Consider the following 57,671-nt stretch of genomic DNA (forward strand, 5'->3'; position numbering starts at 1 on the left):
GAGACAGAGTCAAACACTGCATCCACAGCAACCTTACGGCCTTCAGCGGGGATATTCTCGGCCCCTTCGACGCCAGCCAGGATCATCTGTTCCTTCAGGGGGATGCCAAGTTTTTCGTATGTTGCCAGCAGCTTAGGGTCAACATCGTCAAGCGACTTCGGCTTTTCCTCCATCGACTTCGGACGGGCATAGTAATATTGGTCCTGAAAATCTATTTCGGGATAATCCAGCAGGGCCCACTCCGGCTCGACCAGCTTTTCCCAGCGGGCGAAGGCGTCAAGACGCCATTCGGTCATCCATTCTGGTTCTTCGTTTTTGGAAGAGATCAGGCGCACGATATCGCGGTTCAAGCCCTTGGGGGCGTATTCCATCTCGATATCGGTTTCCCAGCCGTACTTATATTGTCCGGCCAGCGATTTCACCGCTTCGACGGTTTCCTCTTCAACGCCCTCTTTGACGATCAGTTCATCTACACCGGCCATGTCATCCTTTCACCGACCGCACGCACCTTATCGGCCACGCGCTCGGAACTTTTCATATTCACGGCTCCAGGCATGTGCGAATGCCAGAACCTCTTTCTCACTCGTATCGCGGCCAAGCGAGACGCGCAAAGCGCATCCCGCCTGTCCCCGATCAAATCCCATCGCCTCGAGTGCGGCGCTGGTTTTTACCTTCCCGGATGAACAGGCCGATCCTGCGGAAACCGCAAATCCGGCCAGGTCCATCACCATCACCTGCGTCTCGCCCTTCCAGCCCGGAGTGACGAAGCAAGAGGTGTTGGGAAGCCTGTTCGCGTCTTTCCCGACAAAAATAGTCTTATTTGAAGATTCCGCAATGGTATTTTCTAGAATCTTTCTAAGTTTCTTGATGCGCGCGCCTATTCCGTCTTCCAAATCCGCTTGTGCTGCACGGGCCGCGGCGGCAAAACCTGCAATGCCCACGACATTCTCGGTGCCAGATCGCCGCCCCATCTCTTGCCCACCGCCTTTGATGCGCGCTTCAATCTCGGTGCCGCGTTTGACGACAAGTGCGCCGATGCCCTTTGGGCCGCCAAGCTTGTGGGCCGATACGATGGCCATCTGTGCGCCACACCAATTGAACGCAAACGGGATTTTTCCAAAACCCTGCGTGGCATCCGTCAGCATCAAGCCTTCGGGCAGCGTCTGGATCACGCCGGTTTCAGAGTTTGCCAATTGGAGTGCGCACGTGGCGGGATCGTCGACCGTCACTGTCCCGTTTCCATCCACAGCCAACCGTTCGTCACACCAAGAGCGGACCGCATCATGTTCAATGCCCGCACAAGACGCGCCTTTTCCGGCCAGCGCCAGCGCCGCCGCTTCTGTCGCGGACGATGTAAAGATAATGTCGGCCCCTTCGGCCCCTAATGCGGCGGCAATGTCCTTGCGCGCGCGCTCGATCAACCCTTTGGCCGTACGCCCTTCTGCATGAACCGAGGATGGGTTTCCGACCACATCCATTGCGCCAACCATCGCGGCGCGCGCCTCAGCGCGCAGCGGCGTCGTGGCATTCCAGTCAAGATAGGTCCGGCTCACCGACGCGCCCCATTCATTCGTCATCCACCACCGAAAACAATGTCGGCACGGCAGGGCATGGGGTCAGTTCGTTCTTCACTACATCTGACAAGCGGGTCTGGTGTAGAAATACATAGACATGCGCTGACAGGCCTTCCCACAGCCGATTTGTCAGTGACTGGGCCTTTGAGCCGGACATGCCACCCGACGCCCCTGCCCCTTTGTGCATCGCCGATACCGTCTCATCCACAGCGGTCAGGATTTCTGACACACGAATGTCCGAGGCCGCGCGCGCAAGCCTATATCCGCCGCCAGGGCCGCGCACGCTGTCCACAAGCCCGGCACGGCGCAGCTTTACGAACAACTGCTCAAGATAGGGCAGCGAAATGTCCTGCCGCTTGGCAAGGTCGGTCAGCGATAACAGTGCGTCGCTGTCCTGCAGCGCAAGATCGGCCAGCGCCACCATTGCATAGCGCCCCTTTGTCGACAGCTTCATGGCGTAACCTCCCCGTAAAAACATTGACCTTTTGGACTATGCCCACTAGGTCACATAGGACTGGCAAAGGCAGGCCCACGGCCCGCCAATTCGCCACCCCCGTATTATGGTGCGGGTCCGGACGCGTCAAGAAAGCTGGCAGTTGCCGCACGACGCAGGATCTGACGAAAAAAAGAGGCCAAGACCGAATGCCCGAAGTGATTTTTCCCGGCCCCGAAGGCCGGCTTGAAGGCCGATACCACGCTCAAAAGGAAAAAGACGCCCCCATCGCCATCATTCTTCATCCGCACCCGCAATTTGGCGGCACGATGAACAATAAGGTCGTCTATAACCTGCATTACGCGTTCCACAACATGGGCTTTAACGTGTTGCGGTTCAATTTCCGTGGCGTGGGTCGCAGTCAGGGCGAATATGATCAGGGCGTCGGCGAATTGTCTGATGCGGCTTCGGCGCTGGATTATCTGCAATCCATGAACCAGAACGCCAAGCATTGCTGGGTCGCTGGGTTCTCGTTCGGTGCATGGATCGGGATGCAACTTCTGATGCGTCGCCCGGAAATCACCGGCTTTATATCGGTCAGCCCGCCCGCCAACATGTATGATTTCAGCTTTCTGGCACCCTGCCCCAGTTCCGGACTGATCATCAACGGCACCGCCGACCGTGTGGCCCCGCCTGCCGACACGCACGCGTTGGTCAATAAGCTGCACGAGCAAAAGGGCATCACTATCACCCATACCGAGGTAGAACGCTCGGGCCACTTCTTTGAAGATGACCATATGGACACGATGATCACGCATGTGGACGAATACGTCCGCCGCCGCCTGACCGAAACGACCCGTTAAGCGAGGCACAGATGGATCTTCTTGAACAAGTCTCGGACGGATTGGCCAAAGAAGTGCTGAAAGCCGTCGATGCGACTGGCAACGAATATCTGGTGGACGAGATCAAGAAGACCATCGGCGCTTCCTCAACCACATTGGAAGAGGCTTTCATGACCGCCGTGCGCATCCGCCGCGCCGAGGCGCGCGGGCGCGAGATGTTGATACAGCTTTTGAAGAAACACGTGGAAGCTGAGCGGTCTGAACAGCCTGAATAGTCCCAAGGTACAACAGCCCTAATCATTGCCCTTGTCGGTGCGCGTATCGTCCCAGAGCATTGGTTCCCACAGCTCAACCTTGTTGCCTTCCGGGTCCATGATCCACGCAAAATCACCGTTTTCGTGACGCTCTGGCCCAGCAACGATCGCCACGCCCGCTGTCTTCAGTTGTTCCAGCAGCCCGGCCAGATCATCGACACGGTAGTTTATCATGAAGCTCGACGTGCTGGGGGCAAACCAATCGCTGGTACTGTCGGCGGTGCTCCAGACAGTCAAACCTTTGTCATCCGCATGGTCATCCTGCCAGTTCAGGACCGCCCCACCGAAATCTTCAAGCGCGATGCCCAGATGGGTTTGATACCACGCGGCCAACGCGGCGCCGTCACCTGTGGATTTGATGAACACGCCGCCGATTCCGGTTACTTTTGCCATCGCTTGCCCTCCTCGCGCAGGTTAAGCCGCACACGGAAACCCGAATGGCGGCCTTTCGATGTTACACGACAGGTGCTTGCGCGTAAAACCGGGTGGTTTACAGGCGATAAATCTCGGAAAATTTGGCCTCTAGATAAGACAAGAGCGGTTCGACCGACACTTGTTTACCCGTTGCAGTCTCGATCACCTCTTGCGGAGCAAACAGCGCGCCGTGTTGTTGCACTTTCTCTTTCAACCACGCGGTCGCATAGGTCGCATTGCCTCGTGCAAGATTGGCGTCAAGGTCGGGCAGATCAGCCCGGAGCGCGTCATGCAGACAGCCCGCATAGACATTGCCAAGGCTATAGGTCGGGAAGTAGCCAAACAGGCCCACTGCCCAATGCACATCCTGCAAAACACCGTTTGAGGATCGATCAATCCTATACCCGAAATCGGCTTCAAACAGGGCATTCCAGGCTTCTTCCAAGTCGGCCACGTCCAGTTGACCGGAGATCAAACGACGTTCCAGATCGAAGCGCAGCATGACATGCAGGTTATACTGCACCTCGTCGGCCTCGGTGCGGATATAGCCCTTTTCCAGCCGGTTTACGGTGCCATAAAACGCATCAGCGTCACCGGCACAGCCGTGGTCGAATTTGTTTTCCATCTGGCGATACAGCCAATCCGTAAATGCGCGTGAACGGCCAAGCTGGTTTTCATAAATACGCGACTGGCTTTCATGCACTCCCATCGAGGCGCCGCGGCCAATGGGCGTCAGCAGATAACTCCGGTCTACGTTCTGCTCATAACAAGCATGCCCGACCTCGTGGATGGTGGAATAAAAGCAGTTGAATGGGTCTTGTTCATTGGTGCGCGTAGTGATGCGCACATCAAGGCCCGAACCTGAACTGAACGGATGCACCGCTTTGTCGATCCGGCCATAGGTCAAGTCATAGCCAAACTTATCGGTAAGCTTTTTGGATAGATTCATTTGCTTCTTGGCGGGATAGGTGCCGACGAGCTTTTCGGGTTGATGGGATGCGCCCAGGGTGGCGTCGCGCAAGCTTACCAACCGGGGCCGCATGGCATCAAACATCGTCTGAATATCTTGGCCGGATGCGCCCGGCTCGTAGTCGTCCAGCAGCGCATCATATAGGTCGCCATCCCCCGCAATAGCTGCGGCTTCTTCCCGACGCAGCGACACGATCTCTTTCAGCACCGGCCGGAACGCGGCAAAATCGTCTTTTGCGCGCGCATCTGCCCATTTGCCTTGCGCAACCGAGGTCGCGCGGGCAATCGCGCTGGACAGCTCGACCGGAACTTTCTGCGCGCGGGTTTGGGCGCGCTTGATTTCGCGAATTTGGGCGGCGGACACGTCATCAAGCTTACCCGCTTCAATTTCGTCCAGCCACGCACCGACTTTGGGATCAATCCGGCGGGCGTGCAGCATTTTTTCAATCGCTGCCAATTCCTCGGCCCGTTGTGGCCCTGCCCCCTCTGGCATCATGGTTTCCTGATCCCAGCCCAAGCGGCCTGCGATTTCGGTTAAAGCTTGGGTGTCGCGTTGGAACACCATCAGGTCTTCAAATGCTGTCATGTTTTAGGCCCTAACTTCGCACAGATTGTTCAGCGGGATAGCCCGCCAAGAAACGAGCGTTCAGGATCAAAACCCAAGCCATGATTGCACCCACCTGGTGTGTGATCGCCACATGAAGCGGCGAGGCTTGTAACACTGTGGTAATCCCCAGCACCAACTGACCCAACACCATCACGGTCGCAAACGTAAAGCCCGCGCGTATCATCTGGTTGCCTGATCGTCGTGACACGCGCCAAACAACCAAAGCATAGATAACCAACAGATAGCCCATCATACGGTGCATGAACTGCACAAGACCTGCATTTTCGAAGAAGTTGCGCCAGATGGGGGATAAGTCGAAGGCATCGGGCGGAAAGAACTGGCCCGCCATCCACGGCCAATCGACGAATGACCGGCCTGCATCGATCCCCGCAACCAACGCGCCCAACAGGATTTGCAGCAGCGCCAGATGCATCAGGCCCGTGCCCATGCCAAACAGTTTTGCTTCGCGGTTTCGGCGCGCAGCCATCAGGCTGGCCTCTTTGCGGCCCAGCATAAGGATATACCACGCAATCAGGCCCAGAATGACAAAAGCCAGCCCAAGGTGGACGGCCAAGCGGTACGAGGCCACATCGACGCGCTCGCCCGACAAGCCAGACGACACCATCCACCAGCCTATCGCACCCTGCACGCCACCAAGCGCGCCCAACATCAGCAGGCGACCAGTCCAGCCGTTGGGAATCTTTCGTGCTGCCAGAAACCCAAAGAACCCGACGGCCCAGACCAGTCCAATGAATCTGCCAAGCTGGCGATGCCCCCATTCCCACCAATAGATGGATTTGAACGCCGCAAGGTCCATGCCGCTGTTTTGTAGTTTGAATTCGGGGATTTGCTGGTATTTCGCGAACTCGGTCGCCCATTCGGTGTCATTCATTGGCGGCATCGCCCCGGTGAACGGCGCCCATTCGGTGATCGAAAGACCCGAATCCGTCAGCCGCGTCAGCCCGCCAACAACCACCATCGCGGCCACCAGCGCAAATAGAACCATCAGCCACAAGCGCACAGCACCGCGCGCCGCGCCGCCACCCGACCCACGTTCGATCACACCGGCTTTGGGGCCTTCCTGCGGGGCCGTGGTCTTGTCGCTGACTTCTTCAAAAATGCTGCGGGGTTTGGACATCTGGCTCTCCCATTCGCTTTCGCGCGATATTCCTTTACTTGGCGATGAATGCCAAGGGGGCAAGACCTAAGAAAAACCGAGAAATTCCGTCTGTTTCCGCGGTTAATCCGGTCCTTTCGGTTGCCCCTTCCGACAAGCCGATGATATAGTCGCCAGACCTAGATATTGTGTGAAACGCACCAAAACGGCGGACAACGTGACAGACACCCCAGAAGTACCGGAAAACGAAGGCGAAATGCCGCCTGAACGTCCCGTTTATGACGGCCCGCAAATCTCGATTGAGGAGGAGATGAAAACCTCCTATCTCGATTATGCGATGAGCGTGATCGTCAGCCGGGCGATCCCCGACCTTCGGGACGGGTTGAAACCGGTTCACCGGCGCATCCTTTACGCGATGTATGGCACCGGCAACACCCATGACAAACCTTACCGCAAGTCGGCACGTCCGGTGGGCGACACGATGGGTAAGTATCACCCGCACGGCGATTCAGCGATCTATGACGCGTTGGTACGGATGGCGCAGCCGTTTTCCATGTCTTTGCCGCTTCTGGACGGTCAGGGCAACTTTGGCTCGATGGACGGCGATAATGCGGCGGCCATGCGATATACCGAAGTGCGGATGGACAAACCTGCCGCCTCGCTGCTGGCGGACATCGAAAAAGACACGGTCGATTTTCAAGACAACTATGACGGCAAAGACCTTGAACCAACGGTCTTGCCTGCCCGCTATCCAAACATGCTGGTCAATGGCGCCGGTGGCATCGCCGTCGGCATGGCCACCAACATTCCGCCGCACAATCTGGGCGAAGTCGTGGATGCGACGCTTGCGTTGATCGAAAATTCCGACCTAAGCTCGGAAGATCTGATGGAATATGTCCCTGGCCCTGATTTCCCCACAGGTGGCATCATGCTAGGCCGGTCCGGCGCCCGAAAAGCGTATCTTGAAGGGCGTGGCAGCGTGATCATGCGCGCCAAGACGCGGTTCGAGGAGATCCGCAAGGACCGTTACGCAATCGTGCTGGACGAAATCCCCTATCAGGTGAACAAGGCCACGATGATCGAAAAGATCGCTGACCTTGTGCGTGAAAAGAAGATCGAAGGCATTTCGGCGGTTCAGGACGAAAGCGACCGGATCGGCGTGCGCGTTGTGGTCGAGCTGAAGCGCGACGCCACAGCCGAAGTGGTTTTGAATCAACTGTTCCGTTACACGCCGATGCAAACCTCGTTTGGCTGTAACATGTTGGCGCTGAACGGTGGTCGCCCCGAACAATTGACCTTGCGAGATTTTCTAAGCTATTTCATCACCTTCCGCGAGGAAGTTGTCACGCGCCGCACGGCCTTTGAACTGCGCAAAGCGCGTGAACGCAGCCATGTGCTGTGTGGTCTGGCTGTCGCTGTAACGAATGTCGACGAAGTGGTCGCGACCATCCGCGGCTCGGCTGACCCGGCAGATGCGCGCGCTAAGTTGATGGAGCGTCGCTGGCCCGCCCATGACATCGCGGAATACATTCAGCTGATCGACGATCCCACCCACAAGATGAACGAGGACGGGACCTATAACCTGTCTGAAACGCAGGCCCGCGCGATCCTTGAGCTGCGCTTGCAGCGCCTGACCGCCATGGGCGTGAAAGAGGTCACGGATGAACTTCAAGACCTCGCCGCAAAGATCAGAGATTACTTGGATATTTTACGTTCACGCGAGCGGATCATGTCTATCATTTCGGACGAATTGCGCGAGGTGAAAGAGGCTTTCGCCGTGCCGCGGCGCACCGAGATTGTCGACTGGTCCGGTGACATGGACGATGAAGACCTGATCGAACGCGAGGATATGGTTGTGACCATCACCGCAAGTGGCTGGGCCAAGCGCACACCGCTGGCTGACTTCCGCGCGCAGAAACGCGGTGGCAAAGGGCTGTCGGGGATGCAGACCAAGGACGAAGACGCGATCACTACTCTGTTCGTCGCAAACACCCATACGCAGCTTCTGTTCTTCACCGATGACGGCATGGCTTACAAGCTCAAGACCTGGCGCCTGCCCCAAGGTGGCCGAACCGCCAAGGGAAAACCGCTGGTGAATATCCTGCCCATCCCCACAGGCGTGTCGATTGCAGCCATCTTGCCTGTTGATCGGGACGAAGAAGACTGGGACGACCTGCAGATTATCTTTGCAACCTCGAAGGGCTCGGTGCGCCGCAACCGCCTGTCTGATTTCACCAATGTTATGCGCAACGGCAAGATCGCGATGAAGTTTGAAGGCGATGATGAAGGCACCCGCCTGATCAACGCGCGAATTTGCGATGAAAACGATGACGTGATGCTGGTGACGACTTCGGGCCGTGCGATCCGCTTCCCGGTGACAGATGTGCGGGTCTTTAACTCGCGGTCTTCGACGGGTGTGCGGGGCATCAGACTGGTAAACGACGGAGACGAGGTCGTATCGGCCTCGGTCATTCGCCATTTCGATGCCACGCCGGACGAACGCACGAGCTTTATCAAGCGCTTCCGGTCTGAACTGGGCAACGACACCTCGGATGATGACACCAGCGAAGAGGTTGCGGGCGATCTGATCGAAGAACGCTATCAGGAAATGCTGGCGGCCAATGACCTGCTTGTTACGATCAACAAGGGTGGTATCGGCAACTTGACCTCCAGCCATGACTACCGTGTTAGTGGTCGTGGTGGACAAGGTGTGGCTGCCATGAAAGGCGGTGAAATCGTGGCCTGTTTCCCGATTGAAATGGACGATCAGATCATGTTGGCGACATCCAAAGGGCAATCCATCCGCTGTCCGGTCAATGGCATTAGCTTCCGATCACGCAGCGCAGGCGGCGTAAAAGTGTTCAACACCGGCAAGGGCGAAGAGGTCGTCTCTGTCGCGCGGATCATTGAACAATCTGACGAAGAAGACGCCATGGACAGCGAAAGCTGATCCGTTCGTCCTACATCTGCCCCTTTTCTGCAACACGCTGGCGGAAAAGGGGCTCTTCCCTTTTGCCCGACGATCTCCTATCTGCACCCCATGACTGACAAGACATTACACATTGTGGGCGGCGGCATGGCCGGGTCCGAAGCGGCATGGCAGGCAGCCCATATGGGCGTCGATGTGGTGCTGCACGAAATGCGTCCAGAAATTGGCACCTTCGCCCACCAATCCGGTGATTTTGCTGAAATGGTGTGCTCCAACTCGTTCCGGTCAGATGACGACGAACAGAACGCCGTTGGGCTTTTGCATTGGGAAATGCGCCAAGCGGGTGGCGTGATCATGGCGTCCGCCGATGAAAATCGCCTGCCAGCTGGCGGCGCGTTGGCCGTGGACCGCGAAGCGTTTGCGCAAAACGTCACCGCCAAGCTGCACGCATTGCCGAATGTCAGCGTGGAGTATGGCGAAGTAACTGATCTGTCCAGTGATGGGCATTGGATATTTGCCACTGGCCCGTTGACCTCGCCCGCCCTTGGCGACGCGATCGCACGCGAAACTGGCACGGATCGTCTTGCCTTTTTCGATGCGATCGCGCCCATCGTCTATGCCGACAGTATTGATATGGACGTTGTCTGGGCGCAGTCGCGCTATGACAAGGGCGAGACGGAAGCGGAGCAGAAGGCCTACCTCAACTGTCCTATGACCAAAGACCAATACGAAGCGTTCATCGACGCGCTTCTGGCCGCCGACAAGACCGAGTTTCACGAGGGCGAAACCGCCACCTATTTCGACGGCTGCCTGCCGATCGAGGTGATGGCCGAACGCGGCCGCGAAACACTTCGGTTTGGCCCGATGAAACCTGTTGGCCTGACCAATGCGCATAAGCCCGAGGATAAACCCTATGCGGTTGTGCAGCTGCGCCGTGACAACGCGCTTGGCACGCTGTTCAACATCGTCGGCTTCCAAACCAAAATGAAATACGGCGCGCAGTCCGAGGTTTTCAAGATGATCCCGGGTCTGGAAAGCGCCTCTTTTGCACGACTGGGCGGCATCCACCGCAACACGTTCATGAACTCGCCAACACTACTGGACAACCAGATGCGCCTGAAGTCCCGCCCGAACATTCGCTTCGCCGGACAGGTGACGGGCGTCGAAGGCTATGTGGAAAGTGCGGCCATGGGGTTGCTCGCGGGCCGTCTGGCGGCTGCCGAGATCCTGGGCCTCGACCTTCCCACGGTGCCGCAAGACACGGCCATGGGCGCGCTGATCCACCACATCACCGGCGGGGCCGAGGCGAAAACCTTCCAGCCGATGAACGTGAATTTCGGGCTGTTCCGTCCGGTTGACGGGCTGAAAGGCGGGCGACGCGGTCGCAAAGATCGCTATAAGGCCTACACGGACCGCGCCAAAGAGGCCTGGACCGACTGGCTTGAGAAATTCACCTGAAGGTCCGGTCTCTTATGTCGGAATTCATTACAAGATTTGCGCCTAGCCCAACCGGCCCCCTGCATCTGGGCCACGCCTATTCCGCGCTGCTTGCCCACCAAATGGCGCGGGCAGCCGATGGCAGTTTCCTTTTGCGGATGGAGGATACGGACTTGCAGCGCAGCAAGCCGGAATGGGATGCGCTGATTTTGGAAGATCTGCATTGGCTTGGTATTCAATGGGACGGACCGGTCCTGCGCCAGTCCGAAAAGCTCGGTTCATACGGCACGCAGCTTTCAAAGCTTGAACGCAAAGGCCTGCTTTATCCGTGTTCGTGCAGTCGGGCGGATATTCGCGCCGCTCTGTCTGCACCGCAAGAAGGCCAGCCACACGAGGTTTATCCCGGCACGTGCAATTCCCGGCCTATGAGCGATCGCCAACCCGGCGACGCCCTGCGCCTGAATCTGGGCCGCGCCTTATCCATTTTGGGCGACGATCTGCCGGTTTTCCACGAGACGGGAGCAGCCTTTCTTGGCACCCACAAGATTGATCCCGTTAATGCCAGGACCCAGATCGGGGATGTGGTGCTGTCGCGTAAAGGCGAGGATATAGTGGCCTATTTTCTTGCGTCTGCTATTGATGATGCGGCGCAGAATATCACTCATGTCATCCGGGGTGAAGATCTGTTCGACTTTACGGCGATTCAGGTGATCCTGTTGACGCTTCTGGGCCTATCCATTCCGATCTATCACCACCACAAACTGATCCGGGACGAAGCGGGCAAACGATTGGCCAAACGCGATGACGCACGAGCGATCTCGGCCTATCGTGCTGACGGGAAATCACCAGCCGACATCCGCCGGATGGTCGGGCTGTGATACGCCCCAGCGCGATGATCAGACTGTGGGCACCATAATCTCTTCCTCGTCCCCATCACGCACTGCTGTGTAAAAGCAACTGCGCCGGTTGGTATGACAGGCCGGGCCCGTCTGACGCACCTGCAACAAGATGCAATCGCGGTCGCAATCAACCCGCAAATCGACCAGTTCCTGCACGTGACCCGAGCTTTCGCCCTTTACCCAGAAACTCTGACGTGACCGTGACCAATAGGTGACGCGCCCTGCGGCTAACGTGCGCTGCACGGCTTCCGCATTCATCCATGCCATCATCAGCACGTCGCCAGACTCCGCATCCTGCGCAATTGCCGGGATCAGACCCTTGTCATCATATTTCAAAGCCTCGGCGTCGAATTTCATGGCCCGTCCTTTCCAATTGTCCGTGCGCGTCCTATGTAGTGCGGGAAACCGCGATGCGAAAGGTGGGATGCATGAGCGACGGCGACCTGATCAAGCTCTATTCAAAACAAATTCTCGCCTTGGCAGCCGCGATTCCCCATCTTGGCGAGCTGGATGCACCCGATGGCGAGGCGAAAGCACGCTCCCCCCTCTGCGGGTCGACCGTCTCGGTTGGCGTGACGCTTGACAACGGCGTAGTCGCAAATTTTGCGCAAAACGTAAAAGCCTGCGCGCTGGGTCAGGCCTCGGCAGCCATTCTGGGCAAGATCGTCAAAGGTCTTGATCGCGACACGCTTCAGCGCGGCCGCGATCAGTTGCATAAAATGCTGGCCGAACAGGAGGCCGTCCCCACCGCACCGTTTGAGGGATACGAGGTGCTTCAGCCGGCGCGCGATTTCAAAAACCGCCATGCCTCGATCCTGTTGCCGTTCGATGCATCGCTCGCCGCGATTGATGACGCGCAGAGCGACTGACCCATAAAAAAACCGCCGCTCTCCTGGCAGGGAGGCGGCGGCAAGTTGCGGCTCGGGATTTCCGGATCCGGTGAAGGAATGAGGCAAAACACCGGACTTGGACAGGCGACGGGCAGTGATCCGTCTGGACGCATCGAAGTTGGGACATGATGCAGTGTCCGGACCCTGAGCAGGCAGAAACTGGGTTTGGGGTCAGATCACCCCCGGCAGATGCAGCGCACCGAAAAGCACAACCAACAGAGATGTTCCCCCGATTGCGTCCTGCCATAAGGTAGCGGACGAACGGGTCAATACGGCTTTCACGTCTTTCAACATGGTCACTCTCCTGCTCTCTGTCTTGGTGGCGCCTTCGTGGTCGCTTTCACCTTTGTTGCTACTTTGTTCGCATATAAAAGAACCGCTTGTAAAGAACTTTTTAAGAACATTTGTGAACAAACGAGAACAAAGACGCTAACCAACTGAAATCAAACGGATCGCTTCATCCTGCCGCATGAGCCAAAGCAGCACGCGGGCGGCGTGGCCGCGCGGCGTGGTCAGGTCCGGGTCTTGCTGCAGCAACAGGCGGGCATCTTTTTGCGCCACTGCCATCAGACCTGCCTGATGTTCCAGATCGCCAACCCAAAAGCGTGGAAGGCCCGATTGTGCCGTGCCCAATACGTCGCCTGCCCCGCGCATTGCCAAATCCGCTTCGGAAATCACGAACCCGTCTTCTGTGTCGCGCATCACCGCCAGCCGTTTCTCGCCGCCTTCGGTCAGCGGCGGCTGATACATCAAAAGACAGGTCGACGCCGCCTGCCCGCGCCCCACCCGTCCGCGCAACTGGTGCAATTGCGCCAGCCCGAAATGCTCGGCTCGTTCGATCACCATGATCGAGGCATTGGGCACGTCGACTCCGACTTCGATTACCGTTGTCGCGACCAACAGCTTGGTTTTGCCCGCCACAAAATCTGCCATGGCAGCGTCTTTCTCGGCAGGTGGCATCTGACCATGGACCATGCCGACCACGCCTTCACCCAACGCAGCGCGCAGGTGTTTGAACCGTTCTTCTGCGGCGGTCAGTTCCATCACCTCGCTTTCCTCGACCAGCGGGCAGACCCAATAGGCCTGCGCGCCGTCGGCAATCACACCACGCAGCCGTTCGACCACCTCGTCGATCCGCCCGGAGGACACCAGCACAGTTTTGATCGGTTTGCGCCCCGGTGGTTTTTCATCCAGCACCGACACATCCATGTCGCCATATTGCGCCAGTGCTAAACTGCGCGGGATCGGCGTGGCGGTCATCACCAATACGTCTGCGGCCTGCCCCTTGGCACCCAATTCCATTCGTTGGGAGACACCAAACCGGTGCTGTTCATCTACAATGGCCAGACGAAGATCATGAAATTCAACGTCTTTTTGAAACACGGCATGGGTGCCGACAAGGATGTGAATGTCACCTTTCGCCAACGCTTCCAACTTGGCGCGCCGCTCGGCCCCCTTATCGCGCCCGGTCAGGATATCGACCACAACACCTGCGGCTTCCGCCAAGGGACGCAGGCCTTGCAAATGTTGTCGCGCCAGAATTTCAGTGGGGGCCATCATGACGCCCTGCCCGCCAGCCTCGACCGCGACCAGCAGCGACAGCAGCGCGACCAAAGTCTTTCCCGACCCCACATCGCCCTGCAACAGCCGGTTCATTCGCTTGCCCGAAGCAAGATCGGCGGCGATCTCGTCAACCGCACGGGTCTGGGCGCTGGTTGGCGCATAGGGAAGTGCGGCCAGAACCTTGGCCTGTAAGTCGCCTGTGCCCACGCTGACCCGCCCCTTGCCACGTCGCACCTTGGCGCGTGCTAAGGCCAGCGTCAGTTGGTGGGCGAAGAACTCGTCATAGGCCAGACGCCTGCGCGCGGGCGATTGCGGCGACAAGTCATCCGCGCCTTCCGGGCCATGCGCCGCCATGAGCGCCTTGTTCCAATCGGGCCAGTGTTCACGTGATTTCAGCTCTGGGTCGATCCATTCTTTCAAGATGGGCAGACGGGTCAGAACCTCGCCCACACCCTTGGTGATCACGCGCCCGGTTACCCCCGCAGTCAGGCGATATACAGGCTCATAATCAGGGATACTGGCGGCGTCATTTGGTTTCACGATGTAATCGGGATGCACGATCTGCAACTTCCTGTCGAAACTTTCCACTTTGCCGGAAATCACGCGCTTTTCGCCTTCGGGCAGTTGTTTGCCAAGCCACGGGCCGTTTGCGTGAAAAAATACGAGTTCAAACGCGGTCAGGTCGTCGCGCACCTCAATCCGATAAGGCGCTGACTTCGTGCGACCCGGCCTGTGTTGCACCACCTCAATTTCGACCGTCGCCATCTCGCCGGGCAAAACTTCGGTGATTGAGACGCGGAATTTGCGGTCAATCCCCGCATGGGGCAACCAGAACAGAAGATCACGTGGAAGCTCTATCCCCAATGTTCCCAAGGCCTTGGCGGTCTTTTCGCCAATCCCGCCGAGGGTTTCCAGATCGGCAAACAAGGGAAACAGGATTTCGGGACGGGTTGCCATAGCTCATGCGTCCCCGATCAAGTCAAGCCAGCCGTCTTCGTCAATCGTCTCGACCCCAAGATCGGCAGCCTTCTTCGCCTTTGATCCCGCGCCCGGTCCCGCAACCAGTAAGTCGGTTTTGCCCGATACCGAGCCGGAGACCTTGGCCCCCAACGCCTCGGCACGCGCCTTGGCTTCGGCGCGGGTCATCTTTTCAAGCGCGCCGGTGAACACAACAACCTTGCCCGCGACCGGGCTGCCGTCGGTTTTGGGGGCAGCGACCGCCTGCACGTCTAGTTGCGCAACCAGCCGATCGATCGAGGCACGTTCAGCATCCTGCGAAAACGCAGCAACCAATGAGCCTGCCATCACCGTACCAACGCCGTCGATGGAGACCAGATCATCCCATTCGGGCGTGTTCGGCTGAGCGGCGGTGACGGCGGTTTCAAACGCCTCCCACGTGCCATAGTGGCGGGCAAGAAGGTTGGCAGCACTTTCACCCACATGGCGTATGCCAAGCGCAAAAATCACTTTGTTCAAAGGAATTAGGCGGCGTTCTTCAATCGCTGCGAATAGGTTGTCGGCGCTTTTTTCGCCCCAGCCGTCGCGGTTCTTCAACCGCGCAAGTTGCCCCTTGTCACGCGCTGCCAGCGTAAAAATATCAGCAGGCTCGCGGATGGGCAGAACGTCGTCGTGATAAAACAGCTCGACCTGTTTGGCGCCCAGACCTTCGATGTCAAACGCGCCGCGACTGACGAAATGTTTCAACTTCTCAACGGCTTGCGCGGGGCAGATGATCCCGCCCGTGCAGCGACGTATCGCGTCACCTTCTTCACGGATCGCGTCTGATCCACATTCAGGGCAGGTTTGGGGAAAGATGTACGGTTCAGCCCCCGCCTCGCGTTTGGTCAGATCCACGTCCGAGATTTTTGGAATTACATCGCCCGCCCGGTATACCTCAACCCAATCGCCCACGCGGATGTCTTTGCCGCCGCGGATCACCTCGCCCTTGTTGTCACGACCGGCGATGTAATCCTCGTTGTGCAATGTGGCGTTGGACACCACCACGCCGCCCACAGTGACAGGCGTCAGCCGCGCGACGGGGCTTAGCGCGCCGGTGCGACCTACTTGTATGTCGATCGCCTCAAGCCGGGTCCAGGCGCGTTCTGCTGGAAACTTATGAGCAATCGCCCAGCGGGGCGTGGTGGAGCGAAAGCCGAGGCGCGCCTGTAGGCCAAGGTCGTCCACTTTATAAACCACGCCGTCGATATCATAACCCAGCGTCGCGCGTTGCGTTTCAATCGCGTGGTAATGCGCAATCATCGCCGCCACATTAGTAAACCGTTGGGTCAGCGGATTGGTCTGAAATCCAAGCCCGGACAGACGGTCAATCGCGCCCATCTGGGTGCTGGCAAGCGGTTCAGACAGTGCCCCCCACGCATAGGCAAAGAATCTGAGCGGGCGGTCGGCGGTAATTTTGGCGTCCAACTGGCGCAGCGACCCGGCGGCCGCGTTGCGCGGATTGGCGAAAGTTTTACCACCACGCTCGGCTTGGCGTTCGTTCAGTGCGGCGAAATCTTCGTGTGACATGTAGACCTCGCCCCGCACCTCAAGCACATCGGGCGCGTCCTCCAGCGTTGCGGGAATATCCGCGATTGTGCGGGCGTTTTCGGTCACGTTTTCGCCCACGGCCCCATCACCACGGGTCGCAGCATAGATCAATCGACCGTGTTCATAGCGGATCGACAAGGAAAGCCCGTCGATTTTGGGCTCGGCGGTGTAGGCAAGCTCTGCGTCTGCACCCAGCCCAAGGAACGAACGGACGCGGCCATCAAATTCCGTCACATCCTCGTCGCCAAAGGCATTGCCCAGCGACAGCATCCGCACCGCGTGGGTGATCTTTCCAAAGCCTTCGGACGGGGTCGCGCCCACCTGATCGGTCGGGCTGTCGCTGAGTTTCAGATGCGGGAACCGATCTTCAATCGCCGCGTTGCGCCGCTTGGCTGCGTCATAGTCCGCGTCCGTAATGACCGGAGCATCTTCCGTATGATAGGCCCGGTTGGCCGCAGCCAACAGATCTGCTAGCCGCGCAAGCTCGGCGCGGGCCGCATCTTCGGTCAATTGTTCCACGTCTATCTCGGCTGTCGCGCGCATGGCACCCCCATACCTATATCCATTTTGATAGGCCCCGCCTTGCCGCCCGTCCAGCCCCGAACGGCCACGAACTTCGCGGATGGGTTGCAAGCCGTTGAATTCGGCGGGATTAGCGCGGCTTTCAGACCGCACCCTATTGCCGATTACCAAACGAGTCCCTAAGTTCCGCCTGATAACACCGGGGAACGGGTTTTCATGACGGAACACGACGAACACGCCAAGCGCAAGCGGCGCCCATTTGCGGGGCTGCGCAACAACTTCCTTGCGGGGCTTGTTGTTGTGGTGCCAATCGCCGTGACCATGTGGATGATCTGGACCTTTGTTGGCTGGATTGACAGTTGGGTTTTGCCATTTCTTCCCGCGCGTTATCACCCTGACCGTCTGATCGACCTGCTGTTTGGCAACAGCGAATGGTTCAAATTAGCCTTTGGCGAAGATGTCCGCGTGAATGTTCGTGGCGTCGGCGTTGTGGTGTTCTTAATGTTCACCGTGTTCGTCGGCTGGATCGCCAAGGGCCTTATCGGGCGATCTTTTCTGGCGTGGGGCGAAAGCATTGTTGACCGGATGCCGGTCGTGCGGTCGCTTTACAATGGCATCAAACAGATTGCCGAAACCATTTTCAGCCAATCGACCGAAACAAAGTTCGACAAGGCTTGTCTGGTGGAATATCCGCGCAAAGGGATATGGGCGATTGCCTTCATTTCGACCAAGGCCAAGGGCGAAATAGACCAGAAAATTCCGGTGGATGAGGATATCATCTCGGTCTTTCTGCCGACCACGCCCAACCCGACCTCGGGTTTTTTGTTGTTCGTGCCGCGCCATTCGGTGGTCGAATTGGACATGACGGTCGAGGACGCAGCCAAGTTGGTCATATCGGCTGGTCTGGTTTATCCGAACTCGAAAAGCTCTGCGCAACTCTCTGAAATAAAATTGAATTTACCGGAAGGCTGAGCGTGTTGATCGCACCTGCCATCACCGGGTTTGCCACCGGCTTTTCCCTTATTCTGGCCATTGGGGCGCAGAACGCGTTTGTCCTGCGTCAGGGGTTGATGCGCCAACACGTGTTCTGGCTGTGCCTGTTTTGTGCCGCCTCTGACGCGCTGTTAATCGCTGCAGGTGTGCTTGGCTTTGGCGCGTTGGTGACGGCTTGGCCGACCCTTCCCCTGATCATGGCGCTGGCCGGGGCAGGTTTTTTGATCGTCTACGGGGCGATGCGATTTGTTGCCGCCGCCAAAGGCGACTACGCGATGGAGATCGAGGGGAAGTCCCGATCACTGGGCGCGGTGATTGCCATTGCGGCGGCCTTCACATGGGCCAATCCGCATGTCTATCTGGATACGCTGGGGCTGATCGGTGCGATCTCAACCTCGTTTGGCGACTGGTCCCAACGCCTTGCCTTCGGCGCGGGGGCAGTCACCTCCAGCTTCGCGTTCTTCTTCTCGCTGGGCTATGGCGCACGGCTGTTGGCCCCAATCATGCAGAAATCTGGCGCATGGCGGGTGCTGGATGTGATCATCGGCCTGACCATGTGGGCAATTGCAGCCGGGCTGGTCAACGGTGTCGTGAGTGGCGCAATCGGCTAGCTAAACATCTCTTCCAGATCGACGGTGCCGCGGGTGTTCAGATCATCGCGATGGCTGTCCAGAAACGCGCCCGCAGCGGCCCGCCCGGCTGCTTTCAGTCGGTGCAGCATCACCGTAGAAGGCACGAGCTTGGTGGCCGTGCTCAGATCTCGCATCAGCACGTCATCCGAAATCATATGAACCAACACATCGCGCATTTGGCCAGAGGTTAACTTTCCCACCGAAATCAGTCGCTTGACGAAATTGATGGCCCTTAGCTCACGCAGAAGCGACGAGTTGAAGCTGATCTCGTTGATCCGGTTCTGAATATCAGCCGCGTTTTGCGGCACATCCGGGCGAAAAAGCGGGTTGATGTTCACTACGACCACATCAGCGGGAAGCGTCGGCTCAAACAACGGAAACAAAGCTGGATTGCCGGAATATCCGCCATCCCAAAACGCCTCATCCTTGCCGGTCTTGGGATCTTTCATTTCAACCGCCTGAAACACCGTCGGCAAACAGGCCGAGGCAAGGATCGCCTCGGTGCTGATTTCGGCCCCGTCAAATACCCTGATCTTTCCGGTGCGTACATTGGTGGCTGAGACATACAGGCGTGGACCGATATCCGCGCAGACTTGGTCGAAATCGAACTTTTCAACGACCGAATGCAGCGGGTTCATATAGAATGGACCATAGGCATAAGGGCTAAGGACGCGACTGGCCATATCCGCCCAAGCAACCATCGGCGAGGCTTGGAAAGCCTGGCTGATCAGCTCGTTCTGCGGCGCGAACTGCGCAAACCACGAGGTCAGGCGCAGGTCATGAACGCCCGCCACCGAATGCCAAAGTGCATCCAGATTGGCGCGCGCGGCGTCGCGGTCTTGTCCTTTGCCGTCGGCCACCAAACCGGACTTCAAGGCCGCGCCGTTTAACGCGCCCGCCGAAGTGCCGGAAATGCCCGCAATCTCGATCCCTTCATCGTCCAGCAGACGATCCAATACGCCCCAAGTGAAGGCGCCATGTGCCCCGCCGCCCTGCAGGGCCAAGTTGATACGTTTTGGTTTTGCCATACCCGATTACAGCGCTGTCCAGCCGCCATCGACCGAAATCGAGGTGCCGGTGATTTGTGCGGCCGCGTCCGAGCACAGGAACACAGCGGTGCCGCCCATCTGCTCGACCGTGGCAAATTCTTTTGACGGCTGGCGGGTCAGCATCACATCGCGCACCACTTCGTCGCGGCCCATGCCATGGGTTTTCATCTGATCGGGGATTTGCGCTTCAACCAATGGTGTCAGGACATAGCCGGGGCAAATGGCATTGCAGGTGATCGCCTCTTCGGCTGTTTCAAGCCCTATGGTCTTGGTCAGCCCGATCACCCCGTGTTTGGCCGCGATATAGGCTGATTTATATGGCGACGCGGTCAGACCATGTGCCGACGCGATGTTGATCACACGCCCCCACCCGGCCTTGCGCATCATCGGAAGCGCGGCGGCGATGGTGTGGAAGGCCGAATTCAGGTTGATCGCGATGATGGCGTCCCATTTTTCGGGCGGAAACTCCTCGACCGGGGCCACGTGCTGGATGCCTGCATTGTTTACAAGGATGTCGCACTGCCCCGCTTTTTCAATCAACCCGCGGCACTGATCGGCTTTTGACATATCGCCCTGTATATAACGTGCGGTCACGCCAAACTCTCGGCCGATGTCAGCGGCCAGCGCGTGATCGTCTTCATTGTCGGTGAAAGAATTCAGAACCACATCCGCGCCAGCGCGCGCCAGTTCGCGTGCAATCCCAAGTCCGATCCCCGAGTTTGATCCGGTGATGACAGCGGTTTTGCCGTCCAGCGATGTCGTGATGGCCATTATGGTCTCTCCTCGGATAACTGATGTTGCGATGCAGCATACCTCAACGCCGTTTACACGCCAGCGGTTTCACACCCTGCCAATTCAGCTTCGGTCAGGTTGGTTTTGTGACAGCCAATTGCCCCCGATTCTCTTGCAAAGCCGGACGGGCAAGCAGTCTGCTTTCGGCCATAAAAAAAACGCCCGCACGAAGCGGGCGTTAAGTTATTGAGGCAGGTTTCATACAGGCAAGAAACCTATCGAGCAGTGCACTCTTTATAGGCGGTCAGGCGCCGTGTTCCAAGCTAAAAGTTTGAAAAGGCTATTTTTCGCCTCTAAGGTTTCCTAAATCAAAACAGGGACGTGAAGGAATATTGCGCCGATGAGAGCATCCGTCATCCATAAGTTACGCGGGCTGGCCGGGGCGATTGCCCTGTCGGTGGTCGCGACCCAAATCGGCCATGCAGAGCCCAGACATGGCATAGCTATGTATGGAGACCCTGTCCTTCCACCTGATTTTGTGTCCCTACCCCACGTCAACCCAGATGCCCCGAAGGGCGGCAAGATCATTTTTGCCGAGGCAGGCAGCTATGATTCGCTACACCCGGTGATCCGCAAGGGCAGCGCGCCGTGGCAACTTCGCTTCATGTTGTTCGAAAGCCTGATGGGCCGCAGCTATGACGAACCCTTCACGCTTTATGGCCTGCTGGCCGAATCGGTCGACACGGACGAGGCGCGAACTTGGGTCGAATACACCCTGCGCGAAGGCACCAAATTCTCTGACGGAAGCGACCTGACCATAGCAGATGTGATGTGGTCTTACGACATGCTCGGCGAATTTGGGCACCCTCGCTATCAGGGCGCCTGGGGCAAAGTCGAGACGATGGAACAAACCGGACCGCGCTCGGTCAAATTCACCTTCAACGAAGAAGACCGCGAGCTTCCGCTGATCCTTGGAATGCGCCCCATCATGAAGAAAGCCCAGTGGGAGGGGAAGGACTTTGAGGCCTCGGGCATCGACGTGATCCCCATCGGATCGTCGCCCTACGTGATAGGAGATTTCGAGCCGGGCCGGTATCTGACCTTGAAACGTAACCCCGATTACTGGGGCAAAGATGTGCCGTTCATGCAGGGCCAAGCCAATCTGGATGAAATCCGGTTTGACTATTACGGCGACGGCGACGTGACGTTCGAAGCGTTCAAGGCAGGCGAGGCGACCACCCATCGCGAAACAAATTTGCAAAAATGGGCGGGTCAGTTTGATTTCCCGGCGGTGCAATCGGGTGACATCGTGCTGTCCGACATCCCCCATCAACGCCCAACTGGCATTATGGGCTATGTGATGAACACCCGGCGCGACGCCTTCAGCGACATTCGGGTGCGCGACGCGATGATCCACGCGTTCAATTTCGAATTCATAAATCAAAGCATCAATGCAGGCGCAAAGAAGCGTATCCTGTCGTACTTCCACAACTCGGTGCTTGGCATGGCACCGGGTGAACCGGCCGAGGGTTTGGTGCGTGACATGTTGATGGAATATGATGAATTGCCAGAAGGCGCGGTTGAAGGCTACGCCCTGCCCGTCTCGGACGGATCGGCCCGCAACCGGCAAGGTCTGCGCGCCGCGATGGACCTGATGGAGGCCGCAGGCTGGACCGTTCAGGACGGCGTGATGAAAAACGCAGATGGCGTGCCGTTTACGTTTGAAATCCTGCTGAACTCCGGGTCGTCCGAAAACCGGCAGGAAATTGACTTCTTCGCCGCTGGTCTGGAACGCTTGGGGATCGTGCCGACCATCACCTCGGTCGACAGCGCGCAGTATAAAGAACGCACCAACGCGTTTGACTTCGATTTGGCTTATTACTGGCGCGGGCTGTCACTGAGCCCCGGCAATGAACAGAAGCTCTATTGGGGCTCGGAAAGCGCTGACAAAGAAGGCACACGCAATTGGATGGGTGTCAAAAGTGCGGCGATTGATGGTCTGATTGACAAAATGTTGAATGCCAAGGGCCAGGACGAATTTGAGGCTGCCACCAAGGCGCTTGACCGCGTGCTGACTTCGGGACGCTATGTGATCCCGCTGGGTTATACCGACCTGTCGCACATCGCACATGTGAAAGAGCTGAAATACCCCGAACATGTGCCGATGTATGGCGACTATCTGGGCTTCCAGCCCGAGATTTGGTGGTACGAGGAGTAGCACGCCAGTTGCGCGCATTAGCGGCTGTGCTTGGCTTTAGCCGAGTGTTCCAAGAGCGTATGTCCGCGTAGTCAGGGTTCATCACAGACTTGTCAGGCAGATGGATCGCGCGCTGTGCTAAAAATCGAAAAAATATCTATGAAAGGATTTGATTTCATGCGCCATTCTAGAATTCTTGCCAGCCTTGCTGGTCTCGCAATGATGACCCAAGCCGCTACTGCCGAGATGGTCGAAAAGGCCAGCCCTCATTCCGTACCCGTCACCATCGACAGACTTCAGGCGGCGGTTGAAGGTGCAGGCGCGACCGTCTTTGCGCGCGTGGATCATGCCAAAGGCGCGGCGTCGATAGATACCGAACTGCGCCCGACCGAAATGCTGATGTTCGGCAATCCCGCGCTTGGCACGCCAGCCATGTTGGACAGCCAGACCGCCGGACTTGATCTTCCGTTGCGGGTGTTGGCTTATGCAGATGGTGACGGTCAGGTGCATGTTGTTTATCACGCGCCCGCCTCACTCGTCGAAGATCACGGCCTGCCTGCCGATGCAGAATACATCGCAAAGATGACTGGCGCTTTGGACAAACTGACTGACAAGGCGATTGCGGCGGAATAAGCGCGCACTGGCTGACAAAGTGAGAACGGAAACCGCGCAAATCTCGGGTTTCGCCAACTTGGCTTGGAATGCAGTCCCACAAAACTCAGGTCAGCGATGTCACCCACAGGATCGTTGCGTCCTCGTCGCTGACCGAGACCACGTTATGGCCCATCGAGGCGTCGTAATACGCGCTGTCGCCACGTTTCATCTCGACCGGTTCATAAAATTCGGTGATCAGGCGAATGGCTCCGGTCAGGACGTATAAAAACTCCTCGCCATCATGGCGCACCCAGCCGTCAAACTCGTCAAACGCGCGCGCCCGCACCCGTGCGCGATACGGCAACATCGCTTTCTTGGTCAGCGCGCCTGCCAGCAACTCGTGCTCATAGGTTGCCGTCGCGTGTGCTGCACCCGCGCCGGTTTTGGTCACCGTCATACGCCCAGACACCTGCGCGGCCTTGGGCGCAGTGAAAAGCTGCGGCACCGAGATTTCCAGCCCGACCGCCAGCTTCTTCAACGCATCATAGGTCGGTGACATCTGCCCGTTTTCGATCTTGGATAGCGTCGAGCGGGCAAGCCCCGCCTGGCGCGCCGCTTGCTCCAACGTCCAGCCATGGGACTTGCGCAGATCGCGCACCCGCGCGCCAAGGTCCAGCGGGCTTGGATCGGGCGTTTCCTCGCCGTTTTCACGGGCCAGACGGATCAGGCTGGGCTGTTCAGGTTTCATCATGCCCTTTCAATACACCGAAATCGGTCTGATGCAACCGCGTGCACTTGCAACTTCGCCGCCCCCTTGGCACATCTGAGCGATGCAATCTGAATTTCGCCCTACCGCCCCATTGCCCCCACCGCCAAGCGCGTTCAACATGGCCCGCTATGTGCTGGCTCATGCAACAGATCTGGGCGACAAAACCGCCTTGTCCGTGGTGACCGCGGATGGGGTTGGTGAGACGCATTGGACGTTCGCCCAACTCGATCGTGCAGTGCGCGGGCTGGCGGGCGGATTACTGGCGCGGGGTCTAACACCCGGTGACCGGGTGCTATTGCGCCTTGGCAACACCGTCGATTTCCCGCTTGCGTTTCTGGGGGCTATTGCCGCCGGGCTGGTGCCGGTGCCGACCTCGTCGCAATTGACCGAGGCCGAAATCACCAAGATGGCCGCGATGATTGACCCAAAACTGATCATTGCCGATCAGGGGATTGCCCTGCCGAGTGGGCAGTCGGCCCCGGTTCTGGATGTCGAGACGTTGCACCAACTGGCCGACCACACCCCCGCTGCGTTTCATTTGAGCGACGCTGCCCGCGCTGGTTATATCGTGTTCACCTCTGGCACGTCCGGCAAGGCGCGCGCTGTGGTGCATGCACACCGCGCAATCTGGGCGCGTCAGATGATGTGGGACGGCTGGTATGGCCTGACGCGCTACGACCGTTTGATGCACGCGGGCGCGTTCAACTGGACCTATACGCTGGGCACCGGGCTGATGGATCCGTGGTCGGTGGGCGCAACGGCGTTGATCCCAGCGGCGGGCACAAAATCCACCGACCTTGGCCAACTGCTCGCGCGTGAGAAGGCGACGATCTTCGCTGCCGCCCCCGGTGTATATCGGCAAATGTTGCGGGCTGCCCTGCCCCCGCTGCCCGACTTGCGGCACGGCTTGTCGGCGGGCGAAAAGCTGCCCGCCACCACCCGCGCACAATGGGTCGACACCACTGGCACGCCGATCCACGAGGCATACGGCATGTCCGAATGTTCGACCTTTGTGTCAGGCGCACCCAATCACCCGGCCCCAAACGGCACGCTGGGTTTCCCCCAGCCCGGTCGTCGCATTGCGGTTCTTGATCAGGACGGCCAGATCGTCCCGCATCACACGCCGGGGATCATGGCCGTGCATGCCAACGATCCCGGCCTGATGCTGGGCTATCTTGGTGCTGAGGCAGACACAAAGAGCCGGTTTTCGGGGGATTGGTTCCTGACGGGCGACACTGTCAGTATGGCGGCGGACGGTGCCATCACCTTCGAGGGGCGCTCTGACGACATCATGAACGCGGGCGGCTTCCGCGTCTCACCGATTGAGGTCGAGGCCGCCATCGCCCTCCATCCCGACGTGCACGAGGCCGCCTGTGCCGAGGTTGCCGTGAAGGGCGACGCCACAATCATCGCCTGTTTCTATACGCCCGAGGCTGACCCAGTGCCTAAGGAAGACCTATCGGCCCACGCCCACGACCGCTTGGCACATTACAAATGCCCCCGACTGTTCATCCCGGTAGACAGCCTGCCGCGCGGTGCCAATAACAAGCTATTGCGCGCCTCATTGCGCACAGATTTCGAAACTGGAACGTTGGCCACACTGTGATCCCCGACACTTCCCATACCCTTCAATCCCAGATAGAGCTTCACATTAGGGAGACCTGAATGATCCGCCTTGATATTTTCTCTGATCCGATCTGCCCATGGTGCTATATCGGCAAATCCCGGCTTGACCGCGCACTTGAGGCGCGGCCAGATCATCCGTTTCAGGTGCAGTGGCATCCCTTTCAACTGAACCCCGATATGCCCAAGGCCGGAATGGATCGCCGTTCCTATCTGGAAGCAAAATTTGGGGGCCAGGACAGCGCCGTGAAAGCCTATCTGCCGGTTGCGACTGAAGCCGAGGCGTCAGGGCTTGAGATTAATCTGGAGGCCATCAAACGTACACCCAACACACTGGACGCACACCGCCTGATTCATTGGGCCGGGATTGAATTGAAACAGAACGCCGCCGTTGATCGACTGTTCCGGGCCTATTTCATCGACGGAAAAGACATTGGCAACACTCAGCAACTTGTTGAAATCGCGTCTGCAATCGGCATGAACGGAGATGTGGTCGCCCGCCTGTTGGCCTCAGACGCCGACATGGGCGACATCCAAGCACGTGACGCAGATGCGCGCGCCAAAGGCGTCCAGTCAGTGCCAACCTTCGTGATCGCCAATCAACATGTCGTATCCGGTGCTCAGCCCACGGATCTGTGGTCGCAAGTGATTGACGAACTGACCGCCCAGCTGGCGAAGGATGCTGCTCAGTGACGATAAGGCACTTCCCCCCGCAAGCCCCCCTTCGCTTGCGGGAGTTTGTGCTGCTGATCGCTGCGCTATTCTCGATGGTGGCCTTTTCCATCGACTCGATTCTGCCCGCGCTGCCCGAAATCGGCAACCGGCTGGTGCCCGACGACGTCAACAAGGCGCAACTGTTGATCAGCTCTTTCGTGATTGGCGCGGGCGTTGGGCAGCTTATCTTCGGCCCGCTGTCTGACAGCATGGGGCGGCGCTTTTCTTTGTCGATGGGGATGCTGCTATATATGTGTGCGGCATTTGCGGCGCTTTGGGCGCAAACGCTCGAAGCCCTTCTGTTCTGGCGCTTTATTCAGGGGTTGGGGGCCGCTGGCCCGCGCACCTGCGGCATGGCAATGTCGCGCGATCTTTATGAAGGGCGCGAGATGGCACGGGTGAACTCGATGGCTTTCGGCTTTTTCGTATTCGTCCCCGCAGTGGCTCCGATGATCGGCCAATGGATCGTACTGGGGTTCGGTTGGCGTCACATGTTCACCGCCTACATCCTGTTGGCCGCGCTGATTCTGACCTGGTTCCTTTTGCGTCAGCCCGAGACGTTGCCGCCCGAGCGTCGACGCCCGCTCTCACCTCGTCCCACCTTGGCTGCGTTCAAAGTGGTGCTGAGCACGCGGGTCACTTTGATCTACATGGCGGTGATTACGCTGGCTTTCGGGCAGCTCATGTCATTCATCAGTTCAGCCCAACAAGTATTTGTCGATGTCTTGGGTGCAGGAACGAATTTCCCTTATTACTTTGCAATGGTGACAATTTTTTCTGCTGCGGCCGGGTTTCTGAATGCCAAGTTGGTGATGCGATTGGGCATGCGCAGGTTGGCGCTGGCCGGGTTTGGCGCGCAGACTGTTCTGGCGTCATTAACCCTGGTGATTTGGTGGGCGCTCGCCCCAGAAGGCGCGTTTGCCCTGTGGCTGTTCTGCGCTTGGGCCACGACCCTGTTCTTCCTGAATGGGCTGAGTTTTGGCAACCTGAACGCGCTGGCCATCCAGCCCCTGGGCCATATGGCCGGCACCGCCAGCGCCGTTATCGGCGCGGTACCAACAGTCGCGGCCATCGCAATTGCCGCCCCGGTTGGGCTGGCGTTCAACAACACACCTTTCCCGCTGTTGATCGGCGTCACGATCTGTTCGGCGCTGGCAGTGGCGGTGATGCAGTTGGATCGTGGCAATATGAACTAGAGGCTAGGCGCTTTTCGCAGCGCCCGCCTTCTGCTTTGCCTCTTTGACCTTGATCGCCAAATCCTGCGCAATCGCAAACGCACCTTTGATCTTGTCCGAGGTTTTGCGCCAGTCGCGGCGCACCACGATCTTGTTGTCGCGCACCTTGGCCAAACCGTTTTGGGCGTGAATGAAGTCCACCAACCCTTCGGGCGAGGCGAACTTGTCATTGTGGAACTGGATCGTCGCGCCCTTCGGCCCGCCATCCAGCTTGGCAATGCCCGCACGTTTGCACATACCCTTGATGCGCACGACCAGAAGCAGGGTGTTCACCTCTTTCGGCAGCGGGCCGAAACGGTCAATCAACTCGGCGGCGAAGCCTTCAAGCTCAACCTTGGTGGCGAGCGACGACAGACGGCGATAAAGCCCAAGGCGTACATCAAGATCAGGCACATAAGTATCTGGTATCAAGACCGGAACGCCCAGATTGATTTGTGGCGCCCATGTGCTGTCAGCGTCAGACAGCCCCTCTAGTTCGCCGGCTTTGATCTTGGCAATCGCCTCTTCCAGCATCTGCTGATAAAGCTCATAGCCCACTTCGCGCATCTGGCCCGATTGCTCTTCGCCCACCAGATTGCCTGCGCCGCGAATATCAAGGTCTTGGCTGGCCAGCGTGAAACCCGCTCCCAACGCGTCCAGTGATCCCAGCACGCGCAACCGCTTCTGCGCGGTCGGCGTCAGCGGCACACGCGGTTTTGTTGTCAGATAGGCATAGGCGCGGGTTTTCGACCGCCCGACCCGGCCCCGGATCTGATAAAGCTGTGCCAATCCAAACATGTCGGCGCGGTGGATCACCATCGTGTTCGCGGTCGGAATGTCGATACCGCTTTCCACGATTGTGGTCGCCAGCAGCACATCGAACTTGCCGTCGTAAAAGGCGTTCATCCGGCTATCCAATTCGCCCGCCGCCATCTGACCATGCGCCACAACATAAGTGACTTCGGGGACGTGGTCGGCCAGAAAGGCCTCGACGTCCGGCAAATCCTTGATGCGGGGCACCACGAAGAAGCTTTGTCCGCCACGGTAATGTTCGCGTAGCAGAGCCTCTCGCAACATGACGCTGTCAAATTCCGAGACATAGGTGCGGATCGACAAACGATCCACCGGCGGTGTGCCGATGATCGACAGATCGCGCACGCCTGACAGCGACATTTGTAGCGTGCGCGGGATCGGTGTGGCCGACAGGGTCAGCACATGCACGTCGGACCGCATTTCCTTTAGCCGTTCTTTGTGACTGACGCCAAACCGTTGTTCTTCATCAACAATCAGCAACCCGAGGTTTTCAAACCGTACGTCCTTGGCCAACAGCGCATGGGTGCCGACCACGATATCCATCGTGCCGCGCGTCATGCCCTCGCGGGTTAGTTTTGCCTCGCGCTGGCCCACGAACCGGCTAAGCTGTCCGACCTGTATCGGAAAGCCCCGGAACCGTTCGGCAAAGCTTTTGAAGTGTTGGCGGGCCAGAAGCGTGGTCGGCGCAATCACAGCCACTTGCTGGCCGGACATGGCGGCGACGAAGGCCGCGCGCATCGCAACCTCGGTTTTTCCGAAGCCCACATCGCCGCAGATCAGCCGGTCCATCGGGCGGCCCGAGGACAAGTCGGCCAACACATCTTCAATCGCGCCCAGTTGATCTTCGGTTTCCTGATACGGGAAACGGGCCGAAAATTCCTCCCATGCGTGGTGCGGTGCCTCCAGAACGGGGGCGCGGCGCAGCTCGCGTTCGGCGGCCAGTCGGATCAGTTTGTCCGCAATCTGGCGGATGCGTTCCTTCAGCTTGGCTTTTTTCGCCTGCCACGCCCCACCGCCCAGCTTGTCCAGAAGGCCAGTATCTTGGCCGTATTTCGACAGAAGTTCGATGTTTTCGACTGGCAGAAACAGCCGATCCCCACCGGCATATTCCAGCGCGAGGCATTCATGCGGCGCACCCATCGCGGTGATGGTTTCAAGACCATTGAACTTGCCCACACCGTGATCGACATGCACGATAAGATCGCCTGCCGACAGGCCCTGCGCCTCGGTCAGGAAGTTTTCGGCCCGCCGTTTGCGCTTTGGTGCGCGGATCAAACGGTCGCCCAGTACGTCCTGTTCGGAAATCACCGTCAGGTCCGGGCCTTCAAAGCCGTGTTCCAGCGGCCAGACCGTCAGATAGACGCCGCCTTTGCCGTCCGGCACATCACGGAAATCCCCGATCCGGGTGGTGGTGACCAGACCTTCATCTGCTAACAACCCCTGCAGCCGCTCGCGCGCACCGTCGGAATAGGACGCGACGATCACAGGTTGATCCTCTTTTGCCTTAATATGGTCAACCAGTGAATTGAAAAGATTTATATTTTCTTGCTGGCGTTCGGGTGCAAAATTGCGCCCGATGCGCCCGCCGCCATCCAGCACACCTGCACCAGTTGCCTGCGGAAGTGCGGCCAACTGCACCACGCGCGTATCAGCAAGTGCAGCCTCCCACGCCGTGTCATCCAGATACAACAGCGCTGGCGGACAGGGTTTATAGACCGTGTCCATCCGGTTCTTGGCGGTCATCGCGATCTTGCGGGTCTCATACTGGTCGACGATCGCGTCCCACCGGCTCAGGCGCGACGGCGTCAGTTGTTCATCCAACAGGACCGAAGAACCGGGCACGTAGTCAAAGATGGTTTCCAACCGATCATGGAAGAAAGGCAGCCAGTGCTCGTTCCCCTGATGCTTGCGCCCTGCCGAAATCGCCTCATACAGCGGATCATCGGACCCTGCGGCACCAAATTCGATGCGGTAGTTTTGGCGAAACCGTGTGATGGCAGCCTCGTCCAAGATGACTTCGGACACAGGGGCAAGTTCGATCCCCGTCATCTTGTCCGTCGTGCGCTGCGTCACCGGGTCAAACCGGCGAATGCCGTCCAGAACATCGCCGAACAGATCCAGGCGCACCGGACCCTGTTCGCCCGGCGGAAAAATGTCGATAATGCCGCCGCGGATGGCGAAATCACCGGGCTCCATCACGGTTGGAGCTTGCGAAAAGCCCATCCGCACAAGGAACGCCCTGAGCGCATCAACGTCGATCTGATGATCCACACGGGCGGTGAAGGATGTTTCCTGCAACAGCGTGCGCGCGGGCACCCGCTGGGTCGCGGCGTTCAACGTGGTCAAAAGAACAAACTTGCCTGCGATCTGCTTCGTCGCGAGCCCTGCCAGTGTCGCCATCCGTGTCGCCGACACATCTGCATTGGGTGACACCCGGTCATAGGGCAGACAATCCCAGCCTGGAAACCGGATCACCGCCACATCGGGCGCAAAGAACCGCAGTGCGGCCTCCATCGCGGCCAGTCGCTTGTCGTCGCGCGCCACATGCACGACAGGGCCATCCCCGCGCGCCAGTTCCTTCACCAACAGCGCGGCGTCATAGCCTTCGGGGGCACCTGAGAGTAGCAGTTTATCCATGGGTGGGAGTTAGCGGCCTGTGATCTCGTGTCAAGGGCGCGTGACTAGCGCAGAACGCCCAGTGTCAGGTTCTGATACATGCCCCACAGCGACGTGATGAAGATCGCAGCCATACCTAGGAATTGCGTTTGAACCCGGTGGCGGCTTAAGCGCTTGCGCAGGTCTTCGCCCGTCAAGGCGCGTTCGCGGATCACCGCCGCCGTGTTCAAAGACATCAACCCAGCCAGAGCGATCGGGAACAGAAGAAGAAAGACCGCCTGCGCAAATTCGACCTTGTACCAAAAGCCCAGAATGGCCAGCGACGTGAACATCGCCGCCGCAAAGCCCAGGATCCAAAGGCCCGAAACACCCGCGACATAAAGCACGCGGTTGCAGTTGATGCGCACCAGATCCTCAAGATCATGTTGTGCGTCGCCTTCCAGTCGGGCGGCTTTCTGAATCAGGTCAAACGGAACGCCGATCACCCAATGGCTGACAGTGGACCAAGCCACGGCAAGCGCAATCCAATACCACAGATTGGAAAAGGACCGCATGTCGATGATTTCGAAAACGGTGGAATACCAATCCACGTGCGCGTCACCTTGAATTTGGGCCGTCACTTGAGCGGTCCGACTTGTCATCGGAACGATTGCCTGCTCGGGCCTATCTTAAACACGGGCAGACTAGCGGCGCCGTCGCCCTATTGCCAGCCCAGTTTTGCGCCAATTGGCGTCAGATTGCGCACTTGTGATGCGCGCGATCCCATGGCAGGAAGTTTCAAGCCAGAGCGGTCAGGCCCCATCACGCCTGCCCAAGCCAAAGGAGAGCCAGATGAGCCGCGTTCCACAGCCAAGCACGGTTGCCCCGTTTCCGATGACCCGTCTTCGCCGCACCCGATCCAGCGCAGCCCTGCGCGATCTGGTGCGTGAAAATGCGCTGACCGTGGACGATCTGATCTGGCCCGTTTTCGTGGTTGATGGCGATGATCATGAACAAGAAATCCCGTCAATGCCCGGTGTGACGCGCAAATCCATCGACCGTCTGGTCGCCTCCGCGCGCGAGGCCGCTGATCTGGGCATTCCCGCGATCTGCATCTTTCCCAGCAACGATCCCGCTTTAAAAACCGAGGCTTGTGAAGAGGCATGGAACCCCGACAACCTGTCAAACCGGGCCATTCGGGCCATCAAGGCGGCGGTACCTGAACTGGCCGTGATGACCGACATTGCGCTGGATCCCTATAATTCCAACGGTCATGACGGTATTGTTCAAGATGGCGAAATACTGAATGACGAAACGGTCGAAGCATTGGTGAAAATGGCATTGGCGCAAGCTGATGCGGGCGCTGACATTTTGGGACCGTCCGACATGATGGATGGTCGCATCGGCGCAATGCGCCACGCGCTTGAGGCCGCCGATTACCGCAATGTCACGATTATGAGCTATACCGCCAAATATGCCTCGGCCTTCTATGGCCCGTTCCGCGATGCGGTTGGAGCGTCGGGCGCGCTGAAGGGCGACAAGAAAACCTATCAGATGGACCCCGCCAACTCGGACGAGGCGATGCGGCTGGTCGAACGTGATCTGGCCGAAGGCGCGGATATGATCATGGTCAAGCCCGGCATGCCCTATCTGGATATATGTCGGCGGGTGAAGGACACGTTCGGCGTGCCCACCTTCGCCTATCAGGTATCGGGTGAATACGCGATGTTGATGGCGGCTGCGCAAAACGGCTGGTTGGACGGCGACAAGGTCATGGCCGAAAGCCTGATGGCGTTCAAACGCGCCGGGTGTGATGGCATCCTGACCTATTTTGCCCCGCGTATGGCGCGCTTGCTTCAAGGGTCGTAATCGCGCGTGCAGCTAGGCTGTTTTTCGCGCCTCATACGTAAAACGGGTGACAGCTTCGCCGCTTTCCGCTACATTTTGTGGTTAAGTGGACCAAGAACCACAAACGAGCACACAATCGCGCCGGCGGCGCTTTCAACGAGGCAAAATTATGCAAGAAGACAGGCTTTCCCGCAGGGGTTTTATCATTGCAGCAGGTGGCGCAAGTATGTCGCTTGCCGCTTGTGCAAACGGTGTTGGATCACGCGACGGCGACCGCATTGACGCGCGCGTCGACAGCACGCTGAACTACCTTTACAACCGCTATCCCGGCACAAAAGAATTGGCGGCAAAATCAACCGGTCAACTGGTGATGCCGCTGGTGACGGAAGCGGGCTTCGGACTGGGCGGCGCATACGGGCGCGGAGCCCTGCGCATTAACGATGCGACCGTGGATTATTATCTGCTGACGCAAGCCAGTGCGGGTCTGCAAATCGGCGCGCAGCAATACGCGCATGTTCTGTTTTTCATGACGGATCAGGCGTTGCAGGATTTCCGTCAGGCTGCCGGTTGGGTCGCTTCGGCTGATATCAAATATGCGTTCCAAACCGAAGGCGACCGCCTGTCAGCCGACACGATCACAGCATCGTCGCCAGTGGTTGCAGTGGTGTTTGGTCAGGCAGGGCTGATCGCAGGAGCCTCGATCGAAGGGGCGAAATACACGCGGATCATTCCCTGATCCACACAGGTTGGAATGGCCGAGAACGACGAGGGCGGCTTAGGGCCGCCCTTTTTTGTGCGTGATACCCACGACTTAGTCGACGTCCCTCAACCGTTTTATCAGGCTCGAGGTGTCCCAGCGACCGCCGCCCATCTTCTGCACATCCTTGTAAAACTGGTCGACCAGCGCGGTGACAGGCAGTGACGCGCCGTTTTCATCTGCGGTCGACAGGCAAATGCCAAGATCCTTGCGCATCCAGTCCACCGCAAAGCCATGTTCGAAATGATCATCCGCCATTGTTTCATGCCGATTGACCATCTGCCAGCTGCCAGCGGCACCGCCCTGGATCACATCCACCACCTCGCGGATATCTAGCCCGGCCTTCTCGGCGAAGTGCAGCCCTTCGGACAGGCCCTGAACCAGCCCCGCGATGCAAATCTGGTTGACCATCTTGGTCAGTTGGCCCGCGCCGCTGTCGCCCAGCCGCTTAACAGTGCGACCATAGGCTTGCATGATCGGCTCGGCGATATCAAAGGCAGCCGCATCGCCGCCACACATGATCGACAGAACACCGTTTTCGGCCCCCGCCTGCCCACCAGAGACCGGCGCGTCGATGAAAAACACACCTTTGTCTGACGCGGCCGTGTGCAATTCGCGCGTAACCGCCGCCGAGACTGTCGTGTGGTCTATAAAAATCCCGCCGTCCTGCATTCCGGCCAAAGCCCCATCATCGCCCATCACCACAGCGCGCAAATCGTCATCATTGCCAACGCAGGTCATCACGAAATCGGCGCCCTTTGCCGCGTCCTGCGGCGTCGCGGCCCAGTTGCCACCATGTTCATTGGCCCAGCTTTCAGCTTTCGCGGTCGTCCTGTTATAGACGGTGACATTGTGGCCCTTGCTGACAAGATGGCCCGCCATGGGATACCCCATGACTCCCAGCCCTAAAAATGCGCATTTTGCCATGACAGTTTCCTTCCGTTGAATTCCCTTTTGAAGCACAGTAGTTACCGCTGGAATACGCAAGGTCAACGGCGACGGCGGGAAGTTATTTTGAAGAACGTTGGATAAAGTGTGATGGGCAAGGTCGTTCTTTGGATGATCCGGATCGTGGCAGGACTGCTTGGGCTTGCGGGGTTGGTGATGGTGCTGGTTTATTATCTGGCCGCGCAATCCCTGCCCGACTATAGCGTCACGCGCCAGACCGCCGGCATCTCGGCCCCGGTCGAGATTGTGCGCAACAATGCCAACATCCCGCATATATTTGCCGAAAACGATGCCGATGTGTTTTTCGGGCTGGGTTATGCCCATGCGCAGGACCGGTTGTGGCAAATGATGGTGATGCGCCGCACGGCACAAGGTCGCCTGTCCGAGCTGTTCGGACGTCGTACATTGCAAGTGGACGAGCTGATGCGACGGCTTGACCTATACAGTCTGTCCAAGGCCGCCGTCGCAGTGCAGGACGATGACACCAAAGCCGCGCTGAAAGCCTACAGCTCCGGGGTCAACGCCTATCTGAGCCGTGTGAACTCGGACGCTCTGGGCCGTGGTGCACCCGAATTTTTCATGTTTTCCAATGATATTTCGCCGTGGCAACCCGCCGACAGCATCGCCATTCTGAAACTGATGGGCGTGCAACTTGCCGGTCATCTGGAAGACGAGCTTCTGCGCGCCCGCGTCACACTCGCCCTGCCAGAAGACCGGGTGAAGGACATTCTGCCCGATATTCCCGGCACCGGTGTGGCGGCCCTGCCCGACTATGCCGCCCTTCTGGGCGTGCCCGCGACGCAGTTCGCCAACCTACCCGCCAATCAAGATCGCCCTGATCTTTGGCCCACACCGCGTCGTGGCTTTGCAGGCGCGTCAAATGCTTGGGCAGCAGCGGCCAAACGTTCGGCTTCGGGCGGCACGCTGCTGGCCAATGATCCGCATCTTGGGTTCACCGCGCCAGCGATTTGGTATCTGGCACGGTTGGAGCTTTCGACAGGCGGAGTGATCGGCGGCACGATCCCCGGCATGCCCGCGATGCTGGTTGGGCGGTCGGATGAATTTGGCTGGGGTGTCACCTCGTCTTATCTGGACGACCAAGACCTGCATGTCGAACAGCTGAACCCGGACAATCCCGGAGAAGTCAAAACTCCCGACGGGTTCAAACGCCTGACCACGCGCGGCTCGATCGTGAAGATCAAAGACGAAGCGCCTGTGACCTTCAATCTGCAATGGTCCGAAAATGGGCCGATCCTGCCCGGTCATCTGTTTGACCTTGGGATCATCACCCCACAGGGCCACGCGATGTCCCTGAACTGGACGCTGTTGACGAAAGAAGACCGCTCGATGAGCGCGGCTGTCCGGTTGATGCGGTCAAAAACCGTGATGCAGGGCATTGCTGCCGGGACGGATTACGTCGCGCCCAGCCTGACCCTGACTATGGCGGATCGCGACAGCATTGCCATGAAGGTCATCGGTGCGATGCCGAAACGGGACGCGGCACATCAGACCCGCGGTCGTATTCCCAGCCCCGGCTGGGCGGCAGAAAACCGGTGGCAAGGGCAGCTGAGCTACAGCGCCAACCCCGAGTTTGTTCAGCCGACCGGCGGGATTGTCGGCAACACCAACAACAAGCTGGTCGACCGCCCCTTCCCCAATCATATGAGCTATAACTGGGGCGACAGCCAACGCGTGCAGCGCTGGAGCCGCTTGATGCAGGCGCGCGAAGTGCACACACGCGACAGTTTCATCGAAGCACAGCTGGACTCTGTGTCCGTCACCGCCCGCACGCTTTTGCCGCTGATTGGCGCTGACCTATGGTTCACCGGCGACGCCGCCCCTGAAGGCACGGTTGAACGTGAACGCCAGCGTGCGCTGACGTTGCTGGCCAACTGGAACGGAGAAATGAACGAACATATGCCCGAGCCGCTGATTTATTCGGCCTGGCTGCGCGCCCTTCAGACCCGCCTGATCCGTGACGAGCTTGGTCCGCTGGCAAATGAATTCCCTCATGTGGACCCGATCTTCATTGAACGTGTTTTTCGCGATATCCAAGGGGCGGGCGTCTGGTGTGACGTCATCCAATCGGCACCAGAGGAAACTTGCACCGACGTTGCCCGTGTTGCGCTGGATGACGCGCTTTTGTGGCTGCAGGAAAATGCTGGCGGCGCGCAGGAAAGCCTGCGTTGGGGGGATTATCACGAGGTGACGCACCAACACCCTGTGCTGGGCGATGTGCCGTTTCTGAAATGGTTCGTGAACATTCGCCAATCGACCTCGGGTGGGGACAACACCTTACAGCGCGGGCGTACAGCGGGAAAAGGCCAGAACCCCTATCGCAACGTGCACGGGGCCGGGTTTCGCGGCGTGTATGATTTCGCCGACCCCAACAGCTCTCTTTTCGTGATCTCGACCGGGCAGTCGGGCCATCCGCTGTCACGCCATTACGATGATCTGGGCGAGCTGTGGCGGCGCGGCGAATACACCCCGATGTCGCTTGACCCGGCTTTGGCGCGTGCGGCGTCCGTGGGCGTAACGCAGCTGTTGCCAAAGAATTAACGCGGTTAGAGCGCCGCGTAGTCCGCCGCCTGACGATCCGTCCAGGTCACAGTCACCTGCCAGCCGTCTTCGCCGGGCTCTTCGGCCTCTACAATGCCTTTGTCAAACAGCCACGCGCGTTTGCGGCCATCGGAGAACGCCAGCGACAGCGTTTCTGTTTTGCGTGGCGCATCAAGGATAGCGTCGATGGTTTGCACAAGATCGTCAAACCCTTCGCCGGTCAGGGCAGAGATTGCCAAGACCTGATCGTTGCGTTCAGCTTCGCGCCTGCGCGCTTCTTGTGCCTCATCATCCAGCAGGTCGATCTTGTTCCAGATCTCAAGTTGTGGTGTTTCTTCGCTGACGCCAAGTTGGGACATGATCAGCTCGACATCATGGGCCTGTTCATCGGAGCTCGCGTGGCTGATGTCCCGCACATGCAAGATCAGATCGGCCGCCAACACCTCTTCCAACGTGGCGCGGAAGGCGGCCACTAGCTGGGTTGGCAGGTCCGAGATGAAGCCCACCGTGTCCGACAAGATCACCTTGCGCCCACCGCCCTGCGCAGCCTGATTGCCAACCGACGGCAGTTCGATCTGACGCATGGTGGGGTCAAGCGTGGCAAACAGCATGTCTTTCGCCAGCACGTTCGCCCCGGTCATCCGATTGAACAGAGTGGATTTTCCCGCGTTCGTATAGCCAACAAGCGCCACAATTGGATATGGCACCTTGGCGCGGGCGGCGCGGTGCAATTCGCGGGTTTTGACGACCTTGGACAGTTGCTTGCGCAGACGGTTCAGATGGTCGTCAATCGCGCGCCGGTCAGCCTCGATCTGGGTTTCGCCGGGGCCACCGACAAAGCCAAGCCCGCCGCGCTGGCGTTCAAGGTGGGTCCACGCGCGGACCAATCGCGTGCGCTGATAGGTCAGCGCCGCCATTTCGACCTGCAACACGCCTTCACGCGTGCGTGCCCGATCCGAGAAAATCTCAAGGATCAGGCCTGTTCGATCCAATATCTTGACGTTCCATTCTTTCTCTAGATTGCGCTGCTGCACGGGGCTGACGGGACCGTCAATAAAGACAAGATCAACTTCGGCACTGTCCAGTTTCGCGCCAAGTTCCTGCAACTTGCCCTTGCCAAAAAGCTTGCCGGGATGGGGCGTAGGAAGGCGCACGACGTCAGCGCCCACCACCTCAAGATGTGGCAAGGCGGATGCAAGGGAAACAGCTTCCTCAAGCGCGGGCGCGGGATCACGCCGCCCCCTGTCAGATGTCAGTTCGGGGTGGAAAACCCAAGCCCGGGTGGGCTGTTCTTCCCTGTCAATGAGGTCGTTCAGCTTTCTTCGCCATCATAAAGGTTGATCGGCTGGCCCGGCATAATGGTCGAAATCGCGTGCTTATAAACAAGCTGTGACTGCCCATCACGGCGCAGAAGGACGCAGAAATTATCGAACCACGAAATAACGCCCTGCAGCTTCACGCCATTGATCAGAAAGATCGTCACGGGGACTTTTGCTTTTCGAACATGATTCAGAAACGCATCCTGTAGGTTCTGTTTGTCGGCAGCCATCGCTTTTTTCCTTTGTTGTCTCGTGCTGCCGGAGCCCCGACAGAATATTACTGACCGACACTATGGCGTGGAGACTTAACCTTTTCCAGTCCCTTTTTGCATCATGGTATCAAGGCGATGGCCCCGGACCGCTGGGAAGAGCCGCATCGCAGCATCACGCGCGGCGCGTGCGTAATGTGTGTATTTTGCAGCGGGCGGGTGTTAACGCCGCCAGCTTTCAGGGTTCAGCAGCGCCACAATGGCCAGCATTTCCAGTCTGCCAAGGATCATGGCACCTGCCAGCACCGCTTTGGCGGGATCGCTGAGCGCACTATATGAAATCGGCTCGGACGCCGCGATTTGGGCGATTGGGCCCGTGGTGGTCAGGGCCGCGATGGTCAAGGTCATCGAGCTTTCGAAATCCTGCCCCATCAACGCAAACAGCCCCATGACCAGTGCGACTGACATCGACATGAGCATAAAGAACACCCATGCCATATAGGCCCCCCGGCCCCGCATATGCCGCGCCTCAATGCCCGACCCGCCGACCGAGGACGGGTGGACGAGCTTCTCCATCTCGCGCAGCCCGTGCACATAAAGCGCGTAGACCCGCATCAGTTTCGCGCCCCCGGCGGTTGTGGCAACGCCCCCGCCGACCAACGCAAGACCCATCAGGATCAGGCCCGGTGTCTGAAGGCCGGACCAGTTGCGACTGACCTCCCATGCGGCACTTTCAAAACCGGTGGTGGTCAGGAACGATAGCACAGTGAAAAAGCTTCCCCAAAGCGAGGTGATGCCAGCGATCCAATTCAGTTCTTCGTCGACGTCATAAGCACCCAGCCAATGGCGCAGGAACAAAAACAACGGCAGCACGATGACGATCACCAGCGCCATGCGGATTTCCGGGTCATCTGCCAGCCTGCGTCGTCGTTCGCTGCCCTGCATGTCCGAGGAAAAGGTCACGCGCGATATCGCAAAGAAAAAGAAGAAGACCATCACGATTTCGCCCACATATCCGGACTGCCCCCCACTTGGCCCCCCGACCGGAGAAATGCCGCTGGTCGCAATGGTCGACATCGCGTGGCACAGCGCGACGAAGGCACCGTCACCTGCCAGGATCAACCCCAACCACAGGGCCAGCGTTAGCCCAGTGTAGACCGGCAACAGACGCACCCCATAGGTCCGAATACGTTCCGAGAAATCGGCAACGCGCGTGATTTGGCTGACCCCCGCCCCGAACCGTGTGTCGCGCGAGGCGGCAGCCCCGCGCGCCCCGAACCGGGCCCGCACTTCGAACCCGCCCAGTGACATCGGAGCCAGAATGGCAATCGCACCGACCCAGATGAACAGCCCGCCCATCCAACCAACCAAGGCACGCCACAGATGCACCGAACGGGCGATCCGACCCGCATCGTCAAACAACGTCGCGCCAGTGGTGGTCAGGGCCGACACCATCTCGACATAGGAATTCAGGAAAGTCGTCGTGCGCACCGCCTGATGGAACGGCACCGCCAACATCAGGGGCAGCAACACGAACAAGCCCAGAAGCGCCAACAAGTGGCGTCGGTGTCGGGTGGAGCGTGGTCGATTTGCCATGGCGATCGCCAGAAACGAGGTCAGAAACCCAAAGAGCAGCGCCCCATACAGAAAGACCCGTGCCTCGTAAAACTCGCCAATCATCCAGCCAAAGCCCGCGGGCATCAACATCGCTAGCGCGCTGATCCCCATCAAGATCACAAGCAGCGGCAGTTTGGCGATTTGGGCAAGCATGGCGTTGGCCTTATGCGGGCTGCGGGATCAGAAGAAGTCGATGGTGACTTGAAGCAGGCGTTCGACCTCGGGCACGTCTGCGGACATCGAGAACAGCGTGACCACGTCACCTTCATCAATCCGTGTGCCGCCTGTTGGCCTCACCACCTTGTCACCTTTCAGGATCGCGCCAACCAACACGCCTTCGGGGAAGTCAATGTCGCGCACCGCCTTGCCTGCAATCGGCGAGGTCGACAATACCTGCGCCTCGATCACCTCGGCCTCGGCGTCGCCCAGCGAATAGACCTCGCGCACCTTGCCGTGGCGGATGTGGCGCAGGATTGAGCTAACGGTTTGCGTGCGCGGGTTGATATAAGCGTCGATTTTCAGAGGTCCCATGAGGTTGACCAGCGAGGGATCATTGATCAGGCAGATCGACATCGCGCAGCCCGCCGCCTTGGCCCTGACCGAGGCCAGCAGGTTCACCTTGTCATCATCGGTCACCGACAGAATGGCATCGGCACGTGGCACGCCCGCCTCGTTCATAAGCTCGATATTCATGCCGTCGCCATTCAAAACAACCGTGCGTTCCAACGCATCGGCCGCGTGTTCGGCAACCGTGCGGTTTAACTCGACGACTTTGGCGCGCACGCGGTCGGTCCGTTTTTCCAGTTCACGCGCGACGGCCAGTCCGACATTGCCACCCCCAAGGATGACAACACGTTCCTGCCGCTTGACCGATTTGCCGAACACCTCAAGCGTGCGGTTCACATCTTCGGTGCGGGTGAACACATAGATTTGGTCACCACCAAAAAGTTGGTCGCCGGGTTCCGGCGCAAACAAGGATCCCTCACGGCGGATGCCGACAACCACGGCGGTGAGCGTCGAAAACAGATCTGTCAACTGGCGCAATGGCGTGTTCACCACCGGGCAGTCTTCGGCAATCTGGATGCCCAGAAGCTGCACACGCGCGTCCATGAAGCTTTCAATGTCGAAAGCTGAAGGCGCTTGCAGCCGTTTCAGAACCGCTTGGGCGACCTCGCGTTCCGGGCTGATCACCACATCAATCGGAAGGTGGTCACGCCGATACAGATCGGCATAAATCGCGTCCAGATAGCTTTGCGCCCGCAGGCGCGCAATCTTGCGTGGGATCGAAAAAACAGAATGCGCCACCTGACAGGTGACCATGTTCACCTCGTCCGAATGCGTGGCGGCGATAATCATGTCGGCGTCGCGTGCGCCTGCGCGGTCCAGAACGTCAGGATAGGACGCATGTCCCGACACACCCTGCACATCAAGCGTATCGGTCGCGCGCGCCACAAGCTCGGCGTTGTTGTCCACCACGGTCACGTCATTCTTTTCACTGGAAAGGTGACGCGCGATTTGCCAGCCTACCTGGCCGGCACCGCAAATGATGACTTTCATCCGGTTCTCCCTGATGTCACGTCAAAATCCATGGCAGATGGTCCGGTTATGGTCAATGCCTGCGGATCAATGCCAATGTCGCCGTGTCGCACAGAGCGGGCCCGAGCGATTACGCCTCGGCCTCAATTTCCGCCTCATCGTCTTCGCCCGCCACATAGGCCACGCGCGCGCCAGCTTTCGACCCAGTGACAACACCAAGGGATTTCAGTTTGCGGTGGAGGGCCGAACGCTCCATGCCCACAAAATTCGCGGTGCGAGAGATGTTGCCGCCAAAGCGGTTGATCTGGGTCAGAAGGTATTCCCGCTCGAACGCCTCGCGCGCTTCGCGCAGGGGCATCATGGCCAGCGCGCCGGATACAACCACGCCCTGATCACCGCCATCCTCGCCCCCGCCGTCCTGCCCGGGAAGGTCCGTGGCCTGAATGGCACCCGTCCCTTCGCCCAAAATAAGCACGCGTTCAATCATGTTCTTTAGTTGCCGCACGTTGCCCGGCCATTGCATTGTTTGAAGCATCGCCTCGGCGTCCTCCGCCAAGGCGCGCAATGGAAGCCCCTGATCGCGGTTGAACACTTCAAGGAAATAACGCGACAGCTCGGGTATATCCTCGCGCCGTTCGCCCAAGGGAGGCACGGCAATCGGCACCACATTCAGGCGGTGATACAGTTCTTCCCGGAACCGCCCGCCTTCGATTTCGACCTGCAAATCACGATTGGTAGATGAAATGACACGTAAATCGACCGACACTTTATCGTTGCCGCCGACGCGCTGGAACCTTTGGTCAACCAGCACACGAAGAATTTTGGATTGCGTGCCAAGCGGCATGTCTGCCACTTCGTCAAAATACAGCACGCCGCCATTGGCCTCCTCCAAAAGGCCGGGTTCTACGCCTCGTTCGGCACTTTCTCGGCCAAACAGAACCTCTTCCATACGGTCCGCCTCGATCGAGGCAGAGTTGACCACGACAAATGGCGCTGAGGCCCGATCAGAATTGGCATGAACATAGCGCGCCGCCATTTCTTTGCCTGCGCCCGCCGCGCCGCTTAAAAGCACACGTCCGTTTGACTTGGTAACTTTATCAAGATTTGATTTCAATGACTTGAAAGCCGCACTTGATCCAATCATCTCGGTCGGATGCAAGTCGCGACGCCTGAGTTCAGTGTTTTCGCGACGCAGGCGGCTTGTTTCCATCGCGCGCCCAATCACCACCATCAACTGGTCAATGTTGAACGGCTTTTCGATGAAATCATAGGCACCCTGCTTGATCGCCGCGACCGCGATTTCAATGTTGCCATGCCCCGAGATGATCACCACGGGCACTTCGGGATGTTCGCGTTTGACCATCTTCAGGATGTCGATGCCGTCCATCGCTGAATCTTTCAGCCAAATGTCCAGGATCATCAGCGAGGGCAGTTCTGCCTTCACCTCGGCCACCGCCTCGTCTGACGTGCCCGCCAGCCGCGTTGAAAAGCCCTCATCTTCCAAGATATCCGAAATCAGTTCGCGGATGTCTCGTTCGTCGTCGACAATCAGAATATCACTCATTTTGCCCCCCGTGTTGACTGCTCTGTCTGCCCATCATCCGCGGGCAGAAAAATACGTGCCATTGCGCCGACATGGGCGCTGTCCTCGTTAAAGACGGGCGCGTCTTCAAGGATCAAACGCCCGCCATGCTCTTCGATAATCTTCTTCACAATCGGAAGCCCCAGACCCGTGCCTTTTTCGCGCGTGGTTACATAGGGCTCAAACAGCCTTGCCCGATCTTCGGGCAGGCCGATGCCATTGTCCGCGATGGTGATTTCGATGCCGCCAGTAACGCGCGACATCACCACCCGAATTTCCGGTGCGTGGCCTTCCGGCGCATCTTTTTCCTGCAATGTTTCAATAGCTTCACCTGCATTCTTAATTAGGTTTGTCAGCGCCTGACCAATCATCGTCGAGTCAATCTCGACATCAATTGGACCATCCAGCAGCTCTGCGCCGATGGTCACGCCCTCTTGCCCGGCCTGTTGCAACACAACCGCATCACGCACCAGTTTCACAATATCGGTCGCGCGCCGCTCCGGTTCCGGCATACGGGCAAATTTTGAGAATTCGTCAACGATACGGCGCAGATCGTTGGTCTGGCGCACGATTACGTCGGTGTATTGTTCCAGCGCTTCCACATCAATGCCTTCAACACGGCTGAACTTGCGCTTGATGCGTTCGGCGGACAATTGGATCGGGGTCAGCGGGTTCTTGATTTCATGCGCAATACGGCGCGCCACGTCGCCCCAAGCCGCCATGCGTTGGGCGGATACAAGGTCCGTTACATCGTCAAACGCGACCACATAGCCTTCCAGCCCGCCGTCATCATTGCGCCGGGTCGCGATGCGCACCAGCAGGTTTTCCTGCTTGCCGCCACGGGTCAGGCGCAGTTCGGTTTGGGCGGTTTCGCGACCACCAAGGGCGACCTCGTCCAGCAAAGGCTGGAATTCGGGAACGACAAGCGACAACTCGTGCGCCTGCACGGTTTCGTCGCTGACGTCCAAAACATCTTCAGCGGCACGGTTGACGAACGTCACCTGTCCTTCGGCATTCAGGCCGATCACGCCGCCGGTTACCGACCCCAGCACGCTGTCAAACAACCGCCGACGGCGTTCAATCTGTTCGGTGTTATCCAACAAACGCTCGCGCTGGCCTTTCAATTGGGTCGTCATCTGGTTGAAGTATCGACCCAGCATGGCAATCTCGTCATCGCCTTCTTCTTCGATCACGCGCACATCCAGATCACCGCCACCGACCCGTTGCGCGGCCCCGGCCAACCGCCCGATGGGGCGCGCCAGACGTTCGGCAAATGACATCCCCATCCAGATTGCCGCGAGAATCAGGATCATCGCAAAGCCTAGATAAATCAGGCCAAACTGGAACAGGCGCTGGCCGCGCTGGGATTCCAACTGGTTATAGACTCGCGCGGCTTCTTGCGTTTCATCGACAAGGTCAAGGATTTGCCCGTTCACGTCGCGCGTGAGTTGGATCAGGTGGTCGGGGAAATTATCAAGCTTGATCAGAACCCGGAACTCGTTGTTCTGCCAGTCCTCAATCACCACGGTTTCACCGGCCAGTGCGCGGTCAAGGTCCGCCTGCGCAGGCTGTTCATAGTCAAACAGGTACGAGCCACCGCCACGCACGCGAATGATCCCATGGGAGTCGATGACATAGGCCTCTCGCAACCCACGTTGAATCCTTGACTGCCCTTGTGTCAGCAGCGAGCCCAACTCGGCATCTGTCAAAAGCAATTGGGATTGGCGCTGGCGTTCTAAAAACAGCGCAATGGCCTCTCCGTCCTGCAACAGACCATCGCGGCTTTCCTGTTTATAGGCCTGAGCTGCGGACAGCGAATTGCCAACCACGGTGCGGATGCGATCGGAAAACCAGCCTTCCAGCCCCATATTCAGGGTCAGCATTGCGAAAATGGCGACCAAGATCGTGGGGCTTAGGGCGATAACGGCAAACACCATGGTCAGGCGCAGGTGAAGCCGCGACCCGGCGCTTTCCTGACGGCGCGCCACGATCATCCGGCTGACGCCAGCCAGAACAAGCCCGGCCACCATGATGACATAGATCGCATCTGCCAGAAGGATCAGCCGCAGCGTATTGCTGTCAGCGCGTTGGGTGAATGGGCCGAGGGCCAGGAACGTGACGATTGCCAGCACAGGTCCGAGAACGACCATACCGAAGGCCCCAAGTGACCTGAACCGGCGCCACCGGCGCATGGACAGATACTGGTCCAACCTTGACTTACGCACCGCGCGTCGCGCCACTGTGCTCGCCCCTACTACTCATGGCCGCGTTGCCGCGGCGACCGCCTGTGTGGCCCCGGGTCTTGTGCCCGATTGCCACGCTCTGTTGCCCTTTTACATCAACTTACGGCGGCGTGTCACCTCGATTTCGAGCTCGGTGATCTTTTTACGCAAGGTATTGCGGTTGATTCCCAATAAATCAGCACATTTAGCTTGATTGCCCCCGGTCGCATCCAACGCAATTTCGAGCAAAGGAAGCTCAACTTCCCGCAAAATCCGCTGATACAGGCCCGTTGGGGGCAATGTCCCGCCGTGCAAATCGAAGTAACGTTGCAGGTGACGCGCCACCGAATCTGCCAGCCGCTCATCGTTCAGATCGGCGGCCACGAACGAGGTGGACACCGGCCCGCCAAGCGCCAGTTCCACCTCTGCATTCGAAATTTCTTCCTCGGCACTGGTCACCACCAGTCGGTTCACGAGGTTTTCAAGCTGACGCACGTTGCCCGGCCACGGAAATGCCCGCAAGGTTTGTGCCGCTTCGCCCGCAAATCGGCGTTCCGGTAAGCCATCCCGCGCGGCACGGGTAAGAAAGTGGTCTGACAGAGCTGGAATATCCTCAAGCCGCTCACGCAGGCTGGGAACCGGGATCACCACACCTGCAAGGCGATAGTACAGATCCTCGCGAAATTCGCCCTGCGCTGCCGCTTTCGCCAAATCCCCTTGCGAGATGGCCAGAACCCGCGGGCCGCCCTGCCCCAAACTGTCCAGCAGCCGCGACAGTCGCGCCTGTGCATCCGCGTCCAGATCGCCCACGCCATCAAACAAGATCGTGCCACCACGCGCGCGCTGCACAACTTCGCTGACCCCATCTGACGGGGCAAGATCATCCGGCGTAGCAATGACATACGGTGCCTCACGCCGATCCGAAAAATCGTGCAACGCTTGGGCAATCAACGACTTTCCCGTTCCGCTTTCACCGGTGATCAATACGGGCAAATCGACATTCAGAACCCGCGCGACCAGTCGGTAAAGCTCTTGCATCGCAGGCGTGCGCCCAACAAGCGGCAGATCTGTGGCGGTGTTCGGGGCCTGACTTGAATCACCTGCAGCATCGGGCGTGCGCAGGCGTCTACGGTCTAACGCCTGTGCTGTGCGTTTCATCAGGTCAGGCAGATCGAAAGGTTTGGGCAGATAGTCGAACGCCTCGGCTTCAGCGGCCTGAATGGCAGTCATGATGGTGTTTTGCGCCGAGATGACAATCACCGGCAGATTCGGGCGCAGCTTTGCGATCCGCGGTAAGGCCTCTAGCCCGTTTCCGTCCGGCATCACTACGTCCGAGATCACCGCATCCCCGCGCCCATCCTCAACCCAGCGCATCAGGGTCGCCATTGACCCGGTCGCATGCACCCGACACCCCGCGCGGGTCAGCGCCTGCGTCAAAACCGTGCGGATCGTGCGGTCATCATCTGCAACAAGGACAGTTCCATCCATGGTCAGTCTCCTTTGCGGTGAGGGGCCGGGGCGATCGGCAATGAAATGCGAAACGCGGTGCGCCCCGGACGGCTGTCAACTGCGATCAGCGCGTCATGGTCCGACAGGATCTTGGACACCAGTGCCAAGCCCAGCCCGGTGCCGTTTTCACGCCCCGACACGAACGGGTCAAACACCTGATCGGCGATATCGGCAGGCAACCCCGGCCCGTTGTCGATGATCTCGACCTGAAGGGGCAAACTGGCCAAGCCGCCATCAGGCAGGTGCAGCTTCAACCCGGTCTCGTAAAACGTGTGAAGTTCAATTTTTCCCGCACCAGAGCAGGCTTGTGCGGCGTTCTTCAACAGGTTCAGGAACACCTGTTGCAATTGATCGCCATCCACCCAGACATCGGGCAAGGACGGATCATATCGTTCCAGAATGTCCATCCCCGGCGCAAACCCGACCTGAGCGGTGGCGCGTGCGCGGTCCAGTATGTCGTGAATATTCACGGCGGTGCGGGCCGGGGGGCGAAGGTCTCCGAATTGCTCGACCTGATCCAGCAACGCGACCACCCGGCGGCTTTCCGCGACGATCAAGTCTGTCATCTCTTGATCCTCTGCCGACAGGGTCATCGACAGAAGCTGCGCGGCACCGGTGATCCCGGCCAGCGGGTTCTTGATCTCGTGCGCCAGCATCTCGGCCATGCCGATGGCCTGACGGGCCGCCGCTTTCGACCCCTGCACAAGGCCAAGATGTTCGGCACCATGGCGTGGTTGAAACAAGATCACCACGTGATCATCGCGCCCGTCCGTGGTGGCCAGAGGGGCTATTTGCAAGTTGACTTCGCGCACCATGCCAGAGGGAAGCGTCAACTTGGCCCCGTCCACATAATATGGCCCCTTCGAGTTGCGCACCCGGTCCTGCGCGCCCTCGATATCTATTGAAAGGGTCAGCTTCGTTGACAGCTTCGCCCCGCGAAAACTGCGCTCCGAGCTGTTCAAAAACGCCTCGCCCGCGCCGTTCAGGCGGACCACCAGCCCTGCCCCGTCCAACTCGATCGCCGGGACGGGCAGCGCCGCCCATAGTGATGCGTCGCTGATCATGCCGCCCGCCGCTCTGTCATGATGGCATCGGGCAACATGGCGCATACCTCTGTAGGGTTTCGGTTGGACAGCACACGGCGGCGCAGCTCCGCGTCGGTGCCCGCCTGATCCATATACCAGCCCAGATGCTTTCGTATGACGCGCGCGCCAAGCTCAGGTCCGTAAAACTCAAGACTGGCGCGGTAGTGGTCTTCGACAAGTCGCGCCAGTGCCGCGCCTTGCGGGATCATGGGTGCGCCTGTGCCATAGATATCATGCGCGACCTGTGCCAGAAGCCACGGCTGCCCGCCTGCCCCACGCCCGATCATCACGCCATCTGCGCCGCTGTCTGCCAGCGCTTGCCGGGCGGTCTGCGCGTCTACGATGTCGCCATTGGCAATGACCGGGATCGAGACGGCGTCCTTGACCGGACGGATCGCCGCCCAATTGGCGCGGCCTTTGTAGAACTGACAGCGGGTGCGGCCGTGGATGGTGATCATCTGAATGCCCGCCGCTTCGGCGCGCTTGGCAAGCTCGGCAGCGTTCAGGCTGTCATCGTCCCATCCCAGCCGGGTTTTCAGCGTGACCGGGAGCGACACTGCGGCCACGATTGCCTCGACCAGCTTCAGCGCATGATCCAGATCGCGCATCAGGGCTGATCCAGACATGCCGCCCACGACCTTACGGGCGGGGCAGCCCATGTTGATGTCGATGACCCTCGCGCCGTTCTGTTCGACCATCCGCGCAGCCTCGCCCGCCCAATAGACATCGCGCGCGGCCAGTTGCACGGCGGTGTTTGCGTGGCCAAAGCCAAGCTCGGCCCGTTCGCGCACACCCGGTTTGGCCTGCACCATTTCCTGGCTGGCAACCATTTCCGACACCACAAGTCCCGCGCCGAAGCTGCTGACAATGTTGCGAAACGGAAGATCCGTGATCCCGGCCATTGGGGCCAGAATAACCGGAGGGTCGAGCGTTACATCTTTGACGCGGACTGACATGCCTAATCCTTGTGCAGTGGGTTCAACCTGCCCGATACCCCTGCGAAATATCAACTTTCAGCGCGATGTGCGAGCCGTCATTTCACAAACCGCCCATTTTTTGTGCAGTTTTTCGCACCCAAACCGCCCCATTGTCCTTCATTTCAGCACGGCCTAAACAAGAGCCATGGATATCGCAGCGATCATCGTTGCCGCAGGGCGCGGCACCCGTGCGGGCGGGCAGCGCCCCAAACAGTGGCAAACCGTGGCCGGGGCATCGGTCGCAGCCCACAGCGTGGCCGCATTCCGCGATCACCCGCGTGTCACGCGTTGCGTGTTGGTCATCCACCCAGAGGATCACGGTGACGCGCAGCAGATCGACGGCATCCAAACCGTGATCGGGGGCGCCACCCGCGACGCAAGTGTGCGGGCTGGACTGGAGGCGTTGCAAGCCAACCCGCCCGATCTTGTGTTGATCCACGATGTGGCCCGGCCCTTGGTCTCTGCCAAAGTGATCGACGCGGTGATTGACGCTTTGTCATCCGCGCAAGGGGCCGCGCCTGCGATCCCCGTAACCGACGCGTTGTGGCGCGGTGATGAAGGGGTGGTAACAGGCACGCAATCGCGTGACGGGCTTTATCGGGCGCAGACCCCGCAAGGTTTCCACTATGCCCCTATCCTTGCCGCTCACCGTGCGCATAACGGCGGCGCGGCGGATGACGTTGAGGTTGCGCGCAAGGCCGGGCTGGACGTTGCCATCACGATGGGCGATGAGGCGAATATAAAGATCACCACGCCGGACGATTTCGCGCGCGCAGACCGGTTGATCCGCGACAGAGCAAAGGAACAGGCCATGGATATTCGTGTGGGCAACGGGTTTGACGTGCATGCGTTTGAAGATGGCGACCACGTCATCCTGTGCGGCGTGCGCATCCCGCATGGTCGCAAGCTGAAGGGTCATTCCGACGCCGATGTAGGGATGCATGCCCTGACCGATGCGATCTATGGCGCGCTGGCGGAAGGCGACATTGGCCAGCACTTCCCACCCTCGGACCCGCAGTGGAAAGGGGCTGAGAGCGATATTTTCCTGCGCCATGCGGTCGATCTGGCCAAGTCGCGCGGCTATCGGTTGTCGAACGTGGACGTGACGCTGATCTGCGAACAGCCCAAGATCGGGCCTCATGCGGTCGCCATGCGCGAGGCTTTGGCGGGTATCATGGGCATGGATGTGGACCGGGTGTCGGTGAAAGCCACGACCTCCGAACGGTTGGGTTTCACCGGGCGGTCCGAAGGCATTGCCTCGCTGGCCTCGGCCACTTTGATCAAGGACTGAGCCATGCAGAAATCGACCGCCAAGCTGATCGCGACTTTCTTCTATGCGGGGCTTTTGAAGCCCGCCCCCGGCACATGGGGCACGCTGGCCGCCCTGCCCGTCGCGTGGCTGCTGCACATGATCGGCGGGCCGATTGCCCTGACCGGCGCGACCATCGTCGCCTATTATGTCGGCCTGAAAGCGACCGAGGCGTATACGGCAGGTTCCGACAATCACGACCCCGGCGAGGTGGTAATTGACGAGGTCGTCGGCATGTGGATCACCCTGTTTCCCGTGTCCTTCGGGGCCAAGATGATGGGCGCGGATATACTCGCGCTCTATCCCGGGTGGGTCATCGGCTTTCTGGCCTTCCGGTTCTTCGACATCACCAAGCTTGGTCCCATCGGCAAAGCCGACCGGCGCGGGGATGCGACGGGGGTCATGATGGATGATGTCTATGCTGGCGTAGCAGCGGCGATCACGGTGATCGTTGCGGCCTACGGTGTTCATGCGTTTATGATGTGACCTATGCCCGACACGTTAGAAATCGCTGATCTTCTCGACCTGTGCCGCAGCAAGGGCCTCAAAATCGCCGCGGCAGAAAGCTGCACGGGCGGCATGGTGGGCGCTTGGCTGACGGACGTGGCGGGCAGCTCGGACGTCTTTGACCGGGGCTTCATCACCTATTCCAACGCCGCCAAACGCGACATGTTAGGGGTCAGCCCAGCCACGCTTGACGCGCACGGGGCTGTATCGGAACAGGTCGCGCGCGAAATGGCGCTGGGCGCGCTGTCCAGATCGCAGGCCGACCTTGCTGTGTCGATCACCGGCATCGCTGGCCCCGGCGGGTCCGAGCACAAGCCCGAGGGGCGCGTGTGCTTCGGCTTGGCGACGCGAGACGCCTGCGAGACCGAGACCGTCGAATTCGGCGCGCTGGGCCGGGCCAAGGTCCGCCACGCCGCAGCCGCGCACGCGGTTAAACTTCTGGCGCGAGCTGCCCTGTCCTTAGGCAAAGCCTGAAACGTAGATCCGGTTTGCGCCCATATCTGCGCCATACACCCCAAAAACCCGCCTAATATTTAGGCGCGCGTCGTTTTATGCCTGCTGTATGGGCATAAATCCCCGTGCGACTGTCCCCTCCTCCTGCGCATTGCGCCACAAAACGCAGCATCACCAACTCTTTGAAGGAGCATCCCATGAACGGGGCAGACACCGCCTGGATCATCGTCGCCACAGCCCTTGTGCTTTTCATGTCGCTGCCGGGGCTCGCGCTTTTTTATGGCGGGCTTGTGCGCGCCCGCAATGTGCTCAGCGTCTTTATGCATGTTTATGCCATTGCCTGTTTGATGAGCGTGCTGTGGCTCGCCTTGGGCTACACCATTGCCTTCGGGGATGTGAGACACGGCTGGTTTGGCAGTCTGGACAAAGCCTTCCTGTCCGGCGTCACCGCTGACAGCCTGTCAGGCACCCTGCCCGAGGTCTTGTTCTTCGCCTTCCAGATGACCTTCGCGATTATTACGCCCGCGCTGATCGTTGGGGCCTATGTGGAACGGGTTGGCTTTGGCTTTGTCATGACCTTCTCGGGCCTGTGGATGCTGGTGTGCTATGCGCCGGTTGTGCACTGGATCTGGGGGGGCGGCGCATTGGCGGATGGCGGCATTTTCGGCGCGTTCGGCACGCGCGATTTTGCGGGCGGTATCGTGGTGCACGAAACCGCCGCCATAGCCGCGTTGATCATCGCCGTGATGCTTGGGCCGCGCAAACACCGCACCACACCGCCACATGCGCCGTGGATGGTGTTCATGGGGGCGGGCATGCTTTGGGTGGGCTGGTTTGGCTTCAATGGCGGCTCGCAACTGGCCGCAGATGGCGGCGCGGCGATGGCGATCACCGTCACCCATATTTCGGCCGCCACCGCGTCATTGAGCTGGGCCCTGTGGGAGCGGATCAAATACGGCAAGGCCAGCCTTGTGGGCATCGTGACGGGCACCATTGCCGGTCTGGCCTCGATCACGCCAGCCTCTGGCTTCGTGGGCCCCATCGAAGCGCTGATCATCGGTGGCGTCGCTGGTATCCTGTGTCAGGAGGCGGTGAACATCATCCGTGACAGGTTGCACATAGACGACACACTGGATGTGTTCGCGGTGCACGGTGTTGGCGGCATCTTTGGCACCATTATGATCGCGGTCTTCGGTCAGGGCAGTTGGGTCGCCCAACTCGGTGCATTGGTGATCGTCGGCCTGTTTACCGCCGTTGTCACGGTGGTTTTGGTTAAGCTGGTCTGCCTGATCACCCCGTTGCGCGTCGATGCAGAGATGGAAGCGAACGGGCTGGACCTGTCCGCCCATGGCGAACGCGCCTATGATATAATGTCTTAGGGAGCATCGCGCATTACTCAAGAAGAAGGCGGGCTCATGGCTCGCCTTTTCCATTTGCAGATTACGGTGCGCGCAACAGCGTGCACAGCGCATCCATATCTGGCAGCGAGCCGATAGCCTCAATCACCTGATCCGCCCTCGCCCCCAGAAGCGCACGGGACTTGGCTTCCAACTTCACGCGACGATCTGCAAGACTCATCGGCGCATTCAGATTGCCCTCGCGGTTCAATACGGCACCGTTTTGCAACGTAACCTCAACCCGCGCGGCGGTTTCGGCGATGTTGTCGTCGGCCAGCACATGCACCCGTGACGCCAACGCCACCAAGGCCGGATCGCGCGCCACCTGATCCGAGAAACTGGCAAGTGCCGTGGTATCCACACCCGACAGCGCCATGGCGGCGCAATGTGCATATGAAAATTTGACCTCAAGCCCGGTTTTGGGGTGTGGAATATTACACACGCTCAGCCAACGTGGATGGGTCCAAAGCTGTATCTCGGCCACATCCGCCGCCGCACAGTCGATATCAGACAGCGCTTCCAGCATCGCGTGAGTGCCGTGGCAACAGGCATGAAACTTGTGACTGATTGTCAGAATATCCCAATGGCGACCTAAGTCGTCGAAGGCGATCGCGTCTGCCTCGCCTGAATGGGTTGGGCCAAACCCTTGCGGGCCGTCGATCCCGTCGGGGGCAGATATGAACCCCGCCTTGGCGGCGCGCGCGACCTCGACCCCGGTTTGGGCGGCGAGACCGGCGTGATAGGGTTTGCCCATCGTGCCAAACTGGCTTTTCAACCCCGCGGCACGTGTGGCGCACAAGCCCAAAGCCTGCGTCAGCTGATCCGCGCTCAGCGCCAACAAACGCCCCGCAGCCAAGGTCGCACCGAATGCCCCGGCAGTCGCTGTCTGGTGGAACCCTGTTTGATAGTGATTGCGCCCCAGCCAACGCCCCAGCCGGATCGAGCCTTCGACGCCGACCAATGCAGCGTCCAGCATTTCCGATCCTGGTGCCCGGATCCATTCGGCAATCGCCAGCGCGGCGGGCACCGCCGCAACCGACGGGTGGCCGATATGGGCGAAATGGGTATCGTCATAGTCCAACGCGTGCGAGGCCGTGCCGTTGACCATCGCCGCCGCGCGCACCGGAAGTTTGCGCGCACGACCCACGACGCTTGCCTGACTTCCGCCGCCATCATCGACCGCCATATCACAGATGATCCGCGCGACAGGCTCATCCGCACCTGCAATCGCGACGGTTGCCCAATCCAGCAAAGACAGTGCCATCATCTCGCGCGCATCATGGGCTTGATCACCCATCACCGGAGCGACGCCGAAGCGCACCAGATTGTCCATCGCTTGACCCATCTGCGGCCCCTTTCCTGCCAATCCCTTGAAAGCATACGCGTAGCGCTACATAAGACTAACAGAAAAGCGAAAGGCAAACGGGATCATTATGGACACAGGTTTTTGGATCAGCAGCGGGGCAATTGCGGCCCTTCTTGTGTTGTCTGCCTTCTTCTCGGGATCGGAAACGGCTTTGACGGCCGCGTCACGCGGTAAGTTGCGGTCGCGCGCAGACCGGGGCGACCGGGGATCAGAACGCGCGTTGAACATCACCGAGGATAACGAACGCCTGATCGGTTCGGTGCTTCTTGGCAACAACCTTGTGAATATCCTCGCAACCTCGCTTGCGACGGCGCTGTTTACCCGGCTGTTCGGCGACAGCGGTGTGGCGCTGGCGACCCTTGTCATGACCCTGCTTGTCCTGATCTTCGCCGAGGTGCTGCCCAAAACCTATGCCATCACCATGCCCGAGGACGCAGCTGCAAAAGCATCTGGCCCGATATCCATCGTGATCCTTCTGTTTTCGCCGATAGTGGCGGCTGTGCGCGTCATCACGCGCGGGCTTCTTAGCCTGTTCGGCGTGAAAACCGACCCCGACAGCCACATTCTGGCCGTCCGCGAGGAAATCATGGGCGCAATCGCGCTGGGCCATTCCGAAGGGGCTGTAGAAAAGGAAGACCGTGACCGGTTGTTGGGTGCGCTGGATTTGGGCGACCGCGCGGTCGAAGAAATCATGCTTCACCGCAGCCAGATTGAAATGGTCGACGCCACCGCCCCCGCTCTTGAAATCCTTGAACAAATCCTGGCCTCACACCACACCCGCTTGCCGGTGTTTCGCGATGAGCCCGAAAACATCATCGGTGTCATTCACGCCAAGGACCTGAGCCGCGCGATGTATTCCGCCCAGGCCGAAGGCAAACCGATCAAGGAATTTGACGTTCTTCAGGTGGCGACAAAGCCGTATTTCATCCCCGAAACCACCACGCTTGACGACCAGATGCGCCAGTTCCTAAGACGCCACACGCATTTTGCGCTGGTGGTCGATGAATACGGATCGCTGGAAGGCCTGATCACGCTTGAGGATATTCTGGAAGAAATTGTGGGCGAGATTGTTGACGAGTTTGATGTCCAGACCGAACCGGAAATCAAACCGTCGCCGGATGGGCATTACCTCGTTGAAGGTGCCGCCACTATCCGCGACCTGAACCGCGCCAACGACTGGAACCTGCCGGATGACGAGGCGAACACGATCGCCGGTCTGGTCATCCACGAGGCGCAGATGATCCCCAACGAAGGTCAGGTCTTCTCGTTCCACGGGTTCCGGTTCGAGGTGCTGAAACGGGACGGCAACCGGGTTGCTTTGCTTAAAATCCGGCCATTATAGCGCACCCCCATTGCTGTATTTTCACTTGAACTTGCTGTCGTGATCGCGGCTAGTTGGTGGCAATGTAACTGAGATCGGAGCCTTAGATGAAACAGTGGACCACCTCACCGCTCAATATTGCCGTCGCGCTTTGCACGCTTTTGACGAGCGCGTCTTTTGCTGTGGCCCAAAGCGACCCGAATGACCCGCTGTATCAGGCGCTGGCCGGCAAATCCTTCGTTGGCAAAACCGGGCTGGCCATCACATTGGAACCCGATGGCTCCATCAGTGGTGGCAATGACACGCTGCAATTTGGCGGCACCTGGACGGTTGAGGACGGCAAATACTGCCGCACTCTGACCGAACCAACTCCCGAGCCGATGCGGTCAAGCGGGTGTCTGGATGTTCTGATCGAAGGCGATCAGGCGACCCTGACCAGCGCGGACGGCACCACGCGGACTTATACGTTGCAATAAGGGCGACGGGTTGCTTAGCGTCCCTTGAACAATGACCCGAAGATGCCGCGCACGATACGTCTGCCGGTTGTGCCCTTTAGCTCTTTGATCACCACATTAACGACCGCTTCGCTGAACCCTTCGTCCGATTTTCGCGACCGCCGGCGTGAATTTGGCTTGTCAGCTTCGGCGCCGGTGTATCGCCGCCCGGTGTTGAACTCGCGCAAGGTCAAGGTTTCTTCCGCCTCGGTTTCGCGACGCTCTGCCTCTTCTGCTTCTTTCGCGGCGTCAGTAGCCCGTTTGGTCAGCACCTCATAGGCGCTTTCGCGATCTTGCAGCGTCTCGTATTTTCCGGCGATTGGCGAGGCATCAATCAGCGCCTTCCGCTCGCCCGCCTCAATTGGGCCGAGTTGCGAGCTTGGCGGGCGGATCAAGGTGCGTTCCACCACGCCCGGCGCACCCTTGGCTTCCAGAAACGACGTCACAGCTTCGCCCACGCCGACCTCGCGGATGGCATCTTCGGTCGAAAAGCGCGGGTTGTCGCGATAGGTTTCGGCGGCCTGTTTCAGTTCCTTGCGGTCGCGACCGGTAAAGGCGCGCAGCGCATGCTGGACGCGATTGCCAAGCTGGCCAAGAATATCTTCGGGCACGTCGGCGGGGTTTTGGGTAATGAAATAAATGCCCACGCCTTTGGAGCGGATCAGGCGCGCGACCTGTTCGACCTTGTCCACCAGCGCTTTGGGGGCGTCGTCAAACAGCAAGTGTGCCTCGTCAAAGAAGAACACCAGCTTGGGTTTTTCGGGGTCACCGACCTCGGGCAGTTCCTCAAATAGTTCGGACAGCAGCCACAACAGGAACGTGGCATAAAGGCGCGGTGCACCCATCAGCTTGTCAGATGCGAGGATCGAGATGCGGCCACGCCCGTCTATGTCGGTGCGGATGATATCAGCCAGATCCAGCGCAGGTTCGCCAAACAGCTTATAGCCGCCCTGATTTTCCAGCACCAACAGCGCGCGTTGAATGGCACCAACCGACGTGGTGGATACGTTGCCATAGCGCAGCGACAACTCTTTCGCGTTTTCACCCACCCAGACCAACAAGGCTTGCAGGTCTTTCAGGTCCAGCAGCGGCAGGCCCTGTTCGTCAGACACGCGGAACGCGATGTTCAACACGCCTTCCTGTGCGTCCGTCAATTCCAACAGGCGCGACAGCAGAAGCGGCCCCATTTCGGTCACGGTGGTGCGGATCGGGTGGCCCTGTTCGCCGAACAGATCCCAGAAGGTGACCGGGAACGCCTCATAGGTGTAATCGTCAAACCCGATCTTCTCAGCACGACTGGTGAAAGCGTCGTGCAGTTTGAACCCGGCAGACCCCGCCTTGGCCAGGCCGGACAGGTCGCCTTTTACATCCGACATGAAAACCGGCACACCTTGGGCGGCAAAACTTTCGGCCATGATCTGCAACGTGACGGTTTTACCTGTGCCAGTCGCCCCGGCAACCAATCCGTGTCGGTTGGCATATTTCATCAAAAGCCCTTGTTTGGTGCGATAATCTTCGCCACCGCCACCCATAAAAATCGCACCGTCCATCTACGCGCCTCCAAGGCTAAAAAACCACTTGTCTAGAACAATACAAAGTTAACCAATTTGTGCCAGAGTGGATTCATCCCTGGTGACCTTGGGTCATCGGGGTTGACATCCTCCCTGTCAGACT

The 57,671-nt window shown here is 59.0% G+C and carries 49 protein-coding genes (1 of these 49 running past the window's edge); 22 read left to right on the forward strand and 27 right to left on the reverse strand.

Translation table 11 applies throughout. The features are described 5' to 3' along the window. The 3 genes in view from sufB to MUY35_RS00290 are tightly spaced (at most 27 nt apart) and all read right to left on the reverse strand, a layout consistent with a single transcriptional unit that may run on beyond the window. Positions 1 to 482, reverse strand: partial view of a Fe-S cluster assembly protein SufB gene (sufB, locus tag MUY35_RS00280; protein WP_248362945.1) — the 5' end (the start) only. It extends 1,042 nt beyond the left edge of the window; 482 of the gene's 1,524 nt are visible here — the first part of the coding sequence; its start codon is at positions 480 to 482; the stop codon falls past the left edge of the window. A gap of 27 nt (positions 483 to 509) precedes the next feature. Continuing rightward, a complete protein-coding gene (locus tag MUY35_RS00285) occupies positions 510 to 1,553 on the reverse strand; it encodes a cysteine desulfurase family protein (RefSeq protein WP_248362946.1) in 1,044 nt (347 codons plus the stop codon). Between the two features lie 13 nt (positions 1,554 to 1,566). Next, positions 1,567 to 2,028 (reverse strand): Rrf2 family transcriptional regulator, encoded by a 462-nt coding sequence (locus tag MUY35_RS00290; RefSeq protein WP_248362947.1) that lies wholly within the window; start codon positions 2,026 to 2,028, stop codon positions 1,567 to 1,569. 188 nt (positions 2,029 to 2,216) lie between these two features. Between MUY35_RS00290 and MUY35_RS00295 the strand changes: the two genes are divergently transcribed. Next, positions 2,217 to 2,870, forward strand: coding sequence for an alpha/beta hydrolase (locus MUY35_RS00295; RefSeq protein WP_248362948.1), 654 nt, complete (start codon positions 2,217 to 2,219; stop codon positions 2,868 to 2,870). An 11-nt stretch (positions 2,871 to 2,881) separates the two neighbouring features. After that, a complete protein-coding gene (locus tag MUY35_RS00300; RefSeq protein WP_248362949.1) occupies positions 2,882 to 3,124 on the forward strand; it encodes a hypothetical protein in 243 nt (80 codons plus the stop codon). A gap of 18 nt (positions 3,125 to 3,142) precedes the next feature. Here MUY35_RS00300 and MUY35_RS00305 read toward each other — a convergent pair whose 3' ends face one another. The 3 genes from MUY35_RS00305 to ctaA form a co-directional block, all read right to left on the reverse strand. Next, positions 3,143 to 3,556 (reverse strand): VOC family protein, encoded by a 414-nt coding sequence (locus tag MUY35_RS00305; protein WP_248362950.1) that lies wholly within the window; start codon positions 3,554 to 3,556, stop codon positions 3,143 to 3,145. A gap of 97 nt (positions 3,557 to 3,653) precedes the next feature. Further along, positions 3,654 to 5,132, reverse strand: a complete 1,479-nt coding sequence (locus MUY35_RS00310) for a carboxypeptidase M32 (protein WP_248362951.1) — start codon at positions 5,130 to 5,132, stop codon at positions 3,654 to 3,656. A 10-nt stretch (positions 5,133 to 5,142) separates the two neighbouring features. Continuing rightward, positions 5,143 to 6,291 carry a heme A synthase gene (gene ctaA / locus MUY35_RS00315; RefSeq protein ID WP_248362952.1) on the reverse strand — a complete coding sequence of 383 codons (1,149 nt, stop codon included), beginning with the start codon at positions 6,289 to 6,291 and terminating at the stop codon, positions 5,143 to 5,145. A gap of 196 nt (positions 6,292 to 6,487) precedes the next feature. On the opposite strand from ctaA, the gene gyrA reads away from it, so the two are divergent. The 3 genes from gyrA (at position 6,488) to gluQRS (ending at position 11,514) form a co-directional block, all read left to right on the forward strand. Further along, a complete protein-coding gene (gene gyrA, locus MUY35_RS00320; RefSeq protein WP_248362953.1) occupies positions 6,488 to 9,220 on the forward strand; it encodes a DNA gyrase subunit A in 2,733 nt (910 codons plus the stop codon). A 90-nt stretch (positions 9,221 to 9,310) separates the two neighbouring features. Continuing rightward, positions 9,311 to 10,657, forward strand: a complete 1,347-nt coding sequence (gene trmFO, locus MUY35_RS00325) for a methylenetetrahydrofolate--tRNA-(uracil(54)-C(5))-methyltransferase (FADH(2)-oxidizing) TrmFO (RefSeq protein ID WP_248362954.1) — start codon at positions 9,311 to 9,313, stop codon at positions 10,655 to 10,657. A gap of 14 nt (positions 10,658 to 10,671) precedes the next feature. Continuing rightward, the gene (gene gluQRS, locus MUY35_RS00330; RefSeq protein WP_248362955.1) at positions 10,672 to 11,514 is read left to right on the forward strand and encodes a tRNA glutamyl-Q(34) synthetase GluQRS; all 843 of its coding nucleotides are present in this window, start codon (positions 10,672 to 10,674) and stop codon (positions 11,512 to 11,514) included. Positions 11,515 to 11,532: 18 nt separating this feature from the next. On the opposite strand, the gene hisI is transcribed toward gluQRS, so the two are convergent. Beyond that, entirely contained in the window at positions 11,533 to 11,892 is a 360-nt protein-coding gene (gene hisI, locus MUY35_RS00335; RefSeq protein WP_248362956.1) for a phosphoribosyl-AMP cyclohydrolase, read from the reverse strand. A gap of 71 nt (positions 11,893 to 11,963) precedes the next feature. Here hisI and MUY35_RS00340 point away from each other — a divergent pair, with 71 nt between their 5' ends. Beyond that, positions 11,964 to 12,404 (forward strand): iron-sulfur cluster assembly scaffold protein, encoded by a 441-nt coding sequence (locus tag MUY35_RS00340; protein ID WP_248362957.1) that lies wholly within the window; start codon positions 11,964 to 11,966, stop codon positions 12,402 to 12,404. A 192-nt stretch (positions 12,405 to 12,596) separates the two neighbouring features. Here the strand turns inward: MUY35_RS00340 and MUY35_RS17050 are convergent, their stop codons facing one another. The 3 genes from MUY35_RS17050 to ligA all read right to left on the reverse strand — a co-directional run bounded on the left by MUY35_RS17050 (position 12,597) and on the right by ligA (position 17,078). Further along, complete coding sequence (locus tag MUY35_RS17050; protein ID WP_282569144.1) at positions 12,597 to 12,719, reverse strand: hypothetical protein; 123 nt, start codon at positions 12,717 to 12,719, stop codon at positions 12,597 to 12,599. A 135-nt stretch (positions 12,720 to 12,854) separates the two neighbouring features. Beyond that, complete coding sequence (gene recG, locus MUY35_RS00345) at positions 12,855 to 14,945, reverse strand: ATP-dependent DNA helicase RecG (RefSeq protein ID WP_248362958.1); 2,091 nt, start codon at positions 14,943 to 14,945, stop codon at positions 12,855 to 12,857. Between the two features lie 3 nt (positions 14,946 to 14,948). Next, complete coding sequence (gene ligA / locus MUY35_RS00350; protein WP_248362959.1) at positions 14,949 to 17,078, reverse strand: NAD-dependent DNA ligase LigA; 2,130 nt, start codon at positions 17,076 to 17,078, stop codon at positions 14,949 to 14,951. A gap of 195 nt (positions 17,079 to 17,273) precedes the next feature. On the opposite strand from ligA, the gene MUY35_RS00355 reads away from it, so the two are divergent. Then, entirely contained in the window at positions 17,274 to 18,029 is a 756-nt protein-coding gene (locus MUY35_RS00355; protein WP_248362960.1) for a DUF502 domain-containing protein, read from the forward strand. Positions 18,030 to 18,034: 5 nt separating this feature from the next. Continuing rightward, positions 18,035 to 18,661, forward strand: coding sequence for a LysE/ArgO family amino acid transporter (locus MUY35_RS00360; RefSeq protein ID WP_248363821.1), 627 nt, complete (start codon positions 18,035 to 18,037; stop codon positions 18,659 to 18,661). Here the strand turns inward: MUY35_RS00360 and MUY35_RS00365 are convergent. Both MUY35_RS00365 and MUY35_RS00370 read right to left on the reverse strand, forming a co-directional pair. Beyond that, positions 18,658 to 19,710: a patatin-like phospholipase family protein gene (locus MUY35_RS00365; RefSeq protein ID WP_248362961.1), complete on the reverse strand. Its 1,053-nt coding sequence runs from the start codon at positions 19,708 to 19,710 to the stop codon at positions 18,658 to 18,660. The genes MUY35_RS00360 and MUY35_RS00365 overlap by 4 nt on opposite strands. A 6-nt stretch (positions 19,711 to 19,716) precedes the next feature. After that, on the reverse strand, positions 19,717 to 20,502 hold the full coding sequence (locus MUY35_RS00370) for a 3-hydroxybutyrate dehydrogenase (RefSeq protein ID WP_248362962.1): 786 nt from the start codon (positions 20,500 to 20,502) through the stop codon (positions 19,717 to 19,719). Between the two features lie 361 nt (positions 20,503 to 20,863). Here MUY35_RS00370 and MUY35_RS00375 point away from each other — a divergent pair, with 361 nt between their 5' ends. Together MUY35_RS00375 and MUY35_RS00380 are read left to right on the forward strand one after the other, a co-directional pair. Beyond that, positions 20,864 to 22,681 carry an extracellular solute-binding protein gene (locus tag MUY35_RS00375; RefSeq protein WP_248362963.1) on the forward strand — a complete coding sequence of 606 codons (1,818 nt, stop codon included), beginning with the start codon at positions 20,864 to 20,866 and terminating at the stop codon, positions 22,679 to 22,681. 156 nt (positions 22,682 to 22,837) lie between these two features. Beyond that, the gene (locus MUY35_RS00380; RefSeq protein WP_248362964.1) at positions 22,838 to 23,293 is read left to right on the forward strand and encodes a DUF302 domain-containing protein; all 456 of its coding nucleotides are present in this window, start codon (positions 22,838 to 22,840) and stop codon (positions 23,291 to 23,293) included. A gap of 85 nt (positions 23,294 to 23,378) precedes the next feature. On the opposite strand, the gene MUY35_RS00385 is transcribed toward MUY35_RS00380, so the two are convergent. Continuing rightward, entirely contained in the window at positions 23,379 to 24,005 is a 627-nt protein-coding gene (locus tag MUY35_RS00385) for an XRE family transcriptional regulator (protein ID WP_248362965.1), read from the reverse strand. A 136-nt stretch (positions 24,006 to 24,141) separates the two neighbouring features. On the opposite strand from MUY35_RS00385, the gene MUY35_RS00390 reads away from it, so the two are divergent. From MUY35_RS00390 to MUY35_RS00400, 3 genes are read left to right on the forward strand one after another with little or no spacing between them, the layout of a single operon-like run. Beyond that, on the forward strand, positions 24,142 to 25,629 hold the full coding sequence (locus tag MUY35_RS00390) for a class I adenylate-forming enzyme family protein (RefSeq protein ID WP_248362966.1): 1,488 nt from the start codon (positions 24,142 to 24,144) through the stop codon (positions 25,627 to 25,629). A gap of 59 nt (positions 25,630 to 25,688) precedes the next feature. Further along, positions 25,689 to 26,339: a DsbA family oxidoreductase gene (locus MUY35_RS00395; protein ID WP_248362967.1), complete on the forward strand. Its 651-nt coding sequence runs from the start codon at positions 25,689 to 25,691 to the stop codon at positions 26,337 to 26,339. Further along, complete coding sequence (locus tag MUY35_RS00400; RefSeq protein ID WP_248362968.1) at positions 26,336 to 27,556, forward strand: multidrug effflux MFS transporter; 1,221 nt, start codon at positions 26,336 to 26,338, stop codon at positions 27,554 to 27,556. The genes MUY35_RS00395 and MUY35_RS00400 overlap by 4 nt, the downstream gene beginning before the upstream one ends. Positions 27,557 to 27,559: 3 nt before the next feature. On the opposite strand, the gene mfd is transcribed toward MUY35_RS00400, so the two are convergent. After that, entirely contained in the window at positions 27,560 to 31,024 is a 3,465-nt protein-coding gene (mfd, locus tag MUY35_RS00405) for a transcription-repair coupling factor (RefSeq protein WP_248362969.1), read from the reverse strand. Positions 31,025 to 31,068: 44 nt separating this feature from the next. Next, positions 31,069 to 31,593, reverse strand: coding sequence for a component of SufBCD complex (locus tag MUY35_RS00410; RefSeq protein ID WP_248363822.1), 525 nt, complete (start codon positions 31,591 to 31,593; stop codon positions 31,069 to 31,071). Positions 31,594 to 31,834: 241 nt separating this feature from the next. Here MUY35_RS00410 and hemB point away from each other — a divergent pair, with 241 nt between their 5' ends. Beyond that, a complete protein-coding gene (hemB, locus tag MUY35_RS00415) occupies positions 31,835 to 32,851 on the forward strand; it encodes a porphobilinogen synthase (RefSeq protein WP_248362970.1) in 1,017 nt (338 codons plus the stop codon). A gap of 205 nt (positions 32,852 to 33,056) precedes the next feature. Then, positions 33,057 to 33,566, forward strand: coding sequence for a YSC84-related protein (locus MUY35_RS00420; protein WP_248362971.1), 510 nt, complete (start codon positions 33,057 to 33,059; stop codon positions 33,564 to 33,566). A 75-nt stretch (positions 33,567 to 33,641) separates the two neighbouring features. On the opposite strand, the gene MUY35_RS00425 is transcribed toward MUY35_RS00420, so the two are convergent. Next, complete coding sequence (locus tag MUY35_RS00425) at positions 33,642 to 34,514, reverse strand: NAD(P)-dependent oxidoreductase (RefSeq protein ID WP_248362972.1); 873 nt, start codon at positions 34,512 to 34,514, stop codon at positions 33,642 to 33,644. A 111-nt stretch (positions 34,515 to 34,625) separates the two neighbouring features. Here MUY35_RS00425 and MUY35_RS00430 point away from each other — a divergent pair, with 111 nt between their 5' ends. Continuing rightward, entirely contained in the window at positions 34,626 to 37,094 is a 2,469-nt protein-coding gene (locus tag MUY35_RS00430) for a penicillin acylase family protein (RefSeq protein ID WP_248362973.1), read from the forward strand. A gap of 5 nt (positions 37,095 to 37,099) precedes the next feature. Here MUY35_RS00430 and hflX read toward each other — a convergent pair whose 3' ends face one another. The 9 genes from hflX to dusB all read right to left on the reverse strand — a co-directional run bounded on the left by hflX (position 37,100) and on the right by dusB (position 49,129). Then, a complete protein-coding gene (gene hflX, locus MUY35_RS00435) occupies positions 37,100 to 38,398 on the reverse strand; it encodes a GTPase HflX (RefSeq protein WP_248363823.1) in 1,299 nt (432 codons plus the stop codon). An 8-nt stretch (positions 38,399 to 38,406) separates the two neighbouring features. After that, positions 38,407 to 38,643, reverse strand: a complete 237-nt coding sequence (gene hfq, locus MUY35_RS00440; RefSeq protein WP_248362974.1) for an RNA chaperone Hfq — start codon at positions 38,641 to 38,643, stop codon at positions 38,407 to 38,409. A gap of 201 nt (positions 38,644 to 38,844) precedes the next feature. Beyond that, positions 38,845 to 40,392, reverse strand: a complete 1,548-nt coding sequence (locus tag MUY35_RS00445) for a potassium transporter TrkG (protein ID WP_248362975.1) — start codon at positions 40,390 to 40,392, stop codon at positions 38,845 to 38,847. Between the two features lie 27 nt (positions 40,393 to 40,419). Then, the gene (trkA, locus tag MUY35_RS00450; RefSeq protein WP_248362976.1) at positions 40,420 to 41,796 is read right to left on the reverse strand and encodes a Trk system potassium transporter TrkA; all 1,377 of its coding nucleotides are present in this window, start codon (positions 41,794 to 41,796) and stop codon (positions 40,420 to 40,422) included. A gap of 109 nt (positions 41,797 to 41,905) precedes the next feature. Beyond that, a complete protein-coding gene (locus MUY35_RS00455; protein ID WP_248362977.1) occupies positions 41,906 to 43,339 on the reverse strand; it encodes a sigma-54 dependent transcriptional regulator in 1,434 nt (477 codons plus the stop codon). Continuing rightward, entirely contained in the window at positions 43,336 to 45,549 is a 2,214-nt protein-coding gene (locus MUY35_RS00460) for a PAS domain-containing sensor histidine kinase (protein WP_248363824.1), read from the reverse strand. Before MUY35_RS00460 ends, MUY35_RS00455 begins: the two co-directional genes overlap by 4 nt. Before the next feature lie 141 nt (positions 45,550 to 45,690). Next, a complete protein-coding gene (locus MUY35_RS00465; protein ID WP_248362978.1) occupies positions 45,691 to 47,067 on the reverse strand; it encodes a response regulator in 1,377 nt (458 codons plus the stop codon). A 2-nt stretch (positions 47,068 to 47,069) separates the two neighbouring features. After that, a complete protein-coding gene (locus tag MUY35_RS00470) occupies positions 47,070 to 48,152 on the reverse strand; it encodes an ATP-binding protein (protein WP_248362979.1) in 1,083 nt (360 codons plus the stop codon). Then, complete coding sequence (gene dusB, locus MUY35_RS00475) at positions 48,149 to 49,129, reverse strand: tRNA dihydrouridine synthase DusB (RefSeq protein ID WP_248362980.1); 981 nt, start codon at positions 49,127 to 49,129, stop codon at positions 48,149 to 48,151. The genes MUY35_RS00470 and dusB overlap by 4 nt, the downstream gene beginning before the upstream one ends. A gap of 166 nt (positions 49,130 to 49,295) precedes the next feature. Between dusB and MUY35_RS00480 the strand changes: the two genes are divergently transcribed. The 4 genes from MUY35_RS00480 to MUY35_RS00495 all read left to right on the forward strand — a co-directional run bounded on the left by MUY35_RS00480 (position 49,296) and on the right by MUY35_RS00495 (position 52,798). Continuing rightward, positions 49,296 to 50,441, forward strand: coding sequence for a bifunctional 2-C-methyl-D-erythritol 4-phosphate cytidylyltransferase/2-C-methyl-D-erythritol 2,4-cyclodiphosphate synthase (locus tag MUY35_RS00480; RefSeq protein WP_248362981.1), 1,146 nt, complete (start codon positions 49,296 to 49,298; stop codon positions 50,439 to 50,441). Positions 50,442 to 50,444: 3 nt separating this feature from the next. Continuing rightward, entirely contained in the window at positions 50,445 to 50,945 is a 501-nt protein-coding gene (locus tag MUY35_RS00485; RefSeq protein WP_248362982.1) for a phosphatidylglycerophosphatase A, read from the forward strand. 3 nt (positions 50,946 to 50,948) lie between these two features. Further along, positions 50,949 to 51,440 carry a CinA family protein gene (locus MUY35_RS00490; RefSeq protein WP_248362983.1) on the forward strand — a complete coding sequence of 164 codons (492 nt, stop codon included), beginning with the start codon at positions 50,949 to 50,951 and terminating at the stop codon, positions 51,438 to 51,440. Positions 51,441 to 51,616: 176 nt separating this feature from the next. Next, a complete protein-coding gene (locus tag MUY35_RS00495) occupies positions 51,617 to 52,798 on the forward strand; it encodes an ammonium transporter (protein WP_248362984.1) in 1,182 nt (393 codons plus the stop codon). A gap of 61 nt (positions 52,799 to 52,859) precedes the next feature. Here the strand turns inward: MUY35_RS00495 and MUY35_RS00500 are convergent, their stop codons facing one another. Continuing rightward, positions 52,860 to 54,161: an MmgE/PrpD family protein gene (locus MUY35_RS00500; RefSeq protein WP_248362985.1), complete on the reverse strand. Its 1,302-nt coding sequence runs from the start codon at positions 54,159 to 54,161 to the stop codon at positions 52,860 to 52,862. An 88-nt stretch (positions 54,162 to 54,249) separates the two neighbouring features. Between MUY35_RS00500 and MUY35_RS00505 the strand changes: the two genes are divergently transcribed. Together MUY35_RS00505 and MUY35_RS00510 are read left to right on the forward strand one after the other, a co-directional pair. Next, positions 54,250 to 55,524 carry an HlyC/CorC family transporter gene (locus tag MUY35_RS00505; RefSeq protein ID WP_248362986.1) on the forward strand — a complete coding sequence of 425 codons (1,275 nt, stop codon included), beginning with the start codon at positions 54,250 to 54,252 and terminating at the stop codon, positions 55,522 to 55,524. An 86-nt stretch (positions 55,525 to 55,610) separates the two neighbouring features. Beyond that, complete coding sequence (locus MUY35_RS00510; RefSeq protein ID WP_248362987.1) at positions 55,611 to 55,979, forward strand: hypothetical protein; 369 nt, start codon at positions 55,611 to 55,613, stop codon at positions 55,977 to 55,979. A gap of 14 nt (positions 55,980 to 55,993) precedes the next feature. On the opposite strand, the gene MUY35_RS00515 is transcribed toward MUY35_RS00510, so the two are convergent. After that, positions 55,994 to 57,547: a helicase HerA-like domain-containing protein gene (locus MUY35_RS00515; protein ID WP_248362988.1), complete on the reverse strand. Its 1,554-nt coding sequence runs from the start codon at positions 57,545 to 57,547 to the stop codon at positions 55,994 to 55,996. Positions 57,548 to 57,671: the final 124 nt, after the last annotated feature.

The sequence above is a fragment of the Aliiroseovarius sp. S1339 genome, from assembly GCF_023195695.1.
In the GTDB taxonomy this organism is placed as follows: domain Bacteria; phylum Pseudomonadota; class Alphaproteobacteria; order Rhodobacterales; family Rhodobacteraceae; genus Aliiroseovarius.

Coding starts and splice junctions, on each gene's coding strand:
- MUY35_RS00485 (WP_248362982.1), top strand. CDS start 50,445: ATGCAGAAATCGACCGCCAAGCTGATCGCGACTTTCTTCTATGCGGGG.
- hisI (WP_248362956.1), bottom strand. CDS start 11,892: ATGAAATTCGACGCCGAGGCTTTGAAATATGATGACAAGGGTCTGATC.
- MUY35_RS00445 (WP_248362975.1), bottom strand. CDS start 40,392: ATGCTTGCCCAAATCGCCAAACTGCCGCTGCTTGTGATCTTGATGGGG.
- MUY35_RS00510 (WP_248362987.1), top strand. CDS start 55,611: ATGAAACAGTGGACCACCTCACCGCTCAATATTGCCGTCGCGCTTTGC.
- MUY35_RS00310 (WP_248362951.1), bottom strand. CDS start 5,132: ATGACAGCATTTGAAGACCTGATGGTGTTCCAACGCGACACCCAAGCT.
- MUY35_RS00500 (WP_248362985.1), bottom strand. CDS start 54,161: ATGGGTCAAGCGATGGACAATCTGGTGCGCTTCGGCGTCGCTCCGGTG.
- MUY35_RS00465 (WP_248362978.1), bottom strand. CDS start 47,067: ATGGATGGAACTGTCCTTGTTGCAGATGATGACCGCACGATCCGCACG.
- MUY35_RS00385 (WP_248362965.1), bottom strand. CDS start 24,005: ATGATGAAACCTGAACAGCCCAGCCTGATCCGTCTGGCCCGTGAAAAC.
- MUY35_RS00430 (WP_248362973.1), top strand. CDS start 34,626: ATGGGCAAGGTCGTTCTTTGGATGATCCGGATCGTGGCAGGACTGCTT.
- MUY35_RS00470 (WP_248362979.1), bottom strand. CDS start 48,152: ATGATCAGCGACGCATCACTATGGGCGGCGCTGCCCGTCCCGGCGATC.
- MUY35_RS00390 (WP_248362966.1), top strand. CDS start 24,142: ATGGCCCGCTATGTGCTGGCTCATGCAACAGATCTGGGCGACAAAACC.
- MUY35_RS00300 (WP_248362949.1), top strand. CDS start 2,882: ATGGATCTTCTTGAACAAGTCTCGGACGGATTGGCCAAAGAAGTGCTG.
- MUY35_RS00380 (WP_248362964.1), top strand. CDS start 22,838: ATGCGCCATTCTAGAATTCTTGCCAGCCTTGCTGGTCTCGCAATGATG.
- recG (WP_248362958.1), bottom strand. CDS start 14,945: ATGGCAACCCGTCCCGAAATCCTGTTTCCCTTGTTTGCCGATCTGGAA.
- MUY35_RS00505 (WP_248362986.1), top strand. CDS start 54,250: ATGGACACAGGTTTTTGGATCAGCAGCGGGGCAATTGCGGCCCTTCTT.
- MUY35_RS00290 (WP_248362947.1), bottom strand. CDS start 2,028: ATGAAGCTGTCGACAAAGGGGCGCTATGCAATGGTGGCGCTGGCCGAT.
- MUY35_RS17050 (WP_282569144.1), bottom strand. CDS start 12,719: ATGTTGAAAGACGTGAAAGCCGTATTGACCCGTTCGTCCGCTACCTTA.
- MUY35_RS00460 (WP_248363824.1), bottom strand. CDS start 45,549: ATGCGCCGGTGGCGCCGGTTCAGGTCACTTGGGGCCTTCGGTATGGTC.
- hfq (WP_248362974.1), bottom strand. CDS start 38,643: ATGGCTGCCGACAAACAGAACCTACAGGATGCGTTTCTGAATCATGTT.
- mfd (WP_248362969.1), bottom strand. CDS start 31,024: ATGGATAAACTGCTACTCTCAGGTGCCCCCGAAGGCTATGACGCCGCG.
- MUY35_RS00490 (WP_248362983.1), top strand. CDS start 50,949: ATGCCCGACACGTTAGAAATCGCTGATCTTCTCGACCTGTGCCGCAGC.
- MUY35_RS00480 (WP_248362981.1), top strand. CDS start 49,296: ATGGATATCGCAGCGATCATCGTTGCCGCAGGGCGCGGCACCCGTGCG.
- MUY35_RS00305 (WP_248362950.1), bottom strand. CDS start 3,556: ATGGCAAAAGTAACCGGAATCGGCGGCGTGTTCATCAAATCCACAGGT.
- trmFO (WP_248362954.1), top strand. CDS start 9,311: ATGACTGACAAGACATTACACATTGTGGGCGGCGGCATGGCCGGGTCC.
- MUY35_RS00495 (WP_248362984.1), top strand. CDS start 51,617: ATGAACGGGGCAGACACCGCCTGGATCATCGTCGCCACAGCCCTTGTG.
- hemB (WP_248362970.1), top strand. CDS start 31,835: ATGAGCCGCGTTCCACAGCCAAGCACGGTTGCCCCGTTTCCGATGACC.
- MUY35_RS00395 (WP_248362967.1), top strand. CDS start 25,689: ATGATCCGCCTTGATATTTTCTCTGATCCGATCTGCCCATGGTGCTAT.
- MUY35_RS00365 (WP_248362961.1), bottom strand. CDS start 19,710: ATGGCAAAACCAAAACGTATCAACTTGGCCCTGCAGGGCGGCGGGGCA.
- dusB (WP_248362980.1), bottom strand. CDS start 49,129: ATGTCAGTCCGCGTCAAAGATGTAACGCTCGACCCTCCGGTTATTCTG.
- MUY35_RS00355 (WP_248362960.1), top strand. CDS start 17,274: ATGACGGAACACGACGAACACGCCAAGCGCAAGCGGCGCCCATTTGCG.
- MUY35_RS00425 (WP_248362972.1), bottom strand. CDS start 34,514: ATGGCAAAATGCGCATTTTTAGGGCTGGGAGTCATGGGGTATCCCATG.
- ligA (WP_248362959.1), bottom strand. CDS start 17,078: ATGCGCGCGACAGCCGAGATAGACGTGGAACAATTGACCGAAGATGCG.
- MUY35_RS00340 (WP_248362957.1), top strand. CDS start 11,964: ATGAGCGACGGCGACCTGATCAAGCTCTATTCAAAACAAATTCTCGCC.
- MUY35_RS00295 (WP_248362948.1), top strand. CDS start 2,217: ATGCCCGAAGTGATTTTTCCCGGCCCCGAAGGCCGGCTTGAAGGCCGA.
- trkA (WP_248362976.1), bottom strand. CDS start 41,796: ATGAAAGTCATCATTTGCGGTGCCGGCCAGGTAGGCTGGCAAATCGCG.
- gluQRS (WP_248362955.1), top strand. CDS start 10,672: ATGTCGGAATTCATTACAAGATTTGCGCCTAGCCCAACCGGCCCCCTG.
- MUY35_RS00420 (WP_248362971.1), top strand. CDS start 33,057: ATGTCGCTTGCCGCTTGTGCAAACGGTGTTGGATCACGCGACGGCGAC.
- MUY35_RS00370 (WP_248362962.1), bottom strand. CDS start 20,502: ATGGCCATCACGACATCGCTGGACGGCAAAACCGCTGTCATCACCGGA.
- MUY35_RS00455 (WP_248362977.1), bottom strand. CDS start 43,339: ATGAGTGATATTCTGATTGTCGACGACGAACGAGACATCCGCGAACTG.
- MUY35_RS00375 (WP_248362963.1), top strand. CDS start 20,864: ATGAGAGCATCCGTCATCCATAAGTTACGCGGGCTGGCCGGGGCGATT.
- ctaA (WP_248362952.1), bottom strand. CDS start 6,291: ATGTCCAAACCCCGCAGCATTTTTGAAGAAGTCAGCGACAAGACCACG.
- MUY35_RS00515 (WP_248362988.1), bottom strand. CDS start 57,547: ATGGACGGTGCGATTTTTATGGGTGGCGGTGGCGAAGATTATCGCACC.